Raw genomic sequence first — 57,671 nt, 5'->3', positions numbered from 1 at the left:
TCCAGTTTTTGGATTCATAATGACAACTGAACCCTTTTCAGCATTTGATGATAAGACAGACCTAGTCTTTTCTTGAAGGTCAGTGTCTGTAGTTAAAGTTACATCGTCTCCAGTATAGGGATCGTATTTTTTATTTATTATTGATTTAAAGGTCTTTAGAATTTTAGAGCCTTCTTTTCCAACAAGATAACTATTTAACTCTTTTTCTAGCCCATACTTGTCTACAATTTTGTCAGAATAACCAATGATATGAGAATAAATAACTGGTTGATTATAAATTCTGTGATAATTATATTTTTCTCCATTGGAATAGGCAAGGACCTCGTGATTTCTATCGTAAATAGTTCCCCTCTTGACAGAATTTTCTCTAAGTTCACTTCTTCTATTGGCTGGGTGATTTATAATATCTCCCGCCTTAAAAACTGTGAAATAAGTTAAATAAATTATTGGAGCAACTAATAGCATTATTAAAAAAACAAGTAAAACTAAAATTCTCTTATTGTCTTTACTATTCATTGTCTATTCCCCTATCGTATTTGTATGATAAATCTTCACTGGTAACCTGAAGTATTCCCAGTAAAATAAAACTAGAGATCATTGAGCTTCCTCCATAGGATATAAAAGGAAGTGTGAGCCCAGTCATTGGTATTAATTTTATTACTCCACCAATATTTAGGAAAGCTTGCACTGTAAATAAGATTGCAACAGCTAGGGCAAGAATTCTGTAAAATAAATATTCTTGATTTAATGCAATCTTAATAGCCCTATAAACTAAAAGCATGTAGAGCATGATTATTCCTATTCCAGTAAGTATTCCCATCTCTTCACAAATTGCTGAGAAAATCACATCAGAGTGAGCAAGGGTAATTTGTTTAGGATAGCCAAGTCCAATTCCTTGACCAAAAAATCCACCTTCACTTATGCCAAATAGTGACTGTACAATTTGTCTAGCATCATTCACAACCTTATCAGCTGTCCATGGATTTAGCCATATATCCACTCTTTTCCTAACATGAGAGAATAAAAAGTAACCAACAACTGAACCAATTATCATTAGTCCAATATTGACTAAAATCGAAACCCTATCCTCGTCATAAATATACTGAAGGAGTGTGTAGATAGCTACGAATATAGCAGCAGTTCCCAAGTCTCTTTGAATAAATAAAAAGCCCACAAAAATATATATTACTCCCATCAAGTAATATGAAGTGTACTTATAATTTAATTTTTTAAGTCTATTTTGGAATGTTGTATAAAAAGAAGCTATTAAAAATATAACTAAAATCTTAGTAAATTCTGACAACTGAATTGTAATTCCTTCAGAAATTTCTATCCAGTTTTTAGCACCATATTTATCTGGAGCAAGAATAATTGTTAGTAAGAAAAATAAAATTGAAAGCCCTAAATAAAGGCCTGTCATATACTCAAGCCTTCTCATGGCCCTAATTATAAAATAAGTTAAGTAAAAAACTAATATACCTGCTAGTACCCAAATAAGTTGCCTCAAGCCAAGTTTTGGCGACAATCTGTATATAGTTATAATGCCTAGACTTAGAAGCATGGAGACTATTAAAAATATATAATTATCTCCTGAAGATACCTTGCCTAGAACTAAATTTGAAATATATACAATTAAAATCAAACCCAAAAATAAAATAACTATGTATCTGTCAACATTGTTATTGTTGTAAGAAAATAACAATAAAATACTTAGAATTTCAAAAATCAAGAGAAGATTTCTAGGTTTTCGCTGTTTTAAAATATTATCTAACACTTTTTCACCTTTTATCTACAAAAATAAATTGAATAAATCCAACTCCAATTTTGTCATTGTTTTGAAGTTCAATTAACTCATTAGGATCAATTTTTGCACCATTTAAAAAAGTTCCATTGGCAGACCCAAGATCCTCAATATAATAAGCCTCACTGTCATCATGAATTTTTAAATGGTTTTTACTCACGAATTTATCTTTTATAACTATGTCATTTCTTGAACTTCTGCCAAGAGTTAAGTCACCATCAATTACATAATACTCCTGCATTTTAAAGTCCAAGGAATCAAGTCTATTAACTACTTTTAAATAAGCATCGTCAAGAGAGTCTCCCCTATTTGTCATGCTTTTTACATCAAGATACATCAATCTTAAAATACTAAAAATAAAAAGATAAATTAAGATTATAAAAACATATCTCAACACTTGCGAGATTAACTCAAACATATTGCACCTCTTTTGTCTTAAACTCTATATAATTATATACTCTTTGCTTTTATTTTTCCACATTTTGTTGATTTAGATGAATTGGGGATTTTTAAATTTTATGTTAAAATTAATTTGGTGATAAAATGATTATATCAAATATAAGTTTTGAAAAGAAAAAATTTCAGATTCTCTTTGACAGCGGCGATGAAATTGAAATTTCTGAAGAAACTCTAATAGAATTTGGACTCTATAAGGGTCAAGAAGTAGAAGATGAAATTATAGATAAATTAAAATTTGAAGATGAAAAAACTGATGCACTTCTTTTATCCTATAGATTTTTGCAAAGAAATAAAACTGAAAAACAACTCATTGACTACTTGTATAAAAATAAAATAAGCGGTGAAATTATTGACACAGTTATCCCAATTTTAAATGAGAAAAAATATTTAAATGACGAAGACTATGCAAGGCGTTACTTAAATGATGCCATGAATATAAAAAAATACGGCAAGATAAAGATTATTTATATGTTAAGGTCTAAGGGAATTAAAAATGACATAATAGAAAAAATTATGAGAGATTACGACTATGAACTTGAATATCTAAATGCAGAGGACCTTCTCAGTAAAAAATTAGATGCAGAGGAAAAAGACCTAAAAAAAAATAAATTCTGCAAAAAAATATTTGCAGGGGCGCGGCTTTGAATTTGAGATTATAAATTTTGCAGTCGATGAGTTTTTAGGGGGAGACTTAAATGTCTAGCTTCGTATATATTTTAAAGTGCGTAGACGACAGCCTCTACACTGGCTACACCAATGACCTAGACAAGAGACTTAAGGCTCACAATAAGGGCATTGCATCAAAGTATACTGCCTCAAGACTCCCCCTTGTAATGGTCTTTAGTGAAAAGTGCAAGGATAAATCCGACGCCCTAAAAAAAGAATATTTTATAAAAACTTTAAGCCGCAAAGATAAAATTAAGTTAATTGAAAAAAAATTATCCCTTCAAAACTTGTATGATGAATATCTTTTAAAAAATACAGAAAAATAAAAACTGACTCTAAAATTTTTATAGAGTCAGTTATTTTTTACTTTATTTTATACATTTCCGTTAAAAAGTTATCTTCTTTTTCTATAAAGTCTCTTTTGCATAACTCATCTAACTTATTTTTTAAGTCATCATAGGATAAATTTTCTCCAGATTTTTTATTGTAATTCATTAAAACTTGACTTAAATTTGAAGCATCTATTGGAAGTAAATCCTTTATGTCCATAAAAAACTTTTCATATTCTTCATTTTCATGGCCTTCAAGTTCATCAAAAGGATTTTCTGTGTGAGGAGAAACTGTATTTGCCGCCCTAATTCTTACAAAGGATGTGCGACCTTTTTTTGCTGATGAAATAAATACATCGCCTGAACTCAAATATGGAAGTCTCTTGGTCTCATCTGTGGAAAGGTCTGTTTCTTCTTTTATTGTGTCAATGTCAGATGCCCTTACAGTTCTAAAAATTAGTTTTGTGTTTAGCTGAGCCGTAATCGTTTCATCTAAAAGCGTCGGTCTTTGCGTTGCAAGAATTAAAAATACTCCATACTTTCTTCCCTCTTGAGAAATTTCACGCAAAATACTTTTTGATGGAGTGTCAAAACCCTTTGGTGCAAAATTGTGGACTTCGTCAGTAATTATTACAAAAGGTGGGAAATAGTCTACCTTTGCATTGTTTCTGTAAAGTTCGTCCCTATATTCCTTTCTTAGATAATATAATTTCGCCAAAAGATAAGTTGAAAATACATTTATCATTCTAGTTGAGCCTTGAAGGACAACTAATTTTCTTCTCTTTAATAAATCCAAAAGCTCTTCAATATTGTGGGAGAAAATTCCCTCGTTTTGAAGATTAATAAGTCTCCACAAGACTCCACGCACACTCATTGAATTACAAGTCTTGTCATATCTTTCATAAACATCAAGAACTTCTTCTAGCCTATTCTTTTTACTTATGTCTGGTTCTGCAGCAATTTCAGCAATTATTTTATCTCTTGAACCAATTTCTTGCCCTTCCAAAAGCATGTCTAGCTTATTTTTAAAGGACTCATAGCTTGAGCCCTTGGCTAACATTACATCAATAACATTTTTCATAGAATCTGTTAAAGGTGATGCTGCATTTAAAAGATTTTTTAAGTCTCTTTTTTGTAGTTCTTGAAATTTAATTCCTGTGTGGAGACCAATCTCAAGACACTTGAACTTGTCAGAATAATTTTTATCAGAAATTTCAGAATTATTAGAAAAATCCATTTCATAATGAGGGTCCATTACTATGGCAGGCACGCCCATTTCCATTAATTCTTCTAGTACAACTCTTAAGCCAAAGGACTTACCAGAACCTGATCCTCCAAAGACTCCTATGTGTGGGTATTGGTGCATGGACTTGTAGTCAAATAAATAAGGAAGCTCCCTTTGCTTTAAGTATTCATTGTTTTCAAAAGTGCTGAAGAGATTTTTATAAATATCATCCATGTTTTCAGCAATATTGTCAGTGTTTTTTATGGAACCGAGAATCAATGAATTATTTGGCTTAGTGTCTATTAATAAATTTTTAATTTCATTAAATTCTGGTGCCCTCAAGTCACTTCCAGTTAGAGGTGGATAAAGTAACTCCTCAAAAAATCTTAGTTTTGCAACATAAACTGTTTCATCGCCAACATCATAACCCATAGAGCCTAGAGAAGATAAGACATCACTGTCAATAAAATCTCCGCCAATATCAAGAGGAATAAATCTGTTAAAAGTCTTTGAATCTACAACTTCCCCAATGATATCGCCTTGAACTGGGTCTTCAACTATTAAAAATTCATTGTTTCTAAAGTTTTTTTCCTTAGAACCAATATATACTTCCCTTGTGGTAGTAATTCCAAGTACCTTCATTTTTCCTCCTATAAAGTTCTCTTGTCTCTTTCAGAAATAAAAAATCTCTCGTAAACATCTCTGTCTAAATATTCTTCTAAAAGCATTTTTAAAATATCATCTGTAATTTTTACATCCTTGTCCACTATGTCAAGCCAAAGAGGCACTCCCCTTGATGACATGGGTGTAAGCGTGTAAATCAAATTGCAAATTTCTTCAAGGTAATTCTCTTGCGTATCTAAAATATCAACTCCAACAGCTCCTGGAAACTTTGAAGTCCTCATAAAGGCAGATGAAAATCCCTCGCCCATTCCATCCTTGATGAATTTTTTATTTATTTCATTTTTAATTAAAATTGCTTCCCCAGTTTTTAACCTATTAAATAAAATTTCTCTATCGTAAATACTTTCGTCTATCTCAAGACTTCTTGATATTACATTTGTCTTTATGTCCTTTATAAGACCAAAGAGAATTATATTTTTCCTCTCACATTTATCACGAAGCTCTTTAAATAAATCAAGGCAGTTGATTTTATATCTTATAAACCCGCCGTCCATCATTAAATAATCAAAATCGTATTTGTCAATGTATTCTAATGCAGTTTCAATTTCAATAGTCGCCAAAAGTTTTTGTGAAAGATTTTGCTCATCAAAGAGTGAATTTAATGTGGGCGTGTAGACCTTGGTCTTATACACTTCATTTCCATCTGTTGATTTGGCAAGGCCTTGAAAAATTTCTATAAAGTGAGGAAAGGCTCCGCCAGACCTGTTGTTGGACCCATCAACGCCAACTGTCCTCTTGTATTTTGAAATTTCTTCCTTGTGAAATTTCTCCATTTTTATAATTTTTCCAACTTGACTATTAATTTGATTCCTAAAGTCTTCATTATTTAATTTAAATACAAAGTCATACTTGTCCCTTAAATTTGCATTTACATCTTTTATTTGTCCTTCAAGTTCATTTAAATTTATCATAAATCCAAACTCTCCTTGTAAACATCATTCTTTGGAATATTATATTTTCTTGAAACTTCCTTAACAGCTTGGGATTTTTTCATTCCTTTTTTTAATTCTTCTTGCAAAAGTTCTCTTATGTCATAGGTCTCTTCTTCAGTCTTTCCCTCTAAGCAAATTACAAATTCGCCCTTTTCTGTTATATCTTTTTCAAGTATTCCTGATGTAGTAGACCTAATAGTCTCCTCAAAAACCTTAGTGATTTCTCTTGATATGGAAATTTTTCTCTCGCCAAAAATTTCGTAGACATCCTTTAAAAAGTCCTTGATCCTATGAGGAGCCTCGTAAAATATTAAAGTAAACTTTAAGTCCTTTAAGGCTTCAAATTCTTTCTTCCTTGCAGATGATTTATTTGCTGTAAATCCATAAAAAAGGAAGTGTTCTGTATCAAGCCCAGATAAAACCAGAGCTGTTAAAGCTGCATTGGCACCAGGCAAAACTCTAAAATCAATGTCTTCTTCGATTAATTTTTTTACAAGAACAGCACCAGGGTCAGATATGCCAGGCATGCCTGCGTCAGTTACTAGGGCAAGGTCCTTGTCTTTTATGTTTTCAATAATTTTTTCAGACATTTCAGATTCGTTAAACTTATGATAAGTTCTAAGTTCTGCCTTTATGTCGTAGTGATTTAAAAGTTTTACTGTAACTCTTGTGTCCTCAGCAAAAATAATGTCAACTGACTTTAAAATTTCAATTGTCCTTAGGGTTATGTCGCCTAAATTCCCTATAGGTGTTGGGCAAAAATAAATCACAGTATCACCTCGTTTCTATAAACTCTTTTCATCTCATCTGTATATTCTAAACCATCTCTTATGTAAAAATCTCTAAAATCATTGCCAAAGTTTGCCTGCTTTTTAGCAATAATTATTGATGTCTTTGATTTTTTATTAGTATTACCATGAATATTTATAATATTCTTAACCTTTAACCCGATCATATTTATCTTATAAATAAGTTCTGCAAGTCTGTAAGTCGGATAAATTATATAAAGACTTCCAGAATTTTTGAGAAGATAATTAATTATGTTAATGCTACCTTCTATGTCAAAAAAATGCTTGGCTTGGCTTGTTTCAAACTTCATATTTTCATAATCATAATAAGGCGGATTAAAAACCACTGCATCAAAATAATTTGTAGCATAATGATTTTTTAAGTTAAAAATATCTTCTTCAAATAAATTTATTTTGTCTTCTAATTTATTTAAAAAAATAGATTTTTTAAAAGCTTCCAAGACATTTTTATTTTTATCTACTGCGTGAACTTCACCGAACCTAGGGCAAATTCTTAGAGATAAAATTCCATTTCCGCAGCCAAGGTCTATAGCTCTTTGGCCACCTTTGACAAGGGAAGACAAGATCAAAGCATCGCTTGTGTATTTAAACTCATCTTCATCCTGAAAAATTATATAATTTGTACCTGGAACCTGGTCCCTTTTCATATTTCACCCTTTAAAACCTTTAAAGCTTCCTTATATTTTTTATCTGCTTTAGCCTTCAATTCCTTTGTAGTTACATCATCAAGCCTACCACCTGGCATTAGGTCCTCTAACTTTACTAAATCATAATTTAATTTTCCATTAGCATGATACCTGTTGACATAGGTTGGATAAACACCATAGGATTTTAATTTCGTTTCGCCGCTTACATTGTCCTTTTCTATGACTAATTTAATTAAAGCACCAGTATCTACGCCAGATTTTTTTATATATTCAACTCTTTGGTTTGAAAGAGCATTGCCCATGGAATAAATTGTAAAATATTTTTTATTATTTTTATCTTCAACTTCATATCTCTGAAGAACATGAGGATGAGAACCCAAAATAATATCTGCACCAGATTCTTGCAGCATTTCCTTTAAAAAAATCTGCCTTTCATTTGGCACTAATTGATACTCATTTCCCCAATGTGGATAGACAATTACAATGTCAGAATTGTCCTTTAAATTTTGAATGTCAGACTTCACATCTTGAGCAAAGGTATTAACAGAATACTCCTTACCTCTCATCAAGGAATCCATGCCATTTAAAGTGTCTGTAAAGGAAATAAGTCCAATTTTTATTCCATTTTTTTCAATAATTATTCCCTTGTCGCCATCTTCTGTAAGAGTGCCAAAATTTTTCATGCCACTTTCCCTTATGTGGGAGATAGTTTCCCCTATGCCATCAAGTCCTGTGTCAAGGGCGTGATTGTTTGCAGTCGAAAGTGCATCAAAGCCAGCAATTTTTAGAGAATAAATTGTTTCCTTAGGAAAATTAAAAAGTGGAAATCCTGATAATTTTCTATTTGAATTAACTGAGCCCTCAAAGTTTGCTAGGGCAAGGTCTGCTTCATTGATGTCAGCAGAAATATTTGCAAAAATTGGCGTGAAGTCGTAAGTATCATTGCTCCTATAATTTTTTACTATAGGTTGATGAAAAATCATATCCCCCATGGCAAGGATTTTTACTTCTGACTTGTCTTCCTTTTTTGTTTCTTCAGTTTTTAAATTTTTAGCTTCCCCTATTTTATTTTCACTATTGCTAAAATCAAAATTCATAGTATAGGATATGTAAAGTCCAAATGTCAAAATAAAAATAACAGAAATAATGAAAATATTTTTTATGTTTTTCAATCTTCACCTCTGCTAAATTCGCAACCACAATAATCTTGTCTATACATATTAAATTTATCAGTTAGCTCAACTGACCTCTTAAAACCATTTTTCTTTTTAAAATCTGAAAATAAATAGTTAACCTTATATTTTTCTGAAAGAAATTTACCTAATCGATTTAAAATTTGTGAATCCTTGTGGGGTGAAATGGAAAGAGTTGTTGCAAAATAGTCGTAATTATTTTCTGCCGCATATTTTGCCGTTTCCTCAAGTCTTTGCCTATAACATCTAAAGCATCTGGCTCCGCCCTCTTCATATTTTTCAAAGCCCTTGATGTAAGATAAAAATTCTTGGTGCTTGTATTTTATAACTTTCACATCAATTTTATCATCAAGTCCCAAGTCTTCTACAAGCTTAATTTGCTCATCAGACCTTCTGTAAAACTCATGAGCGCTGTCGATGTTGGGATTGTAATAAAAGATATCAATGTCAAAATAATCACTTATTCTCTCCAAGACAGCAGAAGAGCAGGGACCACAGCAAGAGTGCAAAAGAAGGCTAGGCTTATCTTCCTTATTAATTTTTTTTATTACTTTTTCCATTTCCAAATTGTAATTAATTTTATTCAAAATATCACCTAAAAAATTAGACTAGTTACCTAGTCTCAATTATTTTATATTCTTTTGTTCCCTCTTAGCTATAAGTCTAATTGCAATCCCAAAAATTATAATGCCAATGCTCACAAGTTGAGATACCCTAAAAGCACCAATATAAAGGGAATCAGTTCTCATTCCTTCAATGAAAAATCTTGCAATTCCATACACTATCATGTAAAAAGAAATAAGCTGACCATCAAATTTTTGCTTTTTTGAAAGATAAAAATACAAAAACAAAAATATAGAAAAATTTACAATTGATTCGTAAAAAAATGTTGGATGAACCCTCTGTCCATCAACTAAAATAGCCCAAGGGACATTTGTTACGCCACCGTGAGCTTCTCCGTTGATATAATTTCCCCACCTGCCAATTGCTTGTGCAAGGGCAAGACCTGGTGCAACACAGTCAAGGAGAGTCCAAAAATTTACTTTTTTATGCCTACAGAAAAAGTAAATAGTTAGTCCTCCAGCTATGATGCCGCCATAAATAGCAAGTCCACCATTTCTTATGGCAAGAATTTCGTCTAAGTGCTGACTATAATATTCCCACTCAAAAATTACATAATAAAGCCTTGCACCAAGAACTCCAATTAAAACTGCAAAGAGAGAAACATCTGTGGAAATATCTTTATAAAGACCCCTACTATAATTTTTCTTCTCTGCCATTTTTTCTGTGATAAAAATAGCTAAAAAGACTCCAAGGGCTATTAAAATTCCGTACCACTTTACTTCTATTCCAAAAATTGTAAAGGCAACGGGATTTATTCTCATAATGATTTGCTCTCCTTATAAATTGCAAGACCAGCTGAGACTCCAAGTCTGTCTGCTCCATTATTTACCATTTCCATTGCTTTTTTATAGTCTCTAATTCCACCACTTGCCTTTACTTTAACTCTATCTGAAACAGATTCCTTCATGAGTTTAACATCTTCTGCATCAGCTCCAGAAGTTGAAAAACCAGTTGAAGTTTTTACAAAATCAGCTCCAGCTTTATCAGCAAGTTGGCAGGCTTTTTTTATTTCATCCTTAGTTAAAAGGCAGTTTTCTAAAATTACTTTCAATATTGCACCCTCGTCATGACAAATTTTTGCAAGTTCAGCAATTTCATTTTCAACTTCATGGAATTTCTTTGACTTCATGTAGCCAATGTTAATGACCATGTCAATTTCGTCTGCTCCATTATCAAGAGCATTCTTTGTTTCAAAAACTTTAGTTTCAAGAGTATTTGCCCCTAAAGGAAAACCAATAACAGTACAGACTTTTACGCCAGTGTCCTTTAACATTTCAGCACATTTTTTTACCCAAACAGGATTTACACAAACTGAAAAGAAATCATATTCTATTGCTTCTTTAAGAAGTTTTTCAATTTGCTCTTCAGTGGCCTCAGGCTTCAAAAGTGTATGGTCTATAATTCTATTAATTTCCATTAATCTCTCTCCCAAGAAGTATAGACATCAGTTACATCGTCATTGTCTTCCAAGGCGTCAATTAACTTATCCATGTTTTTAATATCATCTTCATCAGTAAGCTCAGTTGTAGTTTGTGGAATGAAAGTTATTTCAGATTCAATAAAAGAATGTCCAGCATCTTCTAAAACTTTCCTTACTTCAATATAATCTTCTGGAGCAGTTACAATTTCAAAGGCTTCTCCCCTATCGATTACATCTTCAGCTCCTGCATCAATAGCAGTAAGAGTAAATTCATCTTCATCAAGTCCTTCCTTTAGAACTCCAAGAGAACCCTTCTTGTCAAACATAAAGGAAACACAGCCAGGTTGTCCAAGATTTCCATTGTACTTGTCAAATAGATGTCTTACATCTGGAGCAGTTCTATTTCTATTGTCTGTCAAACAATTTACCATAACAGCAACTCCACCTGGGCCATAACCTTCATAAACAATTTCTTCAAAGTTATCGTCATTATCTCCGCCGCCTGCTTTTGCAATTGCCCTATCGATGTTGTCGTTAGGCATATTTTCAGCCTTAGCTTTATCAATGGCAACCTTAAGAGATGGATTGTAATCTGGATCAAGTCCACCTTCCTTAGCAGCAACAGTTATTTGTCTAGCAAGTTTAGTAAAAATCTTGCCCTTCTTTGCGTCTTCCTTACCTTTTTTATTTTTAATATTATTCCATTTAGAATGTCCTGACATTTAATCACCTTTCTATATAAATCGCTATTTTTAGCATATTGTTTATTATATTACAAATCTTAAGGTATCGTCAATAGCAAGGATTTTATTTGTATTGATACCAATTTATTTAAAAAATTAAAAATTTCTAAAAATCTTTCTTGACAAAAAAAATTTCTCTATTTATAATTGCATTCATAGACTTTGAAGAGGAGAGTACATTGTAAAACTTTTCACAGAGAGATTTCATTTGGTGAAAGAAATCAAAAGGATTACCTTGGAACATGGCCTTGGAGTTATCGCACCGAGACAAGTGTTTAGGCTGCGACAGGTACGCCTGTTATAGCGTTCGGAGTATGTTGGTACTCTATGAGGTTATTTTAGCGATAAAATAATAAAAAAAGGTGGTAACACGAAGCACAGCTTTCGTCCTTTAGGGACGGGAGCTTTTTTTATTTTATAAAAGCTTTATCTTATCAGAATTTATTTTTAATCCTTTGAGCTGCCGACAAATTTATTTATAATTTATGGAGGACAAAATGACAAAGAAAAATTTAGGAACATTATGTGTACAAGCTGGTTACGAACCAAAAAATGGTGAACCAAGAGTATTGCCAATTATTCAATCAACAACTTTTAAATACGATTCATCTGAACAAATGGGTAATCTTTTTGACTTAAAAGAATCAGGTTACTTTTACACAAGACTATCAAACCCAACAAATGATGCCGTTGCAAATAAAATTGTAGCCCTTGAAGGTGGGGTTGCAGGAATTTTAACATCATCTGGTCAAGCTGCAAACTTTTATGCACTTTTAAATATTTTAAAAGCAGGCGACCATGTAATTTCATCATCAGCAATTTATGGTGGAACATACAATTTAATTGCCCACACAATGAAGGACCTTGGAATTGAGTCAACTTTTGTGGATCCAGCAATTTCACTTGAAGATTTAAATAAGGAATTTAAAAAAAATACAAAGGTAGTCTTTGGAGAAACTCTTTCCAATCCATCACTTAAAGTTTTAGATATTGAAACTTTTGCTAAAGCTGCTCACGACCACGGAGTTCCACTTATAGTTGACAACACCTTCCCTACTCCAATTTTCTTAAGACCAATTGAATGGGGAGCTGATATTGTAACTCACTCAACAACAAAATACATGAATGGATTTGCCAACTCTGTTGGCGGAGCTGTAATTGACTCTGGAAACTTTGACTGGTCAAAACACAAGGACAAATTCCCAGGACTTACTGAACCAGATGAAACTTATCACGGAGTAGTTTATACTGAAAGCTTTGGCAAAGGCGCTTACATTACAAAAATGACTACAACTCTAATGAGAGACCTTGGCAGTATTCCATCTCCACAAAATTCCTTTTATTTGGGGCTTGGACTTGAAACCTTACATTTGAGAATGCCAAGACATTATGAAAATGCCCTTGCAGTTGCAAAATTCTTAGAAAATAACGATAAAATTTCTTGGGTAAGTTTTTCTGCCCTAGAAAAGGATTCACAACATAAACTTGCTCAAAAGTATCTACCAGATGGTTCTTGTGGAGTAATTTCCTTTGGAGTAAATGGAGGAAGAGATGCCGCTACAAAATTTATGGACTCACTAAAACTTGCAGCAGTTGTGACTCATGTTGCTGACTCAAGAACTTGCGTCCTACATCCTGCCTCCACAACTCACAGACAAATGAATGAAGAAGAGCTTAGACAAGCTGGCATTAGCTCTGACTTAATAAGAATGAGCGTGGGCATCGAAGATGCACAAGATATTATTGAAGATATCAAAGGAGCACTAGAAGCTATTTAAATTTTTTATCATCACCATTTTAAATACTAAAAAAGAACTTGGTTTTATTGCCAAGTTCTTTTCACTTTAATTTTCTTTTTATCAAAATTTATTTTTTTAAATTAATTGTAACTGTCTTATTAGCATCATCCCATTCAATATCTTGGTCAATGCCGTCCTTGGTATTTCCATTTGTCAATCCAAAAACATTTCCTACATTGGAAAGAGAAACTAAAATTCTTCCATTAATATTTAGTGGCTTTGAATCCATTTTTATAACTTTTCCATTAGACAAGACAATTTCATTTCCATCAATTTGAATTTTTGCAACTAAAGCATTATTCGTAAAAGTTGCAATCCTAGTTTGTGAATCCCATTCTACTTTTGCACCAATCATTTCAGCAAGACTTCTAAGTGGTAACATTAATCTGTCATTTTTTATTACAGGAACAACATCCATTCTTTTCTTTTGAGAAACTCCATCTTTCACAATTTCGTATTCTCCACTTAAAACATTTATGATGTGTCTTAGGCTCTTATTTTTATTATCATTAATTTTGCTTTTAGCTAAATAAGTTTTAACTTCAATAGAATTTTTATTGTAATCCTTATTTTTTAGCTTTGGAAAAATATTTCCTGTCCTTGGTCTTGGCTTAGGACTTGGTTTTTGTTCTGGCTTTGGATTTGGGTTTGGTTGTGGATTAGGCTGAGGGTTTGATTCTGGCTTAGGACTTGGTTTGTTATTTTCCTTTTTAGCAACAGTTAACTCCACTTGCTCAGACCCTTTTTTGCCCTTTTCAACTTGAGTAATTATAACTTTCTCGTCTTTATTTAGTCCCCTATCTAATTTAGCTTCCCAATTTCCAGTATCAGAAACTTTAGCCTCAACTGTTTTATTATCTAGTTTTATTTTTATAATTGAACCAGCAATACCTTGACCCTTAATAGCTTTGTCGCCTTCAGTTACATTGTCAGCTGTAGGTTTAGCAGATGTTGCTTGTTTTCTCTTCCAAGTGCCAGAAATTTTTTCATCTTTTTCTACTTTTAAAAATTTTGTTGGATTCCATCCAGCAAAAGTCCACTCATAAACCTTAGTAATTTCACCATTCTTATCTTTTATAGTTTCAATAAAATTTTCAGGTTTAGTTGCTTCAAAGGAGTCACCTTTTTTTACTTTAAGGTCCTTTGGCATTTTATCCATTAATTCTTGTGGTAAAGAATTAATCTCCTCATGACCCTTGTCGGAATCGTAAGCCTTAAATTCAAATTTTACTTTATAGGACTTAATTGCCCTTGCAGTAAAGGACTTATTGTTTTCACTAACAATATAGTTTTCTGGTTCCCATTTAAGATCAGAATAAGAATCATCAGCTGGCATGGCAGAAATATTATCAAAAATATTCTTATTAGTTGGCAGCTGGAAGTCATAAATATTTGTACCTGGTTTTATCTTAAATGTTTGGAAAGGAATAGGATGTTCTGCATTTCCCACCTGTTCATTTAAACCACTTTTAACTTTACTCTCTTCTCCTAAGAAGAAAGTTGTTGTTACTGCATTCTTTGGTACATTTGCATAAGAAGAAGCAGTTACATGTGGAAAGACATAAATCTTTTGATCTTTAACTTCAATAAAAGATTTGTCTTTAAAAGTTACAACAATTTTTCCTTGGCTTCCACTTGGTGCTTGTAAACCAGAATCTCTTCCATCTCCTTCAAAATTCGCCTCATCAAAGGCTCTTCTAAGCTCAGGATCATTTTCAGATGTATCTAACTCAACTCCATCCTTCCAATTAATTGGATCCCCTTGCCAAAGAGAAATATCAACTGGGATTAAATTATTTTTTCCAATTCTTTCTGCAAGGCTTTGACCTTGATTAGGAAGTTGTCCCTGCTTTTCTTCAGACAAGTTTAAATTTGGATCTCTGTCAATTATTTTTCCACTGTATTTTTTTACATTAAAATCTTTAACAATTTTGGACTCTAATTCTTCTGTATTATTTGGTAAAGCAAAGGTCTTAACCGGAAATGAAAGCCCAAATAATAAAGTCGCCATAGTAGTCGCTACAACTTTTTTCATATTTTCCTCCATATTTTAAGTTAGTATCTTACAAAAATTTTTAATGAGAAAATCTCATAAGAAATATTAAATGAAATAAAAAATTAAAATAAATTGCCTACTACTTTATCTCAAGTTACTAAAACAAATAATATTTAAAAATATTTAACTAAGTGTAAAGATACCACAGAAATATTACCACAAGCTTACTTTAGGGTAAATAAAAAATATTTTTCATAAACAAAAAATAAGCATTTCTTTGACTTTGTAAAAAAATTTCTATATTCCTCAATAAAAAAGAGAAAGCCTAAGCCTTCTCTAAATAAATATTAATTTTATTCTTCATTAAACAATAAGTCTATCATCTTTTCTGGGTCATCTAAAAAAGTTTTTGTAATGCTATAGGATTCTGTCTCTTTATAGGTCTTCTCCTCTATGCCATTTTCAGAAAATTCAAAAATTTTCGCATGAGGATAAGCCAAAAGGATTGGCGAGTGGGTTGCTATAAAAAATTGTGAATCATCTTTTTCTAGCTCATGGATTATGCACAAGATAGACATTATTGATGTTGGCGAAAGGGCTGCTTCTGGTTCGTCTAGTAGATAAATACCCTTGCCCCTAAATCTATTTAAGATAAGAGACCGAAAACTCTCACCATGAGATTGAAAATGAAGAGACTTGCCTCCATAAGAATCATAAAAATCATAATAATCCGAGGCTCCACCTTCTGCTAAGTTATCAACTTCTGATGCAAGATTGTAAAAGGATTCTGCTCTGAGGAAAAATCCATCCCTCTCCTTGCCTGGTCCTCTTCCAATTTCTAGAATCTCTCCAAGAATAGAGTGAGTCTTTTTTGTTGCAAAATTAAAATTTTTTGAACCGCCTTCTGCGTTAAAGCCAAGTCTTACTGCCAAGGCTTCAAGAAGTGTGGACTTGCCTGTTCCATTTTCTCCTACAAAAAAGGTTACAGGACTATCTATATCCATGCCCTTAAAATTTTTTAGAAAGGGAATTTCTCTAAGATATGAATCTCCTGGTAGATCTTCTATATTTACTCCATAAATTTTTTTTACATATTCCATAAGATCCTCCTCAATCTTTTAATTAATTATATCATTCTTTAAAATTTATTTTATGTGAACTTTTGTAATCTTTGCTATAATAAAGATAGTTTATAACTTTAATAATAAAGGGGGTTCTCATGGACAAAATTTTAATTGGAAAGGGAAAATCTGAAAATTGTATTCTTTTAAATAAAGTAAATCGACATGGATTAATAAGTGGTGCCACTGGTACTGGAAAAACTGTCACCCTAAAGGTCCTAACTGAAGGTCTATCTGATGCTGGAGTGCCAACAATTCTTGCCGATGTCAAGGGCGACCTAGCCAATATTTCCATGTCTGGCGAGATGAATGACAAGTTACAAGATAGACTATATGAGTTAGGCATCTCAAATTTTGAATTTAAAAATTATCCTGTATCTATGTGGGATATTTATGGTGAAAAGGGCATTCCCCTAAGAGTTACAGTTTCTGAAATGGGTCCTCTTATGCTCTCAAATATTTTGGACTTAAACGACACACAGATGGGAGTTTTAAATATTATTTTTAAAGTTGCTGACAGTGAAGGTCTTTTATTAATTGACTTAAAGGACTTAAAGCAAGTTATAAATTTTGTAAATGACAATAGAGATGAAATCAGCAAAAATTATGGCAATGTGGCAAGCCAAAGTCTTTCTGCAATTTCTAGAAAACTATTGTTTGTCGAAGATGCTGGTGGCGATTTATTTTTTGGCGAACCTGCCATTGATATAAATGATTTAGTGAGAACTGATGCATCTGGCAAGGGTCTTGTAAATATTTTAAATGCCAATAAATTAATTTCAAATCCACTTTTATATTCAATGCTACTTCTTTATCTCCTATCAGAAATATATGAAAATTTCCCAGAAGTTGGCGACTTAGATAAACCTAAGCTTGTGTTTTTCTTTGACGAAGCCCACCTACTTTTTAACAATACCCCAAGTGTTTTAAAGGATAAAATAATTCAAGTTGTTAGACTTGTGAGAAGTAAGGGCGTTGGAGTCTTCTTCATTACACAAAATCCACTTGATGTACCGGAAGAAGTTTCTTCACAGCTTTCCAACAGAATTGTCCATCAACTTAGAGCCTACTCTCCAAAGGAATTAAAGGCAATTAACGCTGTTGCAGATAGCTTTAGGCAAGACGACTCAATGAATTTAAAGGAAGAAATTATAAATCTTAGGACTGGCGAAGCTATAGTTTCCTTTGCCGATGAAAGCGGCGCGCCAACTGTTGCTGATAGGGCTCTTATTCTTCCACCACACTCTTCCTTTGTCACATTAAATGATACTGAATACAGAAATTTAGTTGAAGCTTCAAACCTTTATTTAAAATATAAGGACCCAATTGACAGAGAATCTGCCTATGAAGTTTTGCTTAAGAGAATTGAAAATGAAAAGATCCAAGAAGAAAGAGATAAGCTAGAAGAAGAAAGGCTTAAAGAAATTGAAAGACGCGAAAAGGAATTGGAAAAAGAAAGAAAATCTTCTCGCAAGCAAAAATCTTACATTGACAAGGGCATAGACTCCATGCTAGGAACAATTACACGAAGTATAGGCAGAGAAATCGCAAGAGGTCTGCTTGGCTCAATTAAAAAAAGAAGATAATTTATTTTAAATCAAAAAAGACTGGCGGATAATTTTATTTACCAGTCTTTTTTTTGTCCCTTTTTTCCTCAAATTTTATGTTTTTTTATATATTTTTTACTTATCATTAACCCTTAGTTCCAAGACATCTGGCCTGGCATAATGTCCCACTGCATCGTGCTCCATCTTGCAGGCTGCCACTAAAGTCATGTCAAGGTCTGCGTAAATTATTGCTTCCTTATCCCAAACAGGGTCAGTCAAATAATGTCCGTAGGGGTCAATAATGCAGCTGCCACCTCTGCACACAAGGCTTGGCAAATCCTTTAAGGCTTCTATTTCATTTAAATCCCTTGGATAAGAGGAAGACCTGACAATCATGTCGGCATTGATGAAAAAGCACTTGCCCTCTATTGCTATGTGCTGAATTGTTGCCTGCCACTCTGGATTGTCATTGGTGTTAGGCGAAATATAAATTGTAATTCCCTTTTCATAGAGAGCAACACGAGCAAGTGGCATGTAACTTTCCCAACAGATTAGACTGCCAATAGGACCAAAGGCTGTTTCTGTGATTGGAAAATAATTTCTGTTGGCATCTCCCCAAAGAAGTCGCTCACTTCCAGTTGGTTTTAATTTTCTATGTATTTTATAAGTTCCCTTGGGTTCAAAAATAACATTGCTGTTATAAAGTGTGCCGCTAACTGGATCTCTTTCTGAAAATCCTAAACTTATGTAGGCTCCAGATTTTTTAGACGCCTCTAGAAGTTTTTGAAACTCTTCCTCACCCTCCACAAGAGATGCATTATAATAGCGCAACCAGTCTTTTCGTCCACCTTCACTTCTCTTCCCCATGCTAAAACCAAAATTCATGCCAATGGGATAGCCTGAAATAAAAAGTTCAGGGAAGACAATTAAGTCTGGATCTTTTTTACTTGCTTCTTCAATATATTTTAGAGACTTCTCCAAAGATACCTTTTTATCAAACATTACTGGCTCAGCTTGCACCAAGGCGACCCTACAAATTTTTTCAATATCTTTCATAACCCTCTCCAATTTTTAATTTACTTATAATTTTAAAGCTTTTTTTCAAATAAAATTAGATTTACTCCCTCAAGTCCATTAAAAATGCAAGGAAGGCAGTCTATTTCATTAAAACCTAGCTTCGTGTAAAGATTGCGAGCAGCTTTATTTCTTTCATTTGTATCCATACGCAAATACTTACAACCATTTTCTCTAGTATAGTCTTCATAAAAATCTACAAATCTCTTTCCGTAACCCATGCCACTTTTATCAGGATCAATTACAAGGGTATGAAGGACCATGACCTCCGAATCTTCGGCGCTATATTTCCATTTTGCCTTTGCGTAGACATCTACCTGTTCTTTATTAATTATACCAGCACCCACAAAAGCTCCATCATCTTCTATAACAAACATATCTTCTCTTTTAAGAGCTGCCTCAGCCGTTTCTCGCCTTGGATAAATTCCTCGCTCCCAGCCAGTAGTAACTTCGCTTTCTTCTTCTTTTAATAATATTTTATTGTATATGCTTTCAATTGCGTCTAGGTCCCTTGCCTCCGCTTTTCTTATTATCATATCAATCTCCTAATTTAAAATTTATTTGTCACTTTATTTAATTACATTGTTTGTGTACTTAATCTTATTATATATTAAATTACAGAAAAAAAGCTCCTAAGATTTTCTAATCCTAAAAGCTTTTTGTTGTCATAATGAAAATTCTGCCCCTAAAGTATAAAAAAGGGACGATAATAACCGCCCCAATTTTTTTATAATATAATGATAATTTTAAATTATATTAAATTCTTTTAACATTTCTTCAATATCTGTTCCCTTAATACGCTTAGCAAGTTTAATTTTTTGTAATGGGCTAAGTGGAAGTTCCGGTTTTTTGCCATCTGATAGTGCTACCATTCCATTTAGAAGATATCTTATGTCATATCTTGAAGCATAAACTTCTGGCACAGCTTTTTCAACGCCGCAAAGCACATAAACTGCTTCCATAGCTGTTCTTCCAGAATATTCTGTTGTAAATACTGTATCTCTTCCTGGATCGTCAAGAGTTTCTGCAAATTGTCCTAAGAAGGCAAAGTTTACTCCTCCCTTTGGCACAACTAGTGGTCTATCTCCAAATTTTCTAGGCATAAATTGAGCTGTAATGTAAGGCATCATAACTGGTACAGCTGTACAAGTTTCTGCAAGTGCATCAATTTCATTTACAGGAACTCCAATATGATATAACCATTCTTTTGTAATTTCTTTTCCTGTACAATCTCTCATTTTCTTTTTGATGTAGTCGCCTTCAACATCTGTAAATAAACCATAAACCCAAACACAAATGTCGTTTTCAGGTTGTTCTGGGTATTGTCCTTGTCTATTTATTGTCCAAGACATAAGCCAGCTTGAATCTACACAAGTTACTATACCACCAGTTACAGTCTTTCCACCGTAAGGACTCCTCTTTGTAATTTTTTCAATATATTTTGGAACAGAGTCATCATGGCAAGTTACTGTACATGATTCCCAATTACTCTTTTCTACATCAGAGCAAAATACTTCAGGATTACCAAAGTCATCTGATTTTTTAGCAATGTTTTTCCACATTTCCCAGCAACCAGTTTGTTCATCTGAAAGTTCTGCTGGAGTATTGTCATCACCATAACTAGAATTTTCTGTCATAGAACCATTTGTGATGAATAATAAATCATTTTCTGTTAAGTCAATAGACTTATCATTTCCATCTTTATCCTCAGCTATTATTTTTGTAGCAACCTTTCTGTTTTCAGAAATATCAAAATCTACATCTGTTACTTTAATATTGTATTGGAATTTACATCCATGGTTTTCAAGATACTTAACCATAGGCTTTACAATTGAATTGTATTGGTCATATCTTGTAAATCTAAGGGCGGATAAATTTGTAAGTCCGCCAACATGGTGAATGAAACGATTTAAATATAGTTTCATTTCTAAGGCAGAGTGCCAATTTTCAAAGGCAAACATAGTTCTCCACAAAGTCCAGAAATCTGAATTTAAAAGACCATCTGAGAAAATATCTTCAATTGCCTTATCATCAAGATTTTCATCACTTGTCATACAAAGTTCTGCAATTTCTTTAACTTGATCTTGAGTTAAATTAAATTTGCCATCATCATATCTTTCACCTTGCTTGTGAGTAATACGACAGTTGCTGAAGTTTGGATCGTCGTAGTTAGTATAGAAATAATCGTCTAAAACACTCATTTCTGGGTCTTCTAAGCTTGGGATAGAACTCCAAATATCCCATAGACATTCGAAGTGAGCCCCAGTTTCTCTACCACCACGAGCAACATATCCTCTAGTATCCATGTATTCACCGTCAAGTGAACCACCAGGAATATCTAATTGTTCTAAGAAAGTAATTTTTTTACCTTCCATGTGAGCATCTCTAATTAAAAAGCAAGCTGCAGTAAGTGCTGCAATTCCTGTTCCAACTAGATATGCAGATTTTTCTTCAATACCTTCTGGTTTCCTAGCCTTAACTAATCTTTGAAAATCTCCATTAGTTAATTTAAGTCTTTTATCATGAGTTTTAAGTTCCATAATATCCTCCTTTAATAGTTCTTTATCTTTCCTTCTGTATTCATTAAAACATTTATAAGATAAAGAATCATCTACCAAAAGAGCCTACTTGGGTAACTTTTACTCAATATCAAAATTTTGGGTGAATTTTTCTAGTTTTTCACTTCTCTTTAAAGAAAGTAAAATATTTCCATCCATTAACTCTCCAATCCTACGAGTAACAGCTTTTGGATCTGTTTTCATGTCAGTGGCAACCCATTGAATAAGGGAAGAACTAAGGGCACATTGATAAAAATAAGCAATTAATTTTATATCAACTTCTTGCGCCTTAGTATCCTTGGCTACTCGAATGACATATTTTCTCATAATTTCGCCTGAAATAGAAAAAATATATTTCTCAAGATCCATTCTATAATCAGACTCATAAATGTGCTTTACAACTTTTTTATTATCTAAAATAAATTTAGCCGCTAAAATAAAACTTTCTTCCCATGATAAGGTCTCATTAAATTCTTCAATTACTCTTTCAAGTTCTTCATCAAAGATTTCCTTTACCAATTCCGTCAAATTTTCATAGTGATAGTAAAAAGTTTTTCTCTCAATGTTGCATGCCTTAGCTAATTCTGTAACAGTAATATTATGTAATTTCTTTTTATTTAAAAGTTTAATAAATTCTTTTCTTATCAAATCTTTAGTATAATTTTTCGCCATATCAAGACCCCTTTCTAAAATAAAGTCCTATTATATATTTCCCCAATTTATGAAATATTAAAATTGAGAAAGAGATAAAAAAATAATATTTAATTTGATATTAAAAAAATAATTTTCAATAAAATACTAATAAAAGTCAGACTTGTTGTCTTTTACATTAAAGTATACTATAATCTCTCTCATAAACGTAGGCTTATGAGAAAGAAGAAAGAATAAACTCAAATTTTTCTTATAGGCTTTTCCACTCTTTCTTATTATTGGCATTATAAGATTATATTTTTATTAGAAATTTTTTACTTAAAATATAAAAAAAGTTTATTTATCATCTAGGGGGGAAGATTTTTTGAATAGTGAAAGTAATTTGAAAGGTTCGTTTTTTGCATCCTTTGGTGCTATTAGTTGGGGCATCTCTGGTGTATGCGGTCAATATCTTTTTATGAATTATGATATTGATTCATCTTGGGTCACGGCAATACGAATGGTCTTATCAGGAATTTTACTATTAATTTTAAGGGCCCTTAAGGAAAAGGATAAGGTCATAAAAATTTGGACTGTTCCCAAGGACCTAGCTTGCCTCTTTGCCTTTGCCATACTAGGACTTTTATTGTGCCAGTACGCCTTTATCAGCGCCATAAAATATTCAGATTCTGCAACGGCAACAGTCTTGCAAAGTCTTAATGTTGTCATAATGATTGTATTTATGTCCATAGTTACAAAAACTAAGATGAGATTTTCTCAAATTTTAGCAGTTTTCTTGGCTGTCTATGGAACCTACTTAATTTCCACTGGAGGAAATCCAGGAAATATGAATATTTCAAAAGCTGGACTTATTTATGGCTTACTCTCAGCTGTAGGTGTTATAACCTATACACTTTTTTCCAGGCCAATCATAGCTTCTTGGGGGAATATTATCGTAACTGGTTGGGGCATGCTTCTAGGCGGCATCCTTATATCTATCTTGACCAAGGCTTGGATCTTACCCAAGGATCTTGACTTCATAGCTTGGCTAATGATTGCCATAATAATTGTTATCGGAACAGCCCTTGGATTTTCAGTTTTTCTTGAAGGCGTAAAACATATTGGTCCAGTTAAGGCAACCCTAATAGGTTGCTTGGAACCAGCCTCTGCTACCCTACTTGCTTCCATATTTTTGGGAATGAGATTTTCTTTAGTAGAATTAGCAGGCTTTTTCTGCATTATCTTAACAGTTTTCCTTTCAGTAAAGGACAAGCCTAGAGAAAATAAAGCCTAATCGTAAAAATAAAATAGCTAGAAAAATAAAATTAATTTTAAACATTATGCCTTATAAATCTAGGCATACAAAAGGCACCTACTTCTGTAAGTGCCTTTTTCCTTTCTCCTATTTTTTTAATGTTTATATTCTTGCTTAACTTGTCTTTAAAAGTTATTGCCTCAAAAAACTATTAACCCTTTCCAATTATAGACTTCATTATTTCAAACATTCTTGGTGAATAAATATTTTCTTGTGCTAGGCTCTTCCAATCGAGGATATCTTCTGCGTCAGTCACTCCCTCTGGCAGCATCAGGCTGCCATCCTTCAAACTAATGGAAGGTGAAAATTCTATTACATCGTCTCTGTACCTTATGGTGATCTTTCCATTTGGAGCGATATCACTAATGTTTTGACAGACAAAAGTTGTTCCAGCACAAGCATTAAAATCTAATAATTCATTTGGCACTTCTTTTAACTTTCCATCTTGAGAAATTTCCAATTCCTTTAAAGAAACAGATGCATTCCTGTACTTAGGAATGATTAAATAACACTCCTCTCCATTTAGATAAGGCATGTCGCCACCCTCGCTTTGTTTCATGGAAACAAGCATATTAGGGTCATCAAAATTTAAAAATATAGTTGTCCAGGCACTTAATTTTTCAAGAGTGGCAGCCAAGCTTTCTTCATCAAAGGCAGCGCCAAGGTGGATTATAAAAGCCTTGTGGTTTTTGTCCTTGGGGTCTATGCCAAGCTTTCTCGCCATTTTCAAATACTCAGCAGAAATTGGATCCCTATTAAATCTGTCTGCCTTAAGCTCTAAAGTTACTGGGCAAGGGACCATGTTTACAATTGGATACTGACTTAAGAGGAAGTGAGCTTTACCAACTTCGTCTATATAAATTTTATTTTCATTACTTTCGAAATTGTCCCACACTTCCTTGAAAATCAAACCAGTAGAGTTGTTTTTATTATAGATAAAGGTATAGTCAAGGACGTCATTGTTGTAGTTCATAGTAGTCCAATCTTGCTCTTCTCTCAAGCTATCTTCAATAATGCCCAAAATCTCATCCTTTTCCACGCCAAAATTTTTCATCAGTTCATAGTCGTCGATAAATTTTCCATCAGGTAGAGAAAAATTATAGGCAAAATAGCCTGGAGGATCGTCCATCCAAGTATCGTAAATCTCAATCATTAAGCTCAATACATGGTCGTCTTGGTAAACTGAAAATGAAGAATATATTCCAGTTTCATCCTCCTCCATCTTTCCCTTGCCAGACTGGTAAATTTTTCTTAAATTATCTGCAATTTCGTCAATCTCTTGGTTTGCCTTCTTTGCATCCCTAGAGTCCAAAAGTATCCTTGGCAAATGAAGACCAAATTCATCCCTCTTTGCAGATCCTATATTTTTCTCATCAATGAAGTCATTCCAGATTTCCCTGTCCTCAACATAGGAAGACATAGAGCCAATAATTGCCCCCTTAACTGGCTTTAAATTCTCTTTATCCTTAGAAGAAGTCTTCTTGGAATCTTCACCTTCTTCATTTTTCTGATTATCAGCATTAGCCTCAATTGCATTACTTGTATTTTCCCTTGGTCCCTCTGTCGAAGTGGTCTCCTTCTGACATCCAGCAAGGAGAGCAAGAGCCACTATCAAAATAATAAAAATTTTAAAATTTCTTTTCATAATATCCCTCACATAAATAATAAGTATCTCTTAACTTAATTATAATAGAGCAGAAAAGTTTCTGCACCAATTAAAATAGCGACGTGACTTTATGTAAATAAAGAAGGTCTAGCTAATCTAAACCCTCTTTACTTTTATATTTTTTAGGAGCGAATTAAATTTTTTTAAAAAGAATGAACCAATAGATTGTAACTATCTTAGTATTGTTATTCTACATTTTGTTACTTACATCCAATTTGGATAATTGGATACTATTAAAATTAAATTACTTCAAGTTTTTAAAATGCTAAATCCTTTACAGTACTCCGAATTTTTTTTCACAGTATTCTTTGTGTCAGGGTCGTGGTTTATAAAAAATTTCTCCCCTTGTCCAAAAATAATTTTTAAGATTTATAAGATTAGCTTTAACCTTTTGGAAGTTCAATCTTAAATTCGTCGTGCAAAAGTCTTGTAGTCATGGCAGCTATTTCAGCTCTGGATACCTTTTGCATTGGACTAAAGTTCATATTGACATCGCCAACTGCAACTCCAGATCTGTATAAAAGCAAGATTTCTTCTGCATAAGGTGTGCTTTCCTTGACATCAGAAATGTCTGTGAGAGGCACATCGGGATTTATGAAGCCCTTCTTATAAAAGTGTCGCAGCGACCAAGCATGCCAGCAACCTCGCACCTCTTAGCTGCCCTATTCCAGTCCTCAGCCTTTTCAAGACTAATTTTTCCAGAATCAACCTTGTCGTTATCGTAGATGCCATTTTCGTAGCAGTATTGCACATAAGGCATGTACCAAGCCTCGCCCTTCACTTGCTTGAAATCAGAACTTGCCACCATTAATTTAGAGTGGGCCTTGGCAGAGATGCAAGCAAGCTCTGCCATAGTCACCTTGCCAAGGGGATCAAAGATTTCTTTAGACTTGCCCTTCATTATCTTATCGAAGTATGCTATGTAGACATACCTGAGGTACCAAGACTCAGCCTTAAGGTCCTTGAAGCCAAGATAATCAATAAGCTCCTGATCAGTTATATCGCCAAGGATAAAGTCGCCTGGGTTTTCGTATGTGTCGTTAAATTCTGGATATTGGAAATTGCCCACAAGTTCTGTGGCAAAAACTGCTGATGACAGAATAAAAATCATCATTAGCATAGCCAAAGTCCCGGCAAGAGTTTTTCTCATAAATTTCATATTACAACCTCCTTAAAATTAATTTAAAGTCAACGTTTATTCTTTTACAACAATTTTATATCAAGTCTACCTTTAGCACATCATCCTTTTGGGTGATTTTTTATAAAAATTTAAAAAATTTTTAGGAAATTAGGGATAAAAAAACACCTTCAAGTTAGATGTTAAAATTAGTATTAAATTTTGGAAAATTTGATTTTAAATGCCACAATAGTTCTCTATTTAAAATTTCTTTATGTATTTTATTATATTTCAAAGAAGGCCTATTATTTTTTTATTTGCTATTCATAAAACAAAAGAGTAGCATATAAGCTAGGAAGACTTAAATTCTTGTGCTTGACCTTAATTTCCAATTATCCAAGGAGCTAACTATGAATAAAAATAAATTTTTTCATATAAACTATTATAGACTCATAAAAATAGGAATTATACTATTTTTAATTAGTCCCCTTAACTCTCTTTTAGCTATGTTTTTTCAGGGTCCAGCTTATCAGTGGCCTTTTCGAATTTTCTTTATTGTCCTTTCAATTATAGGCCTAATAGTAGGATTCATCCTATTTTGGTACTTGCTTTTCTCTACTTTATTCTATTTTTGGAAAAGGGATATAGAAAAAGCAAGAGCCCACTTAGTCCACTTTTTAGCCTTGGCCTTGTTGCCACTTATCCCAATTTTATTAAGTCTAATTTTTGAATTCAGGCAAGCTGCTTTTCATTCTCTCCCTAAAATATGGGACCTTTTTTATCCAGCCGGAGGAAAAGCCTACACAGAATTTTTGCCTTTACTTTTGGGAGAGCTTAAAAAAATCCTCAGTCATCCATCCTATATAATTCCTTACGATTAATCTTTAAAACAAAAAACTAACAATTAAGCAAAGGATAAAACTTATATTTCGTACTTTGCTTATTTTCTTATTTTGATAATTTGTAAAAATGATTGGGACGCAAATAAATAAAAAAAGGACTTTAGGGTTTTTTTAACCCAAAAGCCTTATAAAATAATTATTCGGTTTTCCCAAGGAGAGTAATTACTTCTGCATAGCTTGAATGATTAATATGTATATTTTAATTTTTTCAAAAGCCTCCTATGTTGGAATATATAATTCTATTCCTATATATAGAATATCAATTTGAGTAATAAAATAGCTTTCCTATAATCCATTATATTTGTAAATTCTTAATTACTAATCTTTAACTAATTCCAATCTTTATAATCTTTGCTTTGAGAAAGTTCTATTTCTAAATATTTTATTTTTGTATTCTCTTTTATTTCATTAAAGTAAATACGTACGTAAAAAAGTGATGTATCTTTGCCCCAATATTTCTCTGAAATTATATCCATATTGGTTCTATTAATTATTGGTCTTAATTTTTCAATAATCTCATTTCTAATTTCATTAGTTAGTTTATCTTCTGAGTTGATTTCTATGAAAAGACTTGGTCTAAAAAAGTAAATATCTATCTCAGAGACATTATAGTCATTTAATACTTCTTGTCTAAATTCATCTAATTGATTAAACTTTACAGTTTTTGGACTTGTGACAGATAAGTAATCAAATGCAAAATACATGACTACTATTGAAATGAATGCAATTATTAATTTTATTGTTTTTTTCACTTTAATATAAGACCTCACATTCCTATTTCTACTGCTAAGTTAATTAAAATTATTCTCAATCTAACTCCAAATTTTTGCAATCATAAGAACCAGACGAAGTGAAAGTTAAATTTCACTATCAACTGAAATTTGTCATACTTTGAATGATTTTAAATATTCTTTTTGTTTAGGTGTAATACGCCTACTTTCACGTGCTTTCTGTATTGCCTTATTGTGAGTCCACCTATCTAAGCGCTGATCTTCCATGTATTTTATGGTCGCATCCCACTCTTTTGCCAAGGCAGTTGCAAAAAACCACGCAACCATCATTTGAACATAATAGTCTTCACAATTAACAGAAAGAGGTATTTCCAAATACTCTTGCTTAAAATCATCATCAAGGAAGTGAGACATTAACATCTCAATTCCAAAACGGCAAGTATAGGTCTTTTCCGATGAGGACCATTCTTTAATTTTTTCCAAAAGTGCTTCTTTATTCTTCTTGAAAATCTTGGGAGACATAATATCGCAAACAGCCCAATTATCTACATAAGGCAAAAATTCATCAACTGCCACAATACAGACATCATAGTCTTTAATTTCAGAGATGATGAGTCCGTGAAGCATATTTTCATCATAGTATTTATGCGGCAAATCCTTAAGAAATTTAGATGTTTCTGGCTCCTCAGCAACTTTTTTAGCAAGCTTTCTCAACTCAGGAACTCTAACCCCAATAAAAAGCTCTCTCGGTATATTTGGTGTCAATTTCGCCTGAAAATCAGCGTATGAAATATCCTGCAATGCCAATAATTCTTCTTTCATATTCACTTATTTCACTCTCCATAAAATTATAACTTGTCGTTCTACAATTGATCTTTGACATCAATACCACACACTCCGTCTTAACTTTCACCAGGCAATGCTTCCTATCCACTGGCATTTCTTTGGATAAGCCTGACATGAATCCTTGCTTTTAGCATCAACTTGTAGATTTCATAACTCTTATAATTTCTTTAGTTTATTTAAAAGTTTTGCCATTTTAAATCTGTAAGCGAAGCTTATTCACCTACTATATTATTTCCCATACCATTGTCACTGTATCTGCTAAGTCTATGTCATCTGGTTCTATATCAATGTCATAGGATGGTTCCAAGGCATATGATTTTCTCACTTCTAACTTATCAACTGGAGATGTTCTTATATCTATTTCTCCCCAAGAATAATCTATGGATTGCACTTCTCCCAAGCTAACTCCTGCAGCTATTGCCATAATCTCTGCCTTTTCTCTGGAATTTTCCACCGCACGTTTAATAACTTCTTTCTTCACTGCGTCTTTGTCCTTCACAGTGTAGTCAATTGAAAATTCAACCTTAACAGAACATAGGGACAGTTCGTATAGGACACGACCCAGCATTTTATTGTCCTTTGGAAACTGAATCTGTGTCCTATGGTAAAATTTGTAGCCAAGAAATCTTTTCTTGTAATCATTATTGTAATCTCTGTAGCTTTCGTATTCTGACTCTATTGAAAAATCCTTGGTCTTTAGAGCTTCGCCAGGGAGCCCAGACTTTTCTATGGCTTCTCTTAAAATCTTGGTCTTCTCCGCAGACTGTCTCACAGTTTCTTCGTAGTCTTTGTAAATTCCTCCAAAAGTTATTCTTAGACTAGTGGTGTCCGGCTTAACAGAGACACTTCCCATTCCAGTTACTCTAATTGTTTTCATAATTCCTCCTAAATTTTATATTTAATTTAAAAAATTGAATGGAAAATCAAAAATCCACTGAAACTATAATGCGAGTCATCTCTGTCTACCACGCCATAAGTCCTATAAGAATATAGAAGCCTTCTATAGGAAGAGACAACTTCTTACCTTCAGTCAAATGGATTTGGAATTAACAAAAGTTAGATTAATAAAATAATTATACTCTTCCTTCTATTTTTCCCTTACATTGCCATATTCTTTTCCATTTTGGGATACCATTAACCCTTGCCCAATATAGACATGATTCGATCAAACAAGGTTTGTTAATAGGTTTCCTCCTTAATCAAACTCTTCCAATCTAAAATGTCTTATTTTTCCATCACCTCATCCACTAGCATTAGACTACCGTCCTCTCAAAAGTTCCAGTAAACATCTTCTATTACATCTTCACTTTCCTTGATAGCCCAATCAAAAATATCTGTAGTTTTTTCAACAACAATCTCCTTCATGGCTCTATAGGGATCTTAACTGTAAGCTTAGGATTTCCAAAAGTGAAGATTTCATATTCTATTTTTGATTATTTTGAAACAGCTTTTCTTAGAATTATATTGGTCTATAATTGGCACAGCTATTTTTTGATCGGCTCCTCTTTCTAAATGAATCGGACTTGTTTGGAAGAAAAGTTTTTTTGACTTATTATTTGTTGCATTAAAAGTGGTGTCAATATAATAAGTCTCATCACCTATGATTACATAGTTCCAACGATGTTTCATGACATTACTACTAATGCATCCTACCTTTAAACCTACTGCCTCACCAAAGATCTGAAAAAGTTGAGAAAAAGCAACGCAGGTTCCCTTGTGACTTATAGCAGCGGCAAGAGCAGACCTGGATCTGTGCTCTTTATCATAGCTAATATTCTCGTTAATGTAGGTGTTAAGAAATTCAGCCTTTTCTAAATCTGTTAAGCCTTCATCTAGCTTCTCCTTTATTTTTTCTTCCAGCTCCATTAAATCTTTAAAATCTTCTTTTTCTGGAAAAAATTGGACCAATAAGTCACATTCATAATAGTCGCCTTCAGGTCTTATATCCTCAACACGAACAACTAAAAGATTATTTAAGCTTGAACTACCTGGGATTATAAACTCTTTATCTATTCCATGTCTTCCCTTAGTTTGTTCTAAAAAGTTTTTTAATCCTTCATTAATTTTTATAGTTATGGGCTTATAAGCTTCCTTATCTTTAGCTTCATAGAAAACTTTTTTGACAACCAAGCCAAGTTCTTCTTTACTTGTTAAAATCTTACATTTTTCCATTGTATTTTCCCTTTTTCTATACTAGTCTTCTTAGCTGGTATAAGATATAAGCTTCTTTTAGGATCTTTAAATGTAGGTGTTCCTTACACCATTCCAAAATACATAAATGCATCTTCTATTGCTTTTTTCTTAAATTCTATTTCTCTTTATTCATCGTCACCTATTTCTAAATCTAAGTGGTCCCTGGATTCAGTTTAGACAATATGGCTATAGCCTCCGCCGTCGAATCTTGCCAATCAAAGCTCCCTTATTAGTCGCTTTTCTTGGAGATTCTTGGCATGATCAAGACCTAACATGATGAGCGAAAGCGAATCAATGTAGGTCTGATGCAACCATTTGCCCAAATCTTTGATTTGGCACAAATGTCTGCTGACATACCTCTTCTTGTGAGATCATTATTCGAATTACCTCACGAGAAGTGTTAGGGCTTCATCATGGCTTGTGTGGTCAGTATGGATAAAACTTGATATTTTTTAAAAAATCCATCTGTGTTAATATATTCATAACTTATAGGTGATTTATTATAAATCTAAACTATCTTTATCCAATAAGAAGTCAAATAAATTAATAGTGAGTATTCCATTTTCATCTAAAAACGGCTTTATTCGATCTTTCACGATAATAATTTTCTTAAATGAGTCATCAATATTTAACAAGGACGCTTTTTCTTGATTTGTTTTATCTATGGATGGGAGGCTATATGCAGATTGAATATAATATCTTTTGCTTCCAAGGTTAGCTATGAAGTCAACTTCAAGTTGTTTCTTTATATCTTTATTATTAATATTTTCCCTTTTCAAGACCATTCCTACATCGACCATATAGCCACGATATCTTAATTCGTTATAAATGATATTTTCCATTAAGTGAGTTGGTTCTATCTGCCTAAAATTTAATCTTGCATTTCTAAGTCCTAGATCTTCAAAGTATATTTTATAAGGTGTGCCTATATATTTTCTCCCTTTAACATCATATCTATATACTCTTTTTAAGATAAAAGAATCTTCAAAGTAGCCTATAAACTTATCAATTGTATTTGCGGAAATTTTAGATTTTTTTATGGACTTAAAAGTTGAAGCTATTTTACTTGGATTCGTAAGACTTGAAATTCCTGATGCTAAAATATTAAGTAAGTCTTCTAGTTCAGAAGTTAAGCGTATGTCATACCTATGAACAATATCTCGCAAATATACATTTTCGAGTTGCCCCTTTAGATAATTCATCTTATCTTCATCCCTTTTCATTAAAGCTCCAGCTGGTAAACCTCCGTAAACTTGATATTCAGCAAAAGCATCTTCTTTGTCGCCATCATAAGTTTGAAGAAATTCAGAAAATACAAGGGGCATAATATGAATCTCATCACCCCTACCTGAAAATTCAGTAATGACATCCTTAGATAAGAATCTAGAATTACTACCAGTAACATAAACATCAAAATTGTCTTGACGCAAAAATCCATTTAAGACTTGCTCAAAAGATTTAAGCAATTGAACTTCATCTAAGAGGATATAAAATTTATCGTTATCATTCGTTTTACTCATGATATAGTCTAAAAATTTTTTAGGATCTACTAATCTTTCACCGCTTAGTACATCTAAATCTATTAAATCTTCGCCAATTTTTAATAAATCTTTTCCTGAATCAAATGCAAATTTTATAATTTGCTTTTCATCTACTCCATTCTCAAGCAAATAATTATAAAATAGATTATTAAGTAAATAAGATTTACCACTTCTTCTTATTCCTGTAATAATCTTAATGAACCCATTGTCTTTTTTTCTTATTAATTTATCTAAATAATAATCACGCTTTATTTCCATACGCCTACACCTCTATTTATTTAGAACTATTTCCGTTTCGGAACTCAATCTAAGTATATTATAAAGTGTAAAATCATATAACTCAAATCTATTTAGAAATAGTTCCACATCGGATATATTTTTAAATTAGTGTTTAACATTTCCATTCACGTATTTGTCCAGTTTTTATTCGAGCATTTGGCACTATTCTATATTTAGATTTTTATGGTGTAATTCCTAATGAACAAGCCCTTACCATAATGGTGGGGCTGATTTTTTTACAATCAAAAGACCCGACTTACACCACTTTAAGAGGCGTGTCGGGTACTGTTGATTTTATTGAGTACTTAGTTTTTATTCTTGTCAATTTTCTATTTCAACTTCAGGTCCTGATTTAAATATTACTTTAAGCTTTTCATCATAAACTATACTTTTTTCTATCAGAAGTTAATTTGTAATTTAAAACACCGCTTACCCTTGCTATTACATTAGCATTAATAATTATATTTACATTTGCGTTCATGCAACATTTGCATTAGCAACTAAAGTTATAAGAATTAATACTACACCCCTAGACTCAATGTCGTCACCTTGTATTATTGGTTTATTCTTTTTATTTTCAATATACATAACTTAATCCTTTTTTAATTCTTAATAGATTCTAACTATTTTCTTTTTTCGCCAAAGCATTATTTACTTTATATCCAATGATGAAGTAAAATAGCATTTGCAATATAACTATGACTGTCATAGTTGAATTATTTAAACTATTACTAACTATTATTATAATATTTAATAATATAAAAAATATAGCATATATTCGCAAAAGTTTAGCTGCATACTTATGCCCATACTCCCAGTTTTCTTTTGATTTCATACTTAATGCTGTTCTAAATCCACTATACTTACTGATATTTCTATTTGCTTTATACTTATAAAAAAAAGACAAAAACAACCCCGCTATAGGTAATAAACTGATTACAATTTTTTCAAAACTCATACAAAACCCTCTAAAAATCCTAAAAGCTACTACTTTCAACACTATTATAACCTATAATCTTATTTCTTGACAATAAACAAATTACTTCACCATGGCTTGATTGGTCAGTATGGATAAAACTCCATATTCCTAAAAAGCCTAGTATAGGTAAATATGTTGATTAATTTTTTATTCTTTATTATCATAGCTACTTCACAAACAATAAACCCCTTTTATATAAATGAAGAGGAAGCCCTGCTAAGGTTTCAGCAAGAACTCTCACATATGAATATACGTTTGTTCTTTGCATGTCAGTAAATTCGTTGATATTCCTTCCAGCTATATTTCTTACAAATAAAAAAGACGATGAAGATATGCTCTCGCCATCTTTATGTTTGTCTTTCAACTTACCTGCACCTTTTTGGGTGAATATTAAATTTAAAATATTTATACTAGCAACTCCTAAAATTAGGTATAAAAATAGCACCTACTAGTGTAGACGCTAAAATCTATTTTTTTCTTTCTTCAATGAGTTTATTATACTCCTCTTCTAGTTTTTTTCTTTCCTCTTTAGGTAACTCCATTGCTAGTCTAGAACTTATGGAAGATATTCTAAAATCAAGTAATAAACTATCTCTATCCTTGCTACTCGTTGTTTTCTCTTTTTTATTTTTGTATTGTGATAAACTACCTTTAAAATTTTTGATTCTTTTATCTTCTATAATCAAAAGAGTATCTGCTAGGTTATTTATAAACTCCTCATCATGGCTTACAAATATAAATGGTCTATCATAAGATTTCAATAGATTTTCTAAACTTTCTATAGCATTTATATCTAAAAAGTTTGTCGGTTCATCAAAAATAAGATAGTTAAAATCAGAAGTTAATATTTTAGCCAATTTTACCTTGGATTTTTCTCCATCACTTAAAATACTTACAATCTTGTGGACATAATTAGTCTTAAATCCTAATCTTGCAAGAACAATTCTTGTCATTGTTTCATCATATATAGATGTATTTAATACATTTGCTAGGATATCAGCATCTTCTTCTAAAATATCACTCATTTGACTAAAATAACCTATTTTAAGATTTGGATGCACCCATACATTTTCTTGATTGAGAATCATATTTACAAGGGTGGTTTTTCCACTTCCATTTCCTCCTATAAGAGCTGTTTTTGAATTATTTTTTATTTGAAAGTTGGATTTTTCAAATAAAATCTTATTTCCAAACTCTTTATTTAGCTTTTCTCCTCTTATCAAGATTTTTGAGTGAAGTTGTTTATTATCTGGAATGGATAGTTGTATTTCTGTTCCTTCTTTAGGTTTTTCTTTTACTTCTAGTTGACCTATTCTGGATTCTACAGATTTTACTTGTTTATCTAGTTTTTTCTTGTTTTCTTGACCGCCCATCTTATGGAGCCTTGCTTCTGAGTTTCCCATCCTTTTAGGCGTGGTTCTTACTTTTGATGATTGTTCTTTTATATTGCTAGCTAAATTTTCAAGTCTTCTTTTTTTTTTATAAAATTTGAATACTCTTTTTCTTTAAACTTAAGTCTTTTCTCTCTTTCTTCAAGATAGAATTTGTAGTCTCCATTATATTCTTCAATTTTTCCGTTCTTTAATTCTAAAATCTTTTTACAAGTTTTATTTATGAAATCACGATCATGCGAAATTAGAAGATATCCAACTTTTCTTGAATTCAGCTTTTCTATAAGTTCTTCCTTTTGCTTTAAGTCTAAGTGAGATGTAGGCTCGTCGATTAATAGAAATTTAAGACTATCTGATAATAGGTCTGTTAACTTTAATCTTTGTTCTTCGCCTGGACTATAGTTGTCATTAGCCCTTAACTGTGATTTAGAGTAGATTTCATCAGAAAAGTATTTGACTTTACTATTATAATTTAACAAATAACCCAGTTCTCTATCCACTCTTACTTGACCAGTATAGTCTTTATCTAAGCCTAATATTATTCTTAAAAAAGTAGTTTTACCCGTTCCATTCTCACCTATTAAGGCTATCTTTTCATTTTTATTTATTGATAAAATATCAATTTCAAATAGCTTTCTATCTGGTAAAGTTTTTATTAAGTTTTGTATATATATCATAAATCCTCCTATGTTTTTGTGAGAGGATTTCTTTTCCTCTCTTTTCAATTCTTAATAATATTTAAATTAATCATTTTTCTTTACCTCCTGAAACTATTATATACAAGTATCTATCATAATAAATAATATTACACACACATATATATAAGACCTTACAAAAATTTATAGTTGCTGAGATTACACTATAATTTTTCCATACTTTTTAATAAAGATTTACGATGCTTAAAAAAATATATAATTGTTCAAAACAACAAATCTAAAAATCTATAATTTTTTGAATAAATTCTCTAGCACTGTTTAGCTTTTTATCTTCATTAAGATTTCCTCTTTCCAAAATAGAATAAACCCAATCTTTTTTATTTTTTTCATTAGACTTATCAAAGCTCTCAAGTTCACCCACTGGCACAATAAATAATCCTTTTTTATAAAAAATCTTTTCAATATCTAGATAAGCACAATAAGACTCCCCTTTTAACACAGAATATCCATTATTTTTTATAAATTTTCGTAATTCACCATTATTAGAATTTATGCAATTATAAATTTTATTCAATCCAGTTTCAATTTCTTCAATTTTAATATCAAATGATTTACAAAGTTGATTTAGCTGTCTTTTATCATCAATAATATCAAAATCTGGAATTGCTATCACTGGAACATTTAGAGCTCTTAGAGCTGACACCACATCTTTCATCCTTGCCTTTCCACCGCAGTGTGTGAACATAATATCTAGAGTAGAAATATGTGTGTTTTCCAAAATGGAATCAAGCATTGCTTTATAAAATAAACAATCATAATCACTTTCACAAACTACTACTTTTTTATGAAATAAACCATCAAATATATTAGAATAACGAAGTATTGGATTTCTCCATAGTTTTTGTATTTCTTCATTGCTAAGACAAAATATGTTATTGACACAATTATTTCTATTTATACGTATTACATTTGTATCTGAATTATTGGAATCTAATAATCCATTAATTACTTCTGCACTATGTGTTGAAATAAATAACTGACGATTATTTATTTCATGTCCCCCCCAACATTTTACCTATTATTCGAGCTTGCGGTGGATGCAAAAACGCTTCGGGTTCATCTATTAGTGTAATAGGAAAGTCTGAAGTAAATGCGTCAAGAATGATACTTGCAAAACTACGCATACCATCACCTTGAGAGTCAAGTAGTGGAAGACTATTAACTGTTCTATAATATATAGATTCTCCATCCCTTTCTCCTTCCCATTTAGGACGCTTTCCTACATGTAATGCAACATGAATACCATATCTTCTATTTACAATTAATTCTTGATTAAATCCTTCATAAAATAAATTAGAAATTTTGTCTTCAAGTTCATTACTATTATATAATTGATTTAAGGCATTGATTTTCTCATAACGGTTCTGACCATACAATTGTTTTGTCTTTGAAGATATCAATCTCTCCTCTGTATCTAAACGACTCACAAACATTCTGTACAAATAATATAAATTTTTACTATCCCAGTTTTCTTTAAGTTGATTATATAATAACGAATAATTTTCAAGGTAATAATAACCTTTCTCGTCTTTGCTTATCCTCCCCTTAAAAAAATTTTGATCTAGATCGCCTTTAAATTCCAAATTAAGTTTATTTACAACTATAGTATCAGAATTGCTATCATGGATTAAAGTTTCTATATCACGAAGTATTTGACTTTTCCCACAATTATTTGCTCCTGTAAAAATTACTATACTATTTGGATTCAAATCAAGTTTTGTACCATCTTTAAAATCAATAGACTTAATATAAATTGATGGTCTTTCTTTTTTATCATTTTTATTTATCCACATTATTAATTCTCCACATTCTTAAGTTTTTATGAGTTTTAATTTCTAAATCTCTGACTAATCAATAAATATTATATAAAACTTTGATTCGTTTTAATATACAGCAAGTACATAATTAATATATCAATATATCTTTCTATAAAATTCGAAATCTTTAACTAAATATTAGATGTCTATTAGATTATAAGAACAGTTTTTATTAAAAATTCACATGTAAATAAATTCCTTTCTTTTTCTAAAATTTCTTTTCTTATAATTTAGACATTTATTTGTAAAATATAATTTTATTTTTTTACAAGAAAAGCCACTGATTCTGAGTGAGCGGTATTTGGGAAAAGATTTACTAATGCTACTTTTTCCACCCTATATACTTCTTTTAGGGATTTTAAATCTCTTGCTTGGGTTGCTGGGTTGCAGGAGATATATACAAGCCTTTCTACCGGGTTTTCCTTTAAGAAGTCTACTAATTTTTCGTCAAGTCCCTTCCTTGGTGGGTCAACTATTATTTTATTTGGCAAAATTTTTTCTTCTTCCCAAAGTTTTTCTATGGCTTCCTCTGCTGCTCCTTTTATAAATCTTGCCTCAATATTATTGTTTTCTGCATTTATCCTTGCGTCATCGACGGCACTATCTACTATTTCTATTCCTATTACTTGAGCTCCACTTTTTGCAATAGATAGTGATATTGAGCCAACTCCACAATATAAGTCGTAAATTTTATCATCTGCCTTGGGCTCTAAGTACTCAATTGCTTTTTGATATAATTTTTCTGTCGCCAACCTATTTATTTGGAAAAAGGATTCTGGAGAGATTTTATAATTTATGTCCAATAATTTTTCTTCGACTGTATCCTCTCCATAAATTTTTTCAAATTCCCTGGAGTAATGAAATTTGTCTCCTCCATTGTAATTTAAATAAATTGACTTTACTCCAGCATCAATTAAATCTGGAAGGACATCCTTTATTTCCACTTCTCCATCTCTTGTTACAAGAATTAAAAGGACTTCGCCCCTATAATTTGTCCTTGTGCCTATTCGCTTTAGTTCCTTTAGTTTTTTGTATCGCCACATTATTTGTAAGACTTCATTGGCTTTATCTCTTTGCATTAGGCAGTTTTTTATGGCAACTATGTCCTTGGAATTTTTGCCATAAAGTCCAATTACGCCATCTCTAACTTGGAACTGCATATTGTTTCTGTAGTGAGTTTTTTCTGGAGAGTCAAGAACTTCATCAACCTTATTATCGAGACCTGCAATCTTTTCTAAATTCTTATTTGTGTCATCTTCCTTCCACTTTAACTCCATGTCATCAGAATAATTTAGGAAGTCGCAACCTCCACAATTTTTAAAATAAGGACAGGGGCTCTTCACTCTGTCCTTAGATTTTTTTATTGTATTTAGAATTTTTCCCTTGCAGAAATTTTTCTTTTTCTTGGTAATTAGAAATTCTACTTGGTCTCCAATGACTCCACCATCTAAAAATACTGGCAATCCATCAACTTTTGTCATGCCAAGCCCCTTGAAGTCAAAGTCAATTATTTCTCTTATAAATTTATTTTCTTCCATGTCTCAACTCTATTTTTGTATCGTAAATATTTATACTTCTATTTTTGTAGAGGTGTCCCACTGCCCTCTTATAGGCTTTTTTGCTAAGTCCAGTCAAATCCTTTATGATTTCTGGATCGGACTTGTCGCCAATTTCAAGGACGCCACCATTGTCTTCAAGTAGTTCTAAAATTAAGTCAGCATCAGCATCTATTTGCTTGTAGGCCTTTTCTCTTAAAGTCAAAGTTATAAATCCATTTTGCAAAATTCTTTGCACTCTAGCTTCAACTTCATCGCCAATTTTATAAATTCCCTTGATTTCTTCAGCAGGAATCATTCCATCATACTTGTTATCAATGGCAACAAATGCACCAGGTCTTCCCATGCTATAAATTGTTCCCTTGACTATGTCATTGACCTTGTACTTGTCATTTACTAAAAGCTTGTCCTTTATATTCATGGTAAGGGCAAGCCTGTCGCTCTTGTCGTGGTAGAGGTACAAAAGATATTCTTCGCCAACAGTAAGCCTTCCGTAACTTTCTTTGAAGGGTAAGAAAATATCCTTGCCAATGCCATTGTCCACAAAGTAACCAACCTTTGCCTTGTCAACAATCTTTAATTTTTTTAAGTCGCCAACTTGTGCATAGGGCCTTTTTAAAGTTGCTTCAAATTCTTCGTGAATATTGTAGACAAATGCTTCAACTTCGTCGCCAACCTTTAAATCCTCTCCCTCGCCCTTTGCAAGGGCAACCTTATTATTTTCATCGTCTGCTAAGAAAACTTTCTTGCCATTTTTTGATTCCACTCTTAATTTTTGTATTTTTCCTAATTCCATGCCTTCTCCTCTATTATTTCTTTTCCAATTTCCGTAGTCTTTTCGTATAAATCGTCTATTATCCCATAATCTATATTTTTTAAAACATCAATGCCATAGTAAATAAAGGCAGGATGCTTTAATAAATTCAAAAATATTTCGTAAGCCCTTCTAACTTCTTGAAGATTGTAATACTTTGTAAGGAGCATGCCAAATTTTACACACTCCTCAACTTGTGAGTCTCGCATAAGTAAAATTGAAAGGCCAACTAATTTTGATTCGTCAAATTCAATTTTTTGTAGCAAAAATGTCAAAAAATTTCTCTCTGCTTCCACTGCCCTGTGGTCCCTAAAAAAATTTTCAAATTCATCTATGGCTTGGCTATCTCTCAAATAATAATCATCCACAGCCTTATTTATCTCTCTAGTTGTTATATGATTTAATTTTTCTTCACCCTTTAAAATAGAAAGTTCGTAGCTTCCATCAGATAAATTAAAATCTTTTATTTCCTCTAATTTTTCTAAATCAAAATTATTTTCCCAAAGAATTTTATAAATTGACTTTTTCTTTTTGAATCTCTTAAATATCTTCATGTCTCTATTTTATCACAAGAGCCTAGTTTTTTATATTAGCAAAAAAATAAGAGCCTAAGCTCTTATTAATCCTCGTCCTTATCTTTGTCATTGGACGTTCCTGTTCCCGTTCCCACTACAACAACTTTGTCCTTGGGAACATAATAGGATTTTGAAATTTCTTTTTTGTCTACCACTTCGCCATTTTTTATTATTTCCTTATAAGTCTTGTAGGAGTAACCCCTTGCTCCACTTTCTCTCACAGTTGATTCTCCTTCAGGCAAAGCATCTGAATAAATTGTGTTAACACCTGGACTAACTGTACCTAGAAGTTCTGGTACAATTTTTATTTCATAGTCTCTGTCGATGCTGTTTCCCAAAATTTTGAAGTTTAATTTTTCTCCATTTGCTTCAGCTAAAATTAAAATTGGATTATTAGTATTATTTTTAAATTTTAAATCCTTGTAGCCTCTGGCAACAGCTGCATCTGTGCCAAGGTCAACATAATTGATTGGTCTTGAGTGATTGTGTCTTTCTATTATTTCCAAGTCAGATAAAACTAGAGAATTATAGAGAGTTGTGGAAACTTGACAAATTCCTCCGCCAATTCCATTTTCATATTCTCCGCCCACAATTACAGTGGCATTTTTAAAGCCAGTTTTTTCTGATATTTCTCCCACAACATCATTAAAAGAAATTTCATCGCCTGGATTTAACTTCATGTTGTTAAACTTTGATGCGGCAAGTCTTATGTTTTCTTTGCGATTTTTAATTGAAGATGAATAGTCTGTCTCAAAGTCTCCTAATTTCTTGTCGATTCCTTCATAGTAATTGGAATAAATTTTTGGCTCAGTCTTATAAACTGGAAGTTCGACTTTTTCCTCATGCAAAATGTCTAAATTGATTAATTCCTTTGCCTCATTCATATCCATATATCTTCCAATTTCTGAATCTTTTATAGTTACACTGCCGTCAGGATTTATAAGAGGATAAGCATCTAGGGGTTTTTTATAAATTTTACTTCCTATATTTAAAATTACTTCTTCCCTCTTTGAATTATTTATGTCTGGCTTTGCTAGAAAATTCTTTTTAAAAATATATCCCTTGATTATGTCAATATAGCTATAAAATAAATTGTCAGATCTGCCATAACTATAGGCTTTATTTACTGCTTCTTCCAAGTTTAACTTATAGCCAAAGTCCCTTAAGGGCACTGGCACAGTGATGTCTTCATAGGTAAAATTAACTACCTTGTTTTTTATCATCTCATCTGTAATAGCCTTTACTTCCTTTAGAGCGTCTTCCTTTGATAAACTTGACACATCTATGCCCTCAATTTTTACACCTCTGTGCATATAGGGATTGGTGTATTCTTCAGTAAAATACATTACAGAAATAAAAATCAGCATCAAAATAAGTGCAAGGGTAATCAAAATTTTTTTATTAATATTTAAAATTTTATTGCCTAAATTTTCCATAAGATTAAACCTCATAATATCTGCAAATTTTATTTATGGTGCAGCTTTCGCACTTGGGATTTCTCGCAGTGCAGCATCTTCTTCCGTGAAAAATAAATAAATGATGAGCCTTTGTCCACCTGGTCTTGTCGATTTTATTTTCAAGGGCTCTTTCTGTATCTAATACATTTTTTTCGTGGATGAAACCAATTCTATTGCTGACCCTAAAGACATGGGTATCAACTGCAATGGCAGGCACTCCAAAGGCAGTAGACGCCACTACATTGGCTGTCTTCTTGCCAACTCCAGGAAGCTTTAAAAGTTCGGAAATTGTATTGGGAACTTCGCCACCATAATCTTCCAAGATTACACAAGAGCTTGCCTTAATATTTTTTGCCTTATTTCTAAAAAGTCCGCATTCTTTTATTAGTCCCTCTAATTTTTTTATATCCATTTCAGCAAAGTCTTCTGGCCTATTATATTTTTTAAAGATCTCAGAAGTAACTTTATTTACTCTCACATCAGTGCATTGTGCAGATAAAATTGTCGCTACTAAAAGTTCAAAGGGACTTTCATGCTCAAGTTCGCAGTGGGCATCTGGGTAAGTTTCCTCTAGTATATCGAGGCATAAATCTGCCTCCTCATGAGTTAAAATATCCTTCATATTCTCCTCTATAAAATTTCTTTTTCTATATTCACAATTTCAATTTCGCTGTATGTGTTAAAAAATTGTATCACCCTTTCTAGGGTCTCATCTACAACTTTTTTGTCATTGGAAACTGTGGCAAAACCAATAAGACTCCTCTGCCACTTGTCATTTTCGCCTACTTCAGCAATTGATATATTAAATCTATTTTTTGACTTCTCGATAATACTTTTTACGACGGACCTCTTTGACTTCAATGAGTTTGCATCGTAAATAAATATTTCGCAAGTGCATATTCCTATTATCATAAATATTATTATAACATGTTTAAGAAAATCTTTTTACGAATAATTATTTTTTATTAGTATTTTACCTATTTTTATTCTATTAAATGGAAATTACATTAATTTTATGTTATATTTTAATCGCAGTAGTTACTGCAAATAAATTTTTTAGGAGGAATCATGAAAAGGATTACTTTAGTCTTAACTTTTTTTCTAGGAGTACTACTTCTAGCAGGATGTTCTAATTCAAAGGACAAGGCAGGAGATAGTGACAAAAAAGGTGAAGAAAACACACTAAGAGTAGCGATGGCTACAGAAATTGATTCGTTAGATCCCTTTAAGATGACAGCTGGAGACACAGAAACTATCATGGATCAAGTTTTTGACGGATTATTTGATGTAGACACAGATGGAAGTCTGATTCCTGATTTAGCAGAGAGTTATTCTGTCTCAGAAGACGGAAAAACCTATGACTTTAAGTTAAAGAAGGATGTATATTTCCACGACGGAAAGAAGTTTGGTGCTGAGGATGTTTTATATACCTACGACGCTATGGCAGGTTTGACATCAAAGGAACCCCTATCATCAAAATTTGCAATTATTGACAAAATTGAAGTTGTTGATGATTTAAATGTTAGAGTTCATTTAAAAGAAAGACAAAATGGTTTTATTTATTTGACACTTAGACCTATTGTGGAAAAGGATTATAAAGATAATGGAAGTAAACCAATTGGAACAGGACCTTATCAATTTGTTTCTTACACTCCAGGCGAAGGTTTAAAACTTAAAAAGTTTGAAGATTATCACAAAAAAGATCATATTGCTCATTTTGAAAATCTTGAAGTAATAAGAATTACTGACAGACAAACTATGATTATGGCTCTAAAAAATAAGGATTTAGATTTAGCCGATCGTATTTCTGCTGAAGAAGCCGATCAACTTGGCGATGCTTGTACAATTAATAATTTCCCACAAAACTTGGTTCAAGTTATGGGCTTAAATAATGACTTCAAAGCTTTCCAAGACAAAAATGTAAGACTAGCTCTTAACTATGCAATTGATAGAGACGAAATTATTGAAAGTGCAGCTGAAGGAAAGGCAACAAAATTATTCTCATCTTTTTCTCCAGCTTTAAAGGAATATTTTGAAGACTTGGGAGAATATTATCCACATGATATTGAAAAAGCAAAAGCTCTTTTGAAGGAAGCTGGCTATGAAAAGGGACTTAGCTTTAAACTAACTGTTCCAAGTGATTATAAATACCACATGAACACAGCTGAACTTATTCAAGCTCAACTTCAAAAGGTTGGTGTAGAAGTTACAATTGACCCTATTGAATTTTCATCTTGGCTAACTAAAGTTTATAAGGATAGAGATTATGAAGCAACAGTTGTAGGTTTTATTGGCTATCTTGATCCAGTTCAAATTTTAGGAAGATACACTTCTGAAAATGAAAAGAACTATATAAACTTTAAGTCTAAGGATTTCGATGCAGCCATTTCAAATGCAGAAAAAGCTTCTACAAAAGATGAAGAAATAAAAAATATTAAAGAATCTCAAAAAATTCTAGCAGAAGAAGCTGCTTCTGTATTTATTGCAGATCCAGACAACAATCAAGCACTTAGAAAGGGTTTAACTGGCTTAAACCAATACCCTATTCAAAAATTAAATCTTGAGGATGTAAAATTAGAAAATGAGTAAAATTATTTTTAAAAAGCTCATCTCTCTCTTTCTTACACTATTTTTTGTAAGTTTAATAATTTTCTTTGTATTTCAAGTTCTTCCTGGAAATCCAGCGGAAATTATTTTAGGAACAGAGGCAGATGAAGCTCAAGTTCTAGCTCTTGAAAAAGAGCTGGGACTTGATAAACCAATTTTAGTAAGATATGGAAATTGGATAAAGGACATTTTAAAACTAGACATGGGCACTTCTTTAAAATACCAAGTTCCTGTTAAGGACCTTTTTTTAAGGAAACTTCCTGTAACTTTATATTTGACATTCTTTTCCTTGTTTTTGTCACTTATAATCGCCATTCCTTTGTCAATTCAAATCACAGCAAAATCAGATAGATGGTATTCATCAATTATTACAGCTATTACACAGCTTGGCATTTCAATACCATCCTTTTGGCTTGCCTTTTTACTCATTTATGTATTTGCAGTAAAGCTTGGATGGTTTAATACTCTTTCTTACAACGCAATGAGTGGAAATTTTTTGCAAAAACTTTCTAAGTTTTTCTTGCCATCACTTGCTATTGCAATACCAAATATTGCCACAATAATAAGATATATGCAGTCAGCTATTTTAGATGAAATAAACAAGGACTATGTGAGGACTGCAAGGATGAAGGGACTACTATTAAAGGACATTTTGTATAAGCATGTACTTAGAAATGCTTTAATTCCAGTTATAACGATTATTGGCATTAGCATAACATCCAGCGTTGGAGGAAGCTTAATAGTTGAAAATGTATTTTCACTTCCTGGTATTGGTTCACTTATTGTGCAATCAATATCTTCAAGGGATTTTCCTCTCATTCAATCAGTAGTTCTTGCTGTTGCCTTTATGGTAATTTTTATAAATTTAATCGTAGACATACTCTACAAAATTGTAGATCCAAGAATAAGAGGTTAATATGATTAGAGAAAATAAACTTTCAATTAAAATCGGAAAAATAATTTTAATCCTATATCTTATAGTTTTTATAATCTCAATTTTTTGGACTCCCTACAATCCCAATGAAATTGTAACAGCTGACAAATTTTTGTCTCCTTCCCTTGAACATCTCTTTGGAACAGACAATATGGGAAGAGATATTTTGTCGAGAATCATGGAAGGAACGAAGATTACAGTTTTACTTTCTTTTGGAACTGTATTTTTTGCCTTGGTCTTTGGTTCAATAATTGGGGCATCTGCTGGATATTTTGGTGGAAATGTTGATGAAATTTTGATGCGATTTATAGATTCACTAATGGCCTTTCCTGGCATTCTATTTGCCATGATGCTCGTCTTTGTCTTTGGAGCAGGAATTCTAAACACAATTATAGCAATAGGAACTATGTCCATCCCCTACTTTGCAAGAGTTGTCAGGAGTGGTTTCTTACAAGTTAAGGAATCTGTTTTCGTGAAGTCTGCTATTGTAAAAGGTGGCAGTCCCTTCTATATTGCAAAAAATCATATTTTTCCAAATATAAAAAATCAACTTATGGTTGCAATTATACTTTCTATTTCATCTGCAATTTTATCTGAAGCAGGACTTTCCTACTTAGGTTTGGGGGTTAGACCTCCTCATCCTTCTTGGGGAAGAATGTTAAAAGAATCTCAGGCTTATTTTACTCAAGCACCTTGGTATTTTATATTTTCAGGTCTAAACCTTTCTCTTTTAGTCCTTGGCTTTACTTTGTTTGGTGAAAATTTCAGAAATAAGAGACTAAAGGAGAAAAAAGGATGAATAAATTATTAGAAGTCAAGGACTTAACAGTTGCCTTCGAAATAAATGGAGAGTTAAAAAATGCTGTAAACCACATAAGTTTTGATCTATACGAAAAAGATTTTGTAGGTCTAGTTGGTGAAAGCGGCTGCGGCAAAACTGTTGCTACACAAACTATTTTGGGAATACAAAGTCTTGATGCTCACATTTTGTCTGGCTCCTGTAAATTAAAAGATGTTGAAGTTTTAAATATGTCTGAAAAAGAGTGGCAAAAATATAGGGCTAGATCTATTTCCACAATTTTTCAAGAACCAGGATCTGCTCTTAATCCACTTCAAAAAGTTGGCAAACAAATTGAGGAAATTTTAGAAATTCATTATGACTTTCCCAAGGAAAAGAATAAAAAAATTGTCATTGAAACTATGGAAAAATGTGGTTTGAGAGATAGTGAAGCAGTTTACAATAAGTACCCTCATGAATTATCTGGCGGTATGCAACAGAGGATCGTAATTGCAATGAGTCTTATTGCCAACCCCTATGTCTTAATAGCTGATGAACCAACTACAGCACTAGATGCAAATATTGGAAAGCAAATTATTGAACTTTTTGAAGACATCAGTAAACTTTACAATGGTGCAATTCTTTTTATTTCTCACGATTTAAATTTGATTGAGAGAATTTCTAAAAGAGTTTTAGTTATGTATGCTGGAAGGATTGTAGAAAGCGCAGACACTCCTGAGCTAATAAAAAATCCTCTGCATCCTTATACAAAGGCCTTAATAAAAGCTGTTCCTTCTTATAAAAAAAGAGGCGAAAAGCTTTACAACATCAGAGGAAAGGTCCCTGCACTTAAAAATAGAAGCAATGAGGCTTGTCCTTTCTGGGATAGGTGTGACTTTACAAAGGAAATTTGCAAGGAAAAATTCCCTGAAAGTACAAATTTCAATGGACACATAGTGCACTGTCATTTATTTGGAGATGAAAATGGAAGAAATACTAAAGATTGAAAATATTGGAAAAATTTATAAATCTTCTTCTCTATTATTTAGGAAAAAAGAAAATGTTGCCTTAAAAGACATCAGTTTTTCCATTTACAAGGGTGAAATTTTTGGTCTAGTTGGTGAAAGTGGCTCAGGCAAAACCACACTTGCAAATATTATTTTAAGGCTAATAAAAGCCGACCAAGGAAAAGTATTTTTTAAGGGTAAAGATATTTCAAATTTTTCTAAAGAAGAGCTCTTTAAGTACAGAAAAGAGCTGCAAGTGGTATTTCAAAATCCCTATTCAGCTTTAAATCCAAAGAAGACAATAGGATTTGCCTTAAAGGAAATTTTAAATATTCACAATCTATATAGTGAAGAAGAAAAAAACCAAAGAGTTTCAAAAGTTTTAAGAGATATTGAACTAGAAGAAGATATTTTAAATCAATACCCTGGCAGTTTGTCTGGTGGTCAAAAGCAAAGAATTGCCATAGGTCAAGCTCTTATAATTGATCCAGAGTTTTTAATCATTGACGAGGGCGTTTCGGCACTAGATGTGAGTATCCAGGCACAAATTTTAAATTTGATAAAATCTTTGCAAGAAGAATATAATTTTACTTGTCTATTTATTTCTCACGACTTAAATGTCATCTCTTACCTGTGCGATAGAATTGGCGTCCTCTACAAGGGCGAACTTGTGGACTTATTTGAGACAGAAGAATTGAGAAATCCAGATAGAAATGAATACACTAAAAAATTATTTTCTTCAATAAAACTTGATTAAGATTTAAAAATAAGCTGTAAATAACTTTTGTTACTTACAGCTTTCTTTTATTTTAAAATTTCTCTTAATTCTTTATTATTTTTTTGTCTTATTTTATTTATTTCTCTTCTAGCTTCGTAGCCTTCAATTATTTTTTTCTCTTCAAGAGTCTCTCCAATAATTCCTGGGATTTTTCCTGGATCAGTCCCCTTGCACTTAAAAGTCAAAAAGCAAAAAGCTGCTACTTCTGTTTCACCTGTCATGGGCGCTTCCTTGGTAAACTTGGTAAAAACTTCAACAGAAGAATTTCCCACTCCAGAAATAAATGTTGTTGCAGTTAAAAAGTCTCCTTGATTAATTGGCTTTAAGAAAGTCAAATTGTCACAAGAAATTGTTGCAACCCTTCCCCTAGTGTGTCTTATGGCGCAAGTTCCAGAGCTGTGGTCAGCAATCTCAAAGAGTCTTGGTCCGTACATGGTGCCGCCAGTGTTTAAATCTGTTGGCATTACTCCATACGTAAAAATTACTTTTGAATCTGAAACTTTTTTAGGATTAATATAGGTATTTTGCAACTTCAGCACCTAATCTCGCATTATTTTTTACAAGGGCAATATTTGCTTCAAGAGACTTACCTTCAGTAACTTCAAGAACTTTTGAAAGTAAGAAAGGAGTTGTTTCTTTGCCGTGAATTCCCTTTTCTTCTGCTTCAACTAAAGCTTTTTCTATTGCAGTATTAATTTTTTCTTCATCCATGGAATCACTTTCAGGAATTGGATTTGTAAGAAGGATGCCACCTTGAAGTCCTAATTCCCATTGAGTCTTAGCTACTTCTGCTGCTTCCTTTGGATTTTTTATATTGTAGTCAACCTTAAATTCGCTTTTTCTTGTAAAGAAAGCTGGCATATAATCTGTTTGATATCCAAATACTGGCACGCCCTTAGTTTCAAGGTATTCAAGAGTAAGTCCAATGTCAAGAATTGACTTGCAACCTGCACAAACAATCATAATGTCATTTGCTGCTAATTCTTCAAGGTCTCTTGATATGTCAAAAGTTACTTCAGCATGTCTGTGAACGCCACCAAGTCCTCCAGTTACGAAGATTTTAATTCCGGCAAGTCTTGATGCAATAATTGTTGATGCAACTGTTGTAGCTCCATTTAGACCTTGAGAAACTATATAGGCAAAGTCCCTTCTTGATGCCTTTATGATGTCCTTTGATGTCGCCATAAATTCTAACTCTTCATTAGAAAGACCAATTTTAATTTTTCCGCCGATAATTGCAGTTGTCGCAGGAACAGCTCCATTTTCTCTAATGATTTCTTCACAAGCCTTAGCTGTTTCAATGTTTTGTGGATAAGGCATGCCGTGAGAAATAATTGTAGATTCAAGGGCAACTATTGGTTTTCCCTCTTCCATTGCTTTTTTAACTTCGTCGCTATACTCAACATATTTTTTTAACATTTCATTACTAATCATAAAATCTCTCCCTTTAAATTATTTTCATTCATGTCCTTGGAACATGAATCAGCACTTTTTAGTGCAATCCTTGCAGCAGCTTCAGCCGCCTTCATTCTCTTATCTATATCAAAATCGTTATAAAGACCATAGGCATAGCCAGCCATAAAGGCATCTCCTGCTCCACTGGCATTTACAACGTCAACTTCTTTTGGCTTTCTCATCATTTTAAAATCTTTTTCAAAATAAAAGGCGCCCTTGCCTCCAGCAGTAATGACAAGACTTTCTAGGCCCTTTGCTATTAAGTCTTCTCCAAGTCTATCAATGTTTTCTGTTTCAAGACCTGTTAGAGCTTGAGCCTCGTAAATATTTACCTTTAAGAAATGAATTTTATCCAATAAATTTCTTATTTTCATTACCTTTTTCGTGGAAACTCCGTCAATTAAAAACTTTCCCTTTAAATTTTTTAGGACATAGTCCAAAGTTTTTTCTTCAAGATTTGTATCCATTATTGTAAATTCTGCATTTTCAATAATTTTTTTGTTCCTATCAATATAGTCCGCATCAATATTTTTTAGGAGATCCATGTCAGAAATTGCCACAAACATATCCTTGTCCTCATCTAAAATTGCAAGATAATGAGGAGTTATCCCCTCTGCAAATAAAATTTTGGAAGTATCTACATTAATCCTATTTAGCTCAGCTAAAATGTTTTTGCCAGCATCATCCTTACCCAAAACTGATAGAAAAGTTGTGTTGACATCAAGCCTTGCCAAATTTTCGCAAATATTTCTTCCAACGCCGCCGCTAGAATATTCAATTTTCCCTGGATTTGAATCTCTGCCCCTTAAATTGTCAAAGGAGTAACCAGTGATGTCCATGTTGCAGCCACCAAGGACTGCCACATAGGAGTCTTCCCTAAGTATATATCCCCTACCTAAAATATATCCAGATGTCATTAGGTTATTGATGTGAGTGGAGACACCAGACCTTGTTATCTTTAATTCATCAGCAATTTCTTGTTGCGAGATTCCAGGATTTTTCTTCAAAAGATTTATAATTTCTTTTTCTCTTGGAGTCAAAAAAATCACCTCTAATCATTTAATTAAATTTTAATCAAATGATTAGAGGCTGTCAAGACTTTATAAAAATTTTTCTTGGTTTTCTTTTAACTTATCTTCTGCCCTAGCGACTCTATAGCAGGACCTGCAAAGTGGTTCGTACTCTTCCACTGCTCCCAGCTCAACTCTCTTGTCGCTCTTGATTTTTCTGTGAGACACCCAGGCATCTGTGCCGCATCTCTTGCAAACGGCGTGATGCTTGTTTAGGTAGTCCACCTTTGGCATTATTTCTTTTACTATTTCAAAGGGCTCTGCCATGTAGTCCATGTCCAGACCTGCCATGACAATAGTAATTCCCATCTCAAGAATCTTTTCCAAATCTTCAAGAACAAGGGCTGGCTCGTCCTTTAAAAATTGCACTTCGTCTATGCCAATAACTTCTGGAGAATTTTTCTCTACGAAATCTAAAATTTCTTCTACAGATTCAACTTCAACTGCCTTAAAAGAAATTTTATCGTGAGTTACAATTTCTTCTCTGGAATACCTCTTGTCAATCTTTGGCTTAAAGGCAACTGTCTTGTAATTTGCAATGGAAAATCTCTTTAGGTCCTTTTCAAGAGAGCTAGTCTTCCCAGAAAACATGGACCCAGTGTGTAAAATCATTCTTCCTTTATATTGATGCATAATTTTATCCTTGATAGTCTCTTACAAGAGCTTCTTCAATTACAATGTCAAAGACAGGTTTATCCATAAAGCCAACCTTGGACTTAGCAATGTCATCAACTACATCCATTCCTTCAAAAACTTGTCCGAAAACAGTGTGCTTACCATCTAGCCAAAAAGCACCGCCAACTTCTTCATAGGCATCAACAATTTCTTCTGGATAGCCTCTATCTTCGCCTGCATCTCTCATTTGAGATAAAATGTCCTCACTTAGTTTATCTCCTTGCACAATGAAAAATTGTGAGCCATTAGTATTTGGTCCGGCATTTGCCATGGAAAGTGCTCCTCTAAAGTTTCTGAAATTTAAATTAAATTCGTCTTTAAAGGGTTTTTTCCACTTGCTTTCGCCGCCGCGACCAGTTCCAGAGGGGTCCCCACCTTGAATCATGAAGTTTTCAATTACCCTGTGGAAGATTATTCCGTCATAATATTTATCTTCAATTAGTGAAATGAAATTTTCAACAGCAAGAGGTGCTGCTTCTTCAAATAATCTAATTTTTATATCGCCCTTATTAGTTTTTAATACTGCAATTTTTTCTCCTACTGCAGGTTTTTCAAATTGTTTTAACATTCTTTCTCCTTTCAAACATAGGTCTTCATATTTATTTTAAAGCCATCTGTCTTATTACGCAAATAATAATATATTAAAGTTAAAAATATTCCCTTTAGGACTGAGGATAAACTCATGGCTATCCAAATGCCATTAGCTGCAAAAATTGGCATCAGAATCAGGGCAAGAGGTATCCTTGATATGTTTAATATCATGGCATTTATGGCAGGATATTTTGTGAGTCCCAGACCATTTAACATGCCAGTTGTACCAATTTCAAGTGTCATAAAATATTGTGAAATTGAAACGATTTTTAGGTAATCTATTCCCTTTATAATTGCCTCTGGATCTCTTGGTATAAAAAGTGTAAATAAGTTTTCGGCAAAGAAAAATAATAAAAGTGAAGTTGAAATTCCAATAATATTAATTATTTTCATTGCCTCTCTCCTACCATGATGGAGTCTCTCATAATTTTTTGCACCAAAATTTTGACCAAAGAAGGCAGAAAAGGCCACAGAAAATCCGTCAGCAGTCATCCAAGATATGGATTCGATTTGTGAACCAATGGAGTAGACTGCAATATAAAGAGCTCCAAAGCTTGCAATATACTTGTTTAAAACCATGCCAACCATGGCGTGAATCAAAGATTGCAGTGAGGCAGGAAATCCCAAGTCTAAAATTGATTTAAAGTACTCCTTGTGAGGAATTTCAAAATAATTTGTTCTCACAAAAATTTCTCTTTCCTTATAGCCCACATAGATGTAGAGAAGCGTTGAAACCATTTGTGCAAATACAGTTGCAAGAGCAGCCCCCCTTATGCCAAGTTTTGGAAAAAAGGAAAGACCAAAAATCAAAAAGGGGTCCAATATTAAATTTATAAGAAGTGAAATTATTGAAATTTTAAAGGGTGTTATGGAATTTCCCTTGGCGAAAAATGCAGCAGAGAGAACTGGATTTAAAAAAGTAAAGATTAGGCCTACACTTACAATTAAAAGATAGTCGGCTGCCATTTTGTGGACGTCACTATCAAGATTATAAATTCCAATTATTTTATTTCTCATGGAAATATATAAAATAGTTAAAGTTAGGCAAAAAATTAAATTTAAAATAAATCCAGAGACCCAAACTTCCCTTGCACTATCCCTATCTCCTCTTCCATAGGATTGCGAAAGTCCAACAGAAATTCCAGTTTTTGCAATGAGAGTGACGGACTGGGCAATCCAAACTAGAAAGGAACAAGTCCCCACGGCAGCAACTGCTCCTGTGGAAAGTCTTCCAAGCCACATTAAATCAACTAAGGAATATGCCATCTGCACAAAGGCAGTGCCCATTAGGGGCAACGCCATCTTTAACAGTGCAGAAAAAATATCTCCCTTTAATAAATTGACTCCTCTCATTTATCAACAGTCGCCTTGGTCAGTAATTATTATGGGTCCGTCCTTTGTTATGGCAAGTTGGTGTTCGTATTGGGCAGAGAGAGAGCCATCAGCCGTTCTTGCTGTCCAACCATTATCGTCAATTGTAAGCTCCTTCTTGCCCATGTTAATCATTGGCTCAATAGTAAATACCATTCCCTCTTGAAGTCTAAGTCCGCGACCAGCCTTTCCATAGTGAAGGACTTGTGGATCTTCATGCATCTCTTGACCAATGCCGTGACCTACAAACTCTCTTACAACAGAATAACCATTTTCTTCTGCGTGTTTTTGAACTGCAGCTCCAATGTCTCCAAGCCTATTGCCTATTACTGCCTTTTCAATTCCCTTGTACATACATTCACGAGTTACTCGCAAAAGTTTTTTTGCTTCCTCTGAAACTTCGCCCACTTCATAGGACCAGGCAGAGTCAGCTAGCCATCCGTCAACATTTACAACCATGTCAACAGTAATTATATCTCCATCTTTAAGGACATATTCAGATGGAAAGCCGTGACAAATTTCATCATTTACTGATGCACAAATTGAATAAGGATAGCCTTCATAGCCCTTTTGCTCAGGATAGGCTCCTCTTTCCTTTAAATAATTTTCCACAAATCTATCAATTTCAATAGTTTTTACACCAGGTTTAATAAAATCTCTAAGCTTGTGATGCACATCAGATAAAACTTTTCCTGCAACTTGCATCTTTTTTATTTCGTCTTCTGTCTTAATAATAATCATTTTAACTCCTTTACAAGATGACGTAAATCATCGTCCGTCTTTGCCCATTCATAGGCATCTTTATTTATTTCTATTGCTATTTTTAATTCTTCCCTTGCCCTTTTATCATCTCCTAAGAGAGAAAAGGAGCAAGCCTTATTATAATGTAGATTTACAGAATTTGGAAAATCCAAAAGTCCTCTATCTAAAATATTTATAGCAGATTTATAATTTTTTTCTTCAATATATACTGCAGACATATTTAAAAATAAAAAGGGGTCTTCAAACTTTTCTATTGCCTCATAATAATATTTTAGAGCCAAGTCATTGTCACCCTTCTTTTTTGAGAGAACGCCCATATTGTAAAGGGCTCTGCCATAATCTGGCTTTATCTCAAGAGATTTTTTTACAAATTTTTCTGCCAGATCATTTTTATTTTCTATTTCATAAATTGAGCCTAAATCATTATAAGTTACAAAATCGTACTGATCTATGGCGAGAACCTTTTTAAATTCTTCTATGGCAAGGTCCGTATCACCAATCTTGTCATAGGCATGAGCCAGATAATAATGAGCTCTGTCATAATCTTCATCAAGTTCAATTGCCTTTTTATAATTTTTTATTGAATAAGATATATCTCCCTTGGAAAAATCATTGGTGATGGCAAGACCATAGTAGGCTCCAGCCATTTCCCTTAGGCTCAAAATATTTTCAAAATAAATTTTTGCCTCCCTATAATTTTCTTTTTTAAGATATATGTCAGATAACTCAAAATAGACAGAGATTTTTTCATCAAGATCTTCTTCTCTTGTAAACTTCAAAGATTTAAGTAACAAATCCTCTGCCTTGTCCCAGTCTTCTTCTAACAAAAACTCTTCTGCTAAAATTAAATAATTTTTAAATTTTAAGTCCATAAAAACCTCAATTCTTATTATATTATATAGTATTTTTTATAAATTCAAAGTCATGGAAATAATTTTTAAAAAAATATATAATGTATTAGGTGATTTATTGTAATGAGACGATTTTTATCCTTTAATGATTTTTTTCGTGAATATTTTTCTGGCAAAAGCGTAAAACTTTCTCTGGACGGTGGCTTTTCCTGCCCCAATAGAGATGGCAGGCTTTCAAATATTGGATGCATCTTTTGCTCTGATGAGGGCAGTGGAGAATTTGCCGGCTCAAAAAATTTTTCCATAGCCCAGCAAATTGATTCTCAAAAAATATTTCTTGAGAAAAAATGGAAGGCAAAGAATTATATTGCCTACTTTCAAAATTTTACCAACACCTACGGCTCTCTTGAGTCTTTAAAAAATATTTACGATGAAGTCGTAGATAGAGATGACATAGTTGGAGTATCAATTGCAACTCGCTGCGACTGTCTCGATGATGAAAAGATAAAATATTTAAAGGACCTTTCCCACAAAAAGACACTTTGGCTAGAACTCGGAATGCAAAGTGTAAAGGAAGATACAATTAAGCTAATAAATCGCGGTTACTCCCACAAAGTTTTTGATGAAACTGTAAATAAATTAAAGGAAGAAAACTTACTATTTTTAATTCACGCAATTTTTGGACTTCCCTTTGAAGACCAAGAGGACTTTAAAAATACAATTAAATACATAAAAGAAGTTGCACCCTTTGGAGTAAAATTTCACAACTTATATATTTTAAAGGACTCACCAATACATGAACTCTACAATAATAAAAAATTTAAAATTTTATCAAGAGAAGAATATATTGACACAATCCTTTATGCCTTAGAAAATATTGACGATAAAACTGTAGTCCACAGAATAACTGGCGATCCACCAAAGAAAAAACTTTTTGAGCCTCTTTGGTGTGCCGACAAACTTTCTGTTATTTCTGAAATTGATAAAAAATTAAAGGAAAAGAATAAAGATATTGTCACTGAAGAAAAAATAAAAGAAATTGCAGACTATTGGAAAAGTAAAGATATGGCTTTTTCTCAGAAGGCTTAAAAAATACTTATCTCTAGTGTATAATGTTAGATAAGGCGAAAAATAGATTATAAAGGAGAAACATGAAAAATATTTCTAAAGATATTATAAAAAAATTAAATGTAAAATTTGTAATTCTCGGCTCTGACGAAAATGCCTATGGAATTGCCCGCATCTTAAATGACAATTACGGCTTGATTTCCACAGTTTTTTGTCAAAAAGCTCTTCCTGCCACAGATAAGTCTCGCATCTTAGATAGAAAAATCATCGAAAATTTTTCTGATGACAAAGTTTTTGTATCTGAAATGGTGAAATTTGCTGAAGAAAATAAGGATGCAACTTTAATAACAATTCCTTGCGGCGACGAATATTCAAAACTTCTTTCCAACAACAAGGAAAAGATAAAAAAATATTACAAGTTCAACACGCCTTCAAGTGATTTAAACGCAAGGCTTGAAAATAAAATTGACTTTTATAAGTCTTGCCAAGAGCTGGGCATCCCCTATCCAAAATATGCTATTATAAATTCTTCAAAGGAAATTGAAGGACTTGATTTACAGTTTCCACTTATACTTAAACCTAACGACTCCATCTCTTATGTAAAATTGTCCTTCCCAAATAAGTACAAGGTCTACACAATTTACAGCTACGAAGAGCTAGAATCCGTTGTAAAAACTATTTACGACGACAATCACTACGAGGGCACAATGCTGGTCCAAGAATACATTCCTGGCCCTGCATCAAACCAAGCTTCCTTTAATGTTTACTGCGACAAGACTGGCAAGGTGCGAATGATGGTTTACGGACAAATTCTTCTTGCCGACCCACTTCCACTTAGAATTGGAAATAACGATGCAATTTATACGAAGTACATGCCAGAACTTTTTAAATTTTACAAAGAAAAACTTGAATCCATTGGCTACACTGGTTACTCAAATATAGATTTAAAATATGACGCAAGAGATAACACTTACAAGGCCTTTGAAATGAACTTGAGACTTCCACAAAGTCATTACTTCATGGCTGCTGGTGGCGTTAATGTATTAGACTTTTATATAAGAGACCTTTTAGATTTAGGTTTTGAAGAAGAAGTCTACTACCATAAAGAAACATCAAAAATTTGGATGAATGCCCATCCAAAACTTTTAAAAGAGTACACAAATGAAAAGTACCACAAGACCATTGATGAGCTTCTTAGAAATGGCTACGAATTTACAATTAACAACAAGAAGGACTTTAGCATTAGTCGAAAAATAACTTATCTAAAGAGAAAGTATGGCTCAATAAAACACTACAAGATGTACTATAAATTAGAAAAATAAAATATAGGAGCATTAAAAAAACCAGTTTTCACAGAACTGGTTTTTGCTATTTAATCTTAAATTGTAATCAATCTCTCGACTGAATTATAAAGGCTGAACCGTAATTTATAATTACTTTCGCCTTGTCGCCAAGCATAACATTACTCACAGCCCTACTTGGATTCATAGCATTTATTTCAAGGTCTTTCACTTCATAGTAAAGTCCCTCAGTTGTGAAGCTCATTTTATCGCCTGCATTTATTAGGGAAAA

59 protein-coding genes, 1 pseudogene and 1 other annotated feature (1 of these 61 running past the window's edge) are annotated in these 57,671 nt (G+C 32.6%); of the genes and pseudogenes, 13 read left to right on the top strand and 47 right to left on the bottom strand.

Annotated features, from left to right (window positions below; translation table 11 throughout):
• The 3 genes in view from HMPREF2801_RS04415 to HMPREF2801_RS04405 are tightly spaced (at most 4 nt apart) and all read right to left on the bottom strand, a layout consistent with a single transcriptional unit that may run on beyond the window.
• Positions 1-516: the 5' portion of a peptidoglycan D,D-transpeptidase FtsI family protein gene (locus tag HMPREF2801_RS04415; RefSeq protein WP_070610740.1), read on the bottom strand. Its footprint begins 927 nt before the window's first position; only the first 516 of its 1,443 coding nucleotides appear in the window; the start codon lies at positions 514-516; its stop codon lies beyond the left edge, outside the window.
• Complete coding sequence (locus HMPREF2801_RS04410; RefSeq protein ID WP_019124392.1) at positions 509-1,774, bottom strand: FtsW/RodA/SpoVE family cell cycle protein; 1,266 nt, start codon at positions 1,772-1,774, stop codon at positions 509-511. The genes HMPREF2801_RS04415 and HMPREF2801_RS04410 overlap by 8 nt, the downstream gene beginning before the upstream one ends.
• A gap of 4 nt (positions 1,775-1,778) precedes the next feature.
• Positions 1,779-2,219: an FHA domain-containing protein gene (locus HMPREF2801_RS04405; RefSeq protein WP_019124391.1), complete on the bottom strand. Its 441-nt coding sequence runs from the start codon at positions 2,217-2,219 to the stop codon at positions 1,779-1,781.
• A 125-nt stretch (positions 2,220-2,344) separates the two neighbouring features.
• Here HMPREF2801_RS04405 and HMPREF2801_RS04400 point away from each other — a divergent pair, with 125 nt between their 5' ends.
• Positions 2,345-2,905, top strand: coding sequence for a RecX family transcriptional regulator (locus HMPREF2801_RS04400; protein ID WP_246829974.1), 561 nt, complete (start codon positions 2,345-2,347; stop codon positions 2,903-2,905).
• 50 nt (positions 2,906-2,955) lie between these two features.
• Positions 2,956-3,252: a GIY-YIG nuclease family protein gene (locus HMPREF2801_RS04395; protein WP_070610738.1), complete on the top strand. Its 297-nt coding sequence runs from the start codon at positions 2,956-2,958 to the stop codon at positions 3,250-3,252.
• A gap of 37 nt (positions 3,253-3,289) precedes the next feature.
• On the opposite strand, the gene HMPREF2801_RS04390 is transcribed toward HMPREF2801_RS04395, so the two are convergent.
• From HMPREF2801_RS04390 to HMPREF2801_RS04350, 9 genes are read right to left on the bottom strand one after another with little or no spacing between them, the layout of a single operon-like run.
• Positions 3,290-5,122 carry an ATP-binding protein gene (locus tag HMPREF2801_RS04390; protein WP_070610736.1) on the bottom strand — a complete coding sequence of 611 codons (1,833 nt, stop codon included), beginning with the start codon at positions 5,120-5,122 and terminating at the stop codon, positions 3,290-3,292.
• Between the two features lie 8 nt (positions 5,123-5,130).
• Positions 5,131-6,075, bottom strand: coding sequence for a DNA double-strand break repair nuclease NurA (locus HMPREF2801_RS04385; protein WP_070610734.1), 945 nt, complete (start codon positions 6,073-6,075; stop codon positions 5,131-5,133).
• Positions 6,072-6,866 (bottom strand): 16S rRNA (cytidine(1402)-2'-O)-methyltransferase, encoded by a 795-nt coding sequence (gene rsmI, locus HMPREF2801_RS04380; RefSeq protein WP_070610732.1) that lies wholly within the window; start codon positions 6,864-6,866, stop codon positions 6,072-6,074. Before rsmI ends, HMPREF2801_RS04385 begins: the two co-directional genes overlap by 4 nt.
• Positions 6,863-7,552, bottom strand: coding sequence for a tRNA1(Val) (adenine(37)-N6)-methyltransferase (locus HMPREF2801_RS04375; RefSeq protein WP_070610731.1), 690 nt, complete (start codon positions 7,550-7,552; stop codon positions 6,863-6,865). Before HMPREF2801_RS04375 ends, rsmI begins: the two co-directional genes overlap by 4 nt.
• Positions 7,549-8,724, bottom strand: coding sequence for a CapA family protein (locus tag HMPREF2801_RS04370; RefSeq protein WP_070610730.1), 1,176 nt, complete (start codon positions 8,722-8,724; stop codon positions 7,549-7,551). The genes HMPREF2801_RS04375 and HMPREF2801_RS04370 overlap by 4 nt, the downstream gene beginning before the upstream one ends.
• Positions 8,721-9,332, bottom strand: coding sequence for an epoxyqueuosine reductase QueH (locus tag HMPREF2801_RS04365; protein WP_070610729.1), 612 nt, complete (start codon positions 9,330-9,332; stop codon positions 8,721-8,723). Before HMPREF2801_RS04365 ends, HMPREF2801_RS04370 begins: the two co-directional genes overlap by 4 nt.
• Positions 9,333-9,371: 39 nt before the next feature.
• Positions 9,372-10,130 (bottom strand): prolipoprotein diacylglyceryl transferase, encoded by a 759-nt coding sequence (lgt, locus tag HMPREF2801_RS04360; protein ID WP_070610728.1) that lies wholly within the window; start codon positions 10,128-10,130, stop codon positions 9,372-9,374.
• Positions 10,127-10,786: a deoxyribose-phosphate aldolase gene (gene deoC / locus HMPREF2801_RS04355; RefSeq protein WP_070610727.1), complete on the bottom strand. Its 660-nt coding sequence runs from the start codon at positions 10,784-10,786 to the stop codon at positions 10,127-10,129. The genes lgt and deoC overlap by 4 nt, the downstream gene beginning before the upstream one ends.
• Positions 10,786-11,511: a YebC/PmpR family DNA-binding transcriptional regulator gene (locus HMPREF2801_RS04350; protein WP_070610726.1), complete on the bottom strand. Its 726-nt coding sequence runs from the start codon at positions 11,509-11,511 to the stop codon at positions 10,786-10,788. Before HMPREF2801_RS04350 ends, deoC begins: the two co-directional genes overlap by 1 nt.
• Before the next feature lie 174 nt (positions 11,512-11,685).
• Positions 11,686-11,927 (top strand) — a binding site (T-box leader).
• Between the two features lie 102 nt (positions 11,928-12,029).
• Here HMPREF2801_RS04350 and HMPREF2801_RS04345 point away from each other — a divergent pair.
• Positions 12,030-13,310, top strand: a complete 1,281-nt coding sequence (locus HMPREF2801_RS04345; RefSeq protein WP_070610725.1) for an O-acetylhomoserine aminocarboxypropyltransferase/cysteine synthase family protein — start codon at positions 12,030-12,032, stop codon at positions 13,308-13,310.
• A gap of 88 nt (positions 13,311-13,398) precedes the next feature.
• Here the strand turns inward: HMPREF2801_RS04345 and HMPREF2801_RS09300 are convergent, their stop codons facing one another.
• A complete protein-coding gene (locus tag HMPREF2801_RS09300) occupies positions 13,399-15,366 on the bottom strand; it encodes a stalk domain-containing protein (RefSeq protein ID WP_070610723.1) in 1,968 nt (655 codons plus the stop codon).
• Between the two features lie 314 nt (positions 15,367-15,680).
• Complete coding sequence (locus HMPREF2801_RS04335) at positions 15,681-16,427, bottom strand: AAA family ATPase (protein ID WP_070610721.1); 747 nt, start codon at positions 16,425-16,427, stop codon at positions 15,681-15,683.
• Positions 16,428-16,546: 119 nt separating this feature from the next.
• On the opposite strand from HMPREF2801_RS04335, the gene HMPREF2801_RS04330 reads away from it, so the two are divergent.
• The gene (locus tag HMPREF2801_RS04330) at positions 16,547-18,034 is read left to right on the top strand and encodes a helicase HerA-like domain-containing protein (RefSeq protein ID WP_070610720.1); all 1,488 of its coding nucleotides are present in this window, start codon (positions 16,547-16,549) and stop codon (positions 18,032-18,034) included.
• A 96-nt stretch (positions 18,035-18,130) separates the two neighbouring features.
• Here the strand turns inward: HMPREF2801_RS04330 and HMPREF2801_RS04325 are convergent, their stop codons facing one another.
• The 4 genes from HMPREF2801_RS04325 to HMPREF2801_RS04310 form a co-directional block, all read right to left on the bottom strand.
• On the bottom strand, positions 18,131-19,051 hold the full coding sequence (locus tag HMPREF2801_RS04325; protein ID WP_070610719.1) for a carbon-nitrogen hydrolase family protein: 921 nt from the start codon (positions 19,049-19,051) through the stop codon (positions 18,131-18,133).
• Positions 19,052-19,083: 32 nt separating this feature from the next.
• A complete protein-coding gene (locus HMPREF2801_RS04320; RefSeq protein ID WP_070610718.1) occupies positions 19,084-19,605 on the bottom strand; it encodes a GNAT family N-acetyltransferase in 522 nt (173 codons plus the stop codon).
• Between the two features lie 210 nt (positions 19,606-19,815).
• Positions 19,816-21,609: an oleate hydratase gene (locus tag HMPREF2801_RS04315; RefSeq protein ID WP_070610717.1), complete on the bottom strand. Its 1,794-nt coding sequence runs from the start codon at positions 21,607-21,609 to the stop codon at positions 19,816-19,818.
• A 99-nt stretch (positions 21,610-21,708) separates the two neighbouring features.
• Positions 21,709-22,299: a TetR-like C-terminal domain-containing protein gene (locus tag HMPREF2801_RS04310; RefSeq protein WP_070610716.1), complete on the bottom strand. Its 591-nt coding sequence runs from the start codon at positions 22,297-22,299 to the stop codon at positions 21,709-21,711.
• 343 nt (positions 22,300-22,642) lie between these two features.
• Here HMPREF2801_RS04310 and HMPREF2801_RS04305 point away from each other — a divergent pair, with 343 nt between their 5' ends.
• On the top strand, positions 22,643-23,551 hold the full coding sequence (locus HMPREF2801_RS04305) for a DMT family transporter (RefSeq protein WP_083303709.1): 909 nt from the start codon (positions 22,643-22,645) through the stop codon (positions 23,549-23,551).
• A 172-nt stretch (positions 23,552-23,723) separates the two neighbouring features.
• On the opposite strand, the gene HMPREF2801_RS04300 is transcribed toward HMPREF2801_RS04305, so the two are convergent.
• The 3 genes from HMPREF2801_RS04300 to HMPREF2801_RS09170 all read right to left on the bottom strand — a co-directional run bounded on the left by HMPREF2801_RS04300 (position 23,724) and on the right by HMPREF2801_RS09170 (position 26,397).
• Complete coding sequence (locus HMPREF2801_RS04300) at positions 23,724-25,217, bottom strand: hypothetical protein (protein ID WP_070610714.1); 1,494 nt, start codon at positions 25,215-25,217, stop codon at positions 23,724-23,726.
• A 404-nt stretch (positions 25,218-25,621) separates the two neighbouring features.
• Positions 25,622-25,822: an S-layer homology domain-containing protein gene (locus HMPREF2801_RS04295; protein WP_070610713.1), complete on the bottom strand. Its 201-nt coding sequence runs from the start codon at positions 25,820-25,822 to the stop codon at positions 25,622-25,624.
• Positions 25,823-25,830: 8 nt separating this feature from the next.
• Positions 25,831-26,397: an S-layer homology domain-containing protein gene (locus HMPREF2801_RS09170; protein ID WP_070610712.1), complete on the bottom strand. Its 567-nt coding sequence runs from the start codon at positions 26,395-26,397 to the stop codon at positions 25,831-25,833.
• Between the two features lie 368 nt (positions 26,398-26,765).
• Here HMPREF2801_RS09170 and HMPREF2801_RS04285 point away from each other — a divergent pair, with 368 nt between their 5' ends.
• Positions 26,766-27,236 (top strand): hypothetical protein, encoded by a 471-nt coding sequence (locus tag HMPREF2801_RS04285; protein ID WP_070610711.1) that lies wholly within the window; start codon positions 26,766-26,768, stop codon positions 27,234-27,236.
• A 350-nt stretch (positions 27,237-27,586) separates the two neighbouring features.
• Here the strand turns inward: HMPREF2801_RS04285 and HMPREF2801_RS04280 are convergent, their stop codons facing one another.
• From HMPREF2801_RS04280 to HMPREF2801_RS04205, 17 genes are all read right to left on the bottom strand, one after another.
• Positions 27,587-28,009 (bottom strand): hypothetical protein, encoded by a 423-nt coding sequence (locus tag HMPREF2801_RS04280; protein WP_070610710.1) that lies wholly within the window; start codon positions 28,007-28,009, stop codon positions 27,587-27,589.
• Positions 28,010-28,141: 132 nt separating this feature from the next.
• Positions 28,142-28,816 (bottom strand): DNA alkylation repair protein, encoded by a 675-nt coding sequence (locus HMPREF2801_RS04275; RefSeq protein WP_070610709.1) that lies wholly within the window; start codon positions 28,814-28,816, stop codon positions 28,142-28,144.
• Positions 28,817-29,057: 241 nt separating this feature from the next.
• A complete protein-coding gene (locus HMPREF2801_RS04270) occupies positions 29,058-29,711 on the bottom strand; it encodes an SIMPL domain-containing protein (protein WP_246829973.1) in 654 nt (217 codons plus the stop codon).
• 539 nt (positions 29,712-30,250) lie between these two features.
• Positions 30,251-31,006 (bottom strand): transglutaminase domain-containing protein, encoded by a 756-nt coding sequence (locus HMPREF2801_RS04265; RefSeq protein ID WP_070610707.1) that lies wholly within the window; start codon positions 31,004-31,006, stop codon positions 30,251-30,253.
• Between the two features lie 521 nt (positions 31,007-31,527).
• Positions 31,528-32,826, bottom strand: coding sequence for an ATP-binding protein (locus HMPREF2801_RS04260; protein WP_070610706.1), 1,299 nt, complete (start codon positions 32,824-32,826; stop codon positions 31,528-31,530).
• 640 nt (positions 32,827-33,466) lie between these two features.
• Positions 33,467-33,805 (bottom strand): SdpI family protein, encoded by a 339-nt coding sequence (locus HMPREF2801_RS04255; RefSeq protein ID WP_070610705.1) that lies wholly within the window; start codon positions 33,803-33,805, stop codon positions 33,467-33,469.
• A 187-nt stretch (positions 33,806-33,992) separates the two neighbouring features.
• Positions 33,993-34,190, bottom strand: coding sequence for a hypothetical protein (locus HMPREF2801_RS04250; RefSeq protein WP_070610704.1), 198 nt, complete (start codon positions 34,188-34,190; stop codon positions 33,993-33,995).
• A 103-nt stretch (positions 34,191-34,293) separates the two neighbouring features.
• Positions 34,294-35,199: an ATP-binding cassette domain-containing protein gene (locus tag HMPREF2801_RS09455; RefSeq protein ID WP_246829972.1), complete on the bottom strand. Its 906-nt coding sequence runs from the start codon at positions 35,197-35,199 to the stop codon at positions 34,294-34,296.
• 80 nt (positions 35,200-35,279) lie between these two features.
• Entirely contained in the window at positions 35,280-35,894 is a 615-nt protein-coding gene (locus HMPREF2801_RS09450) for an ATP-binding cassette domain-containing protein (RefSeq protein WP_246829971.1), read from the bottom strand.
• Positions 35,895-36,150: 256 nt separating this feature from the next.
• Positions 36,151-36,738 carry a TOPRIM nucleotidyl transferase/hydrolase domain-containing protein gene (locus tag HMPREF2801_RS04240; RefSeq protein WP_371327450.1) on the bottom strand — a complete coding sequence of 196 codons (588 nt, stop codon included), beginning with the start codon at positions 36,736-36,738 and terminating at the stop codon, positions 36,151-36,153.
• Positions 36,739-36,925: 187 nt separating this feature from the next.
• Positions 36,926-37,726 carry an OLD family protein gene (locus HMPREF2801_RS04235; RefSeq protein WP_070610702.1) on the bottom strand — a complete coding sequence of 267 codons (801 nt, stop codon included), beginning with the start codon at positions 37,724-37,726 and terminating at the stop codon, positions 36,926-36,928.
• A 281-nt stretch (positions 37,727-38,007) separates the two neighbouring features.
• Positions 38,008-39,288 (bottom strand): 23S rRNA (uracil(1939)-C(5))-methyltransferase RlmD, encoded by a 1,281-nt coding sequence (gene rlmD, locus HMPREF2801_RS04230; protein ID WP_070610701.1) that lies wholly within the window; start codon positions 39,286-39,288, stop codon positions 38,008-38,010.
• Entirely contained in the window at positions 39,275-40,102 is an 828-nt protein-coding gene (locus HMPREF2801_RS04225; protein WP_070610700.1) for a CvfB family protein, read from the bottom strand. The genes rlmD and HMPREF2801_RS04225 overlap by 14 nt, the downstream gene beginning before the upstream one ends.
• The gene (locus HMPREF2801_RS04220) at positions 40,093-40,674 is read right to left on the bottom strand and encodes a hypothetical protein (protein ID WP_070610699.1); all 582 of its coding nucleotides are present in this window, start codon (positions 40,672-40,674) and stop codon (positions 40,093-40,095) included. Before HMPREF2801_RS04220 ends, HMPREF2801_RS04225 begins: the two co-directional genes overlap by 10 nt.
• A gap of 65 nt (positions 40,675-40,739) precedes the next feature.
• On the bottom strand, positions 40,740-42,131 hold the full coding sequence (locus tag HMPREF2801_RS04215; RefSeq protein ID WP_070610698.1) for a VanW family protein: 1,392 nt from the start codon (positions 42,129-42,131) through the stop codon (positions 40,740-40,742).
• Positions 42,132-42,135: 4 nt separating this feature from the next.
• Entirely contained in the window at positions 42,136-42,774 is a 639-nt protein-coding gene (gene nth / locus HMPREF2801_RS04210) for an endonuclease III (protein ID WP_070610697.1), read from the bottom strand.
• Between the two features lie 8 nt (positions 42,775-42,782).
• Entirely contained in the window at positions 42,783-43,064 is a 282-nt protein-coding gene (locus tag HMPREF2801_RS04205; protein WP_070610696.1) for a DUF503 domain-containing protein, read from the bottom strand.
• Between the two features lie 156 nt (positions 43,065-43,220).
• Here HMPREF2801_RS04205 and HMPREF2801_RS04200 point away from each other — a divergent pair, with 156 nt between their 5' ends.
• The 5 genes from HMPREF2801_RS04200 to HMPREF2801_RS04180 are packed head-to-tail and all read left to right on the top strand — an operon-like array spanning position 43,221 to position 48,235.
• On the top strand, positions 43,221-44,741 hold the full coding sequence (locus HMPREF2801_RS04200; protein ID WP_070610695.1) for an ABC transporter substrate-binding protein: 1,521 nt from the start codon (positions 43,221-43,223) through the stop codon (positions 44,739-44,741).
• On the top strand, positions 44,734-45,675 hold the full coding sequence (locus HMPREF2801_RS04195; protein WP_070610694.1) for an ABC transporter permease: 942 nt from the start codon (positions 44,734-44,736) through the stop codon (positions 45,673-45,675). Before HMPREF2801_RS04200 ends, HMPREF2801_RS04195 begins: the two co-directional genes overlap by 8 nt.
• 1 nt (position 45,676) lies before the next feature.
• Positions 45,677-46,492, top strand: coding sequence for an ABC transporter permease (locus HMPREF2801_RS04190; protein WP_083303707.1), 816 nt, complete (start codon positions 45,677-45,679; stop codon positions 46,490-46,492).
• Positions 46,489-47,478, top strand: a complete 990-nt coding sequence (locus HMPREF2801_RS04185) for an ABC transporter ATP-binding protein (RefSeq protein ID WP_070610693.1) — start codon at positions 46,489-46,491, stop codon at positions 47,476-47,478. Before HMPREF2801_RS04190 ends, HMPREF2801_RS04185 begins: the two co-directional genes overlap by 4 nt.
• Positions 47,456-48,235 carry an ABC transporter ATP-binding protein gene (locus HMPREF2801_RS04180; protein WP_070610692.1) on the top strand — a complete coding sequence of 260 codons (780 nt, stop codon included), beginning with the start codon at positions 47,456-47,458 and terminating at the stop codon, positions 48,233-48,235. The genes HMPREF2801_RS04185 and HMPREF2801_RS04180 overlap by 23 nt, the downstream gene beginning before the upstream one ends.
• Positions 48,236-48,282: 47 nt before the next feature.
• On the opposite strand, the gene HMPREF2801_RS04175 is transcribed toward HMPREF2801_RS04180, so the two are convergent.
• The 8 genes from HMPREF2801_RS04175 to HMPREF2801_RS04140 are packed head-to-tail and all read right to left on the bottom strand — an operon-like array spanning position 48,283 to position 55,052.
• Positions 48,283-48,795, bottom strand: coding sequence for an acyl-CoA thioesterase (locus HMPREF2801_RS04175; protein WP_246829970.1), 513 nt, complete (start codon positions 48,793-48,795; stop codon positions 48,283-48,285).
• The gene (locus HMPREF2801_RS04170; RefSeq protein ID WP_070610691.1) at positions 48,767-49,690 is read right to left on the bottom strand and encodes a pseudouridine-5'-phosphate glycosidase; all 924 of its coding nucleotides are present in this window, start codon (positions 49,688-49,690) and stop codon (positions 48,767-48,769) included. Before HMPREF2801_RS04170 ends, HMPREF2801_RS04175 begins: the two co-directional genes overlap by 29 nt.
• On the bottom strand, positions 49,687-50,760 hold the full coding sequence (locus tag HMPREF2801_RS04165) for a carbohydrate kinase (protein WP_246829969.1): 1,074 nt from the start codon (positions 50,758-50,760) through the stop codon (positions 49,687-49,689). Before HMPREF2801_RS04165 ends, HMPREF2801_RS04170 begins: the two co-directional genes overlap by 4 nt.
• Positions 50,761-50,811: 51 nt before the next feature.
• Positions 50,812-51,414 carry a thymidine kinase gene (locus HMPREF2801_RS04160; RefSeq protein ID WP_070610689.1) on the bottom strand — a complete coding sequence of 201 codons (603 nt, stop codon included), beginning with the start codon at positions 51,412-51,414 and terminating at the stop codon, positions 50,812-50,814.
• A gap of 4 nt (positions 51,415-51,418) precedes the next feature.
• Positions 51,419-52,024: a peptidylprolyl isomerase gene (locus HMPREF2801_RS04155; RefSeq protein WP_070610688.1), complete on the bottom strand. Its 606-nt coding sequence runs from the start codon at positions 52,022-52,024 to the stop codon at positions 51,419-51,421.
• Between the two features lie 11 nt (positions 52,025-52,035).
• On the bottom strand, positions 52,036-53,400 hold the full coding sequence (locus tag HMPREF2801_RS04150; RefSeq protein ID WP_070610687.1) for an MATE family efflux transporter: 1,365 nt from the start codon (positions 53,398-53,400) through the stop codon (positions 52,036-52,038).
• Positions 53,401-53,403: 3 nt separating this feature from the next.
• Positions 53,404-54,159 carry a type I methionyl aminopeptidase gene (gene map, locus HMPREF2801_RS04145; protein WP_019124328.1) on the bottom strand — a complete coding sequence of 252 codons (756 nt, stop codon included), beginning with the start codon at positions 54,157-54,159 and terminating at the stop codon, positions 53,404-53,406.
• Complete coding sequence (locus tag HMPREF2801_RS04140) at positions 54,156-55,052, bottom strand: tetratricopeptide repeat protein (RefSeq protein ID WP_070610686.1); 897 nt, start codon at positions 55,050-55,052, stop codon at positions 54,156-54,158. The genes map and HMPREF2801_RS04140 overlap by 4 nt, the downstream gene beginning before the upstream one ends.
• Before the next feature lie 102 nt (positions 55,053-55,154).
• On the opposite strand from HMPREF2801_RS04140, the gene HMPREF2801_RS04135 reads away from it, so the two are divergent.
• Entirely contained in the window at positions 55,155-56,120 is a 966-nt protein-coding gene (locus HMPREF2801_RS04135; RefSeq protein WP_070610685.1) for a tRNA modification radical SAM protein MnmL/YtqA, read from the top strand.
• A 62-nt stretch (positions 56,121-56,182) separates the two neighbouring features.
• Positions 56,183-57,421, top strand: a complete 1,239-nt coding sequence (locus HMPREF2801_RS04130) for a carboxylate--amine ligase (RefSeq protein ID WP_070610684.1) — start codon at positions 56,183-56,185, stop codon at positions 57,419-57,421.
• 67 nt (positions 57,422-57,488) lie between these two features.
• On the opposite strand, the pseudogene HMPREF2801_RS04125 reads toward HMPREF2801_RS04130, so the two are convergent.
• Positions 57,489-57,671: pseudogene (locus tag HMPREF2801_RS04125) on the bottom strand (thiamine diphosphokinase); the annotation flags it as partial.

The organism is Peptoniphilus sp. HMSC062D09, from assembly GCF_001811425.1.
Classification (GTDB): Bacteria; Bacillota; Clostridia; order Tissierellales; family Peptoniphilaceae; genus Peptoniphilus_A.
This window is presented reverse-complemented; position numbering and strand designations above follow the sequence as displayed.

Bases quoted from the DNA above. Each gene is read 5' to 3' on its own strand.
- HMPREF2801_RS04195 (WP_070610694.1), top strand. From the start codon at position 44,734: ATGAGTAAAATTATTTTTAAAAAGCTCATCTCTCTCTTTCTTACACTA.
- HMPREF2801_RS09300 (WP_070610723.1), bottom strand. From the start codon at position 15,366: ATGAAAAAAGTTGTAGCGACTACTATGGCGACTTTATTATTTGGGCTT.
- HMPREF2801_RS04140 (WP_070610686.1), bottom strand. From the start codon at position 55,052: ATGGACTTAAAATTTAAAAATTATTTAATTTTAGCAGAAGAGTTTTTG.
- HMPREF2801_RS04385 (WP_070610734.1), bottom strand. From the start codon at position 6,075: ATGATAAATTTAAATGAACTTGAAGGACAAATAAAAGATGTAAATGCA.
- HMPREF2801_RS04395 (WP_070610738.1), top strand. From the start codon at position 2,956: ATGTCTAGCTTCGTATATATTTTAAAGTGCGTAGACGACAGCCTCTAC.
- HMPREF2801_RS04330 (WP_070610720.1), top strand. From the start codon at position 16,547: ATGGACAAAATTTTAATTGGAAAGGGAAAATCTGAAAATTGTATTCTT.
- HMPREF2801_RS04335 (WP_070610721.1), bottom strand. From the start codon at position 16,427: ATGGAATATGTAAAAAAAATTTATGGAGTAAATATAGAAGATCTACCA.
- HMPREF2801_RS04400 (WP_246829974.1), top strand. From the start codon at position 2,345: ATGATTATATCAAATATAAGTTTTGAAAAGAAAAAATTTCAGATTCTC.
- HMPREF2801_RS04270 (WP_246829973.1), bottom strand. From the start codon at position 29,711: ATGAAAACAATTAGAGTAACTGGAATGGGAAGTGTCTCTGTTAAGCCG.
- deoC (WP_070610727.1), bottom strand. From the start codon at position 10,786: ATGGAAATTAATAGAATTATAGACCATACACTTTTGAAGCCTGAGGCC.
- HMPREF2801_RS09450 (WP_246829971.1), bottom strand. From the start codon at position 35,894: ATGATATATATACAAAACTTAATAAAAACTTTACCAGATAGAAAGCTA.
- HMPREF2801_RS09455 (WP_246829972.1), bottom strand. From the start codon at position 35,199: ATGGGCGGTCAAGAAAACAAGAAAAAACTAGATAAACAAGTAAAATCT.
- rlmD (WP_070610701.1), bottom strand. From the start codon at position 39,288: ATGGAAGAAAATAAATTTATAAGAGAAATAATTGACTTTGACTTCAAG.
- HMPREF2801_RS04405 (WP_019124391.1), bottom strand. From the start codon at position 2,219: ATGTTTGAGTTAATCTCGCAAGTGTTGAGATATGTTTTTATAATCTTA.
- HMPREF2801_RS04325 (WP_070610719.1), bottom strand. From the start codon at position 19,051: ATGAAAGATATTGAAAAAATTTGTAGGGTCGCCTTGGTGCAAGCTGAG.
- HMPREF2801_RS04285 (WP_070610711.1), top strand. From the start codon at position 26,766: ATGAATAAAAATAAATTTTTTCATATAAACTATTATAGACTCATAAAA.
- HMPREF2801_RS04190 (WP_083303707.1), top strand. From the start codon at position 45,677: ATGATTAGAGAAAATAAACTTTCAATTAAAATCGGAAAAATAATTTTA.
- HMPREF2801_RS04155 (WP_070610688.1), bottom strand. From the start codon at position 52,024: ATGTTAAAACAATTTGAAAAACCTGCAGTAGGAGAAAAAATTGCAGTA.
- HMPREF2801_RS04350 (WP_070610726.1), bottom strand. From the start codon at position 11,511: ATGTCAGGACATTCTAAATGGAATAATATTAAAAATAAAAAAGGTAAG.
- HMPREF2801_RS04180 (WP_070610692.1), top strand. From the start codon at position 47,456: ATGGAAGAAATACTAAAGATTGAAAATATTGGAAAAATTTATAAATCT.
- HMPREF2801_RS04320 (WP_070610718.1), bottom strand. From the start codon at position 19,605: ATGATAATAAGAAAAGCGGAGGCAAGGGACCTAGACGCAATTGAAAGC.
- HMPREF2801_RS04205 (WP_070610696.1), bottom strand. From the start codon at position 43,064: ATGATAATAGGAATATGCACTTGCGAAATATTTATTTACGATGCAAAC.
- HMPREF2801_RS04345 (WP_070610725.1), top strand. From the start codon at position 12,030: ATGACAAAGAAAAATTTAGGAACATTATGTGTACAAGCTGGTTACGAA.
- HMPREF2801_RS04200 (WP_070610695.1), top strand. From the start codon at position 43,221: ATGAAAAGGATTACTTTAGTCTTAACTTTTTTTCTAGGAGTACTACTT.
- HMPREF2801_RS04235 (WP_070610702.1), bottom strand. From the start codon at position 37,726: ATGTGGATAAATAAAAATGATAAAAAAGAAAGACCATCAATTTATATT.
- HMPREF2801_RS04315 (WP_070610717.1), bottom strand. From the start codon at position 21,609: ATGGAACTTAAAACTCATGATAAAAGACTTAAATTAACTAATGGAGAT.
- HMPREF2801_RS04265 (WP_070610707.1), bottom strand. From the start codon at position 31,006: ATGGAAAAATGTAAGATTTTAACAAGTAAAGAAGAACTTGGCTTGGTT.
- HMPREF2801_RS04135 (WP_070610685.1), top strand. From the start codon at position 55,155: ATGAGACGATTTTTATCCTTTAATGATTTTTTTCGTGAATATTTTTCT.
- HMPREF2801_RS04300 (WP_070610714.1), bottom strand. From the start codon at position 25,217: ATGAAAAGAAATTTTAAAATTTTTATTATTTTGATAGTGGCTCTTGCT.
- map (WP_019124328.1), bottom strand. From the start codon at position 54,159: ATGATTATTATTAAGACAGAAGACGAAATAAAAAAGATGCAAGTTGCA.
- HMPREF2801_RS09170 (WP_070610712.1), bottom strand. From the start codon at position 26,397: ATGAAATTTATGAGAAAAACTCTTGCCGGGACTTTGGCTATGCTAATG.
- HMPREF2801_RS04185 (WP_070610693.1), top strand. From the start codon at position 46,489: ATGAATAAATTATTAGAAGTCAAGGACTTAACAGTTGCCTTCGAAATA.
- lgt (WP_070610728.1), bottom strand. From the start codon at position 10,130: ATGAGAATAAATCCCGTTGCCTTTACAATTTTTGGAATAGAAGTAAAG.
- HMPREF2801_RS04310 (WP_070610716.1), bottom strand. From the start codon at position 22,299: ATGGCGAAAAATTATACTAAAGATTTGATAAGAAAAGAATTTATTAAA.
- HMPREF2801_RS04225 (WP_070610700.1), bottom strand. From the start codon at position 40,102: ATGGAATTAGGAAAAATACAAAAATTAAGAGTGGAATCAAAAAATGGC.
- HMPREF2801_RS04390 (WP_070610736.1), bottom strand. From the start codon at position 5,122: ATGAAGGTACTTGGAATTACTACCACAAGGGAAGTATATATTGGTTCT.
- nth (WP_070610697.1), bottom strand. From the start codon at position 42,774: ATGAAGGATATTTTAACTCATGAGGAGGCAGATTTATGCCTCGATATA.
- HMPREF2801_RS04150 (WP_070610687.1), bottom strand. From the start codon at position 53,400: ATGAGAGGAGTCAATTTATTAAAGGGAGATATTTTTTCTGCACTGTTA.
- HMPREF2801_RS04160 (WP_070610689.1), bottom strand. From the start codon at position 51,414: ATGCATCAATATAAAGGAAGAATGATTTTACACACTGGGTCCATGTTT.
- HMPREF2801_RS04220 (WP_070610699.1), bottom strand. From the start codon at position 40,674: ATGAAGATATTTAAGAGATTCAAAAAGAAAAAGTCAATTTATAAAATT.
- HMPREF2801_RS04255 (WP_070610705.1), bottom strand. From the start codon at position 33,805: ATGAGTTTTGAAAAAATTGTAATCAGTTTATTACCTATAGCGGGGTTG.
- HMPREF2801_RS04170 (WP_070610691.1), bottom strand. From the start codon at position 49,690: ATGATTAGTAATGAAATGTTAAAAAAATATGTTGAGTATAGCGACGAA.
- HMPREF2801_RS04260 (WP_070610706.1), bottom strand. From the start codon at position 32,826: ATGGAAATAAAGCGTGATTATTATTTAGATAAATTAATAAGAAAAAAA.
- HMPREF2801_RS04130 (WP_070610684.1), top strand. From the start codon at position 56,183: ATGAAAAATATTTCTAAAGATATTATAAAAAAATTAAATGTAAAATTT.
- HMPREF2801_RS04215 (WP_070610698.1), bottom strand. From the start codon at position 42,131: ATGGAAAATTTAGGCAATAAAATTTTAAATATTAATAAAAAAATTTTG.
- HMPREF2801_RS04375 (WP_070610731.1), bottom strand. From the start codon at position 7,552: ATGAAAAGGGACCAGGTTCCAGGTACAAATTATATAATTTTTCAGGAT.